Source organism: Denitratimonas organivorans (assembly GCF_037478135.1).
Taxonomy (GTDB): Bacteria; Pseudomonadota; Gammaproteobacteria; order Xanthomonadales; family Xanthomonadaceae; genus Denitratimonas.
Genome location: NZ_JBBHDV010000006.1, coordinates 115,344 through 172,551, shown reverse-complemented (window position 1 = coordinate 172,551; position 57,208 = coordinate 115,344). Strand labels below are relative to the sequence as shown.

Here is a 57,208-nt window from a genome sequence, read left to right as displayed (position 1 = left end):
AAGAACAGGTACTTGGGCACCGCATCCCACCACCAGTCGAAGAAACGCGTGTAAAGGAAGATCGCGAAGAAGGTGACCCCGGTGTTGACCACCTCGCCCCAGCCGCGACGGATACCGAGCCAAATCGCCGCAGCACTGAACAGGAAGCCGGCGACCTGGTAAACATGCTGGATCACCCGGGTCGAGCCGGACAGATAACTGCCCCAGGCCCAGTTGGCCAGCAACAGCATCGGCAGCATCAGGCACAGCAGGCCGGACACGCGCCAGGTCTGGGCGAAACCGGCGTGGCGGCTCTGATCGATGAACTGCGGTAGGCAGAACAACACGACCGCGGCCGGAAAGAAGTTCTCCGGCCGTTCACCGAATCCCAGCCAGTACATGCCGCCGAAGGTGCCGGTACGCGCCGCGATATACGCGGCAATGCACGCGATGCCGGCCACCAGCAACAGCCGCAGATCGCAGCTGTAGGCCAGCAGCAGGGCCAGTGCCGCCCACGGCAGCAGGGCCGTGTCCGAGGGCGCGAGGTTGAACAGCGTGCCGAGCAGGCTGATGTTGATCACGAAGCAGGCAAAAGCGACCAGCGCCGCCAGCTTGGTGAAGTAGCCGCTGGCATCGTGCTCGCGGATGAGCACACAGGCCAGCAGCGAACCCAGCGAGGCCGCCAGCAGCACGCCAACCTGCCAAGGCGTGGCCAGCAAGCCCCAGAATCGGTGGAACAGGAAATACACCGCCGCTGCCAACGCCACCGCGCCGAGGAAGGACACGATCCGCATGCCGAGCGAGAGGTGACGCGCGCCGGCGTCGTAGTCGATGTTGAATTGCCGTGCCAGCGTCGCCAGCAGCTGGCGATGGTGCACCGCGACCGCTTCGCGCCATGCTGGATCGGGCGCGGGCACGCCTTCGTCGGCCAGGCGGCGCAGTTCCTGATCGAAGCCGACGATCGCATCGGCACGCTGTTGTGCGCTGCTCCTGTTCATGCGGGAACTGTCTGCGGCCCGGGTTTCCATGTCGCGAGTATGCACGAGTGCCGGATTCATGCCGCATCGGACCAGCGCATCGCGCGAAGACCGCGAGCACGGGTTTTCAGGTCAGCGTGTTTGCACGCGCTTATCGTGATCGGTGTCCAATCGCTATGCTGTAGCGCCCGGCACTGTGCCGGCAGATCGAGTTGCCCCCATGTCCCGCTCCCTGCGCATCGCGCTTGCCCAGTTCGATTTCCCGGTTGGTGCGATCGCGGCCAATGCTGCGCGTATCGGCCGGATGATCGCGCAGGCGCGTGACGAATATTCCGCCGATGTGGTGCTGTTCCCCGAGCTGGCGCTGTGCGGTTATCCGCCTGAAGACCTGCTGCTGCGTCCGGCCTTTGTCGCGCAATGTGCACAGGCGATGCAGGCGCTGGCGCGGGAAGTGCACGGCATCGTGGCGCTGGTGGGCTGGCCAGAGCAGGATGGCGATGCGCTGTTCAACGCGGTCGCGGTGCTGCGTGATGGAAAGATCGAGGCCAGCGTGCGCAAGCGCGAACTGCCCAATTACGCGGTGTTCGACGAACGCCGCCACTTCAGCACCGATCCCGATCCGGCTGCCGGTGTATTCGAGGTCAGCGGCGTGCCGCTGGGCGTGCTGGTATGCGAAGACCTGTGGTATCCCGCGCCGCTGGCCGCCGCCGCGCAGCAGGGTGCGGCGCTGGTGCTGGTGGCCAACGCTTCGCCGTTCGAGCACGACAAACCGGCGCGACGCGATGCACTGCTGGCGCAGCGGACCGCGGAGAGCGGCGTGGCGCTGGCCTATCTGAATCTGGTCGGCGGGCAGGACGAACTGGTATTCGATGGGGGCTCGCTGCTGGCCGATGCCGATGGCCGGGTGCATCCGCCCGCCCGCGCCTTCGAGGAACACTGGCTGCTGGCCGATTTCGATGCCGCCACACGTCGCTTCACACCGGTGGCATGGCCGTCCGAATCCGACCGCAGCCGCGCGGCCCTGAGTTGGCGCGCGCTGGTGCGCGGCACTGCCGACTATGTGCGCAAGAACGGTTTTTCCCGCGTATTGCTGGGTTTGTCCGGCGGGGTGGATTCGGCCATGGTGCTGGCGATCGCGGTCGATGCGCTGGGAGCGGAAAATGTCACGGCGGTACGGCTGCCGTCGCGCTACACCAGTGGCCTGTCCAACGACCTGGCGGCCGAACAGGCCAGTGCGCTTGGCGTCAGCCTGCACACTCTGGCGATCGAGGCGCCCTTCGCCGCCTATCTGGACACCCTGGCGCCGCTGTTTGCCGGGCACGCGCCGGATGTCACCGAGGAGAACCTGCAAAGCCGCTGCCGCGGGGCGCTGATGATGGCGCTGGCCAACAAGTTCGGCGGGCTGCTGCTGACCACCGGCAACAAGAGCGAATACGCGGTCGGCTACGCGACGATCTACGGCGACATGTGCGGCGGCTACGCACCGATCAAGGATGTCTACAAGTCGGATGTGTTCGCGCTGTGCCGTTGGCGCAACACGCAGGGCGACGGCGAGCGGATTCCCGAAGCGGTGATCGCGCGCGCGCCCAGCGCGGAACTGCGTGAAGGCCAGACCGACCAGGATTCACTGCCACCCTACGAGGTGCTGGATGCGCTGCTGGAACGCCATATCGAAGGCGGCGCCGACGCGCAGGAACTGATCGATGCCGGTTTCGATGCCGCCATCGTGCAGCGCGTGCTGCGGCTGGTGCGGCTGGGCGAATGGAAGCGCCGCCAGGGGGCGCCGGGTCCCAAGGTCAGCCGCCTGGCGTTCGGGCGTGAGCGGCGCTATCCGATCACCTCGGGCTGGAGCTGAGAGCGCCCATCCCGGCCGACCGGGTGGATCAGTCACCGGCCAGCACCAAACCGGGCAATAGCAACAGCGCGGCGATACGTCCGATCAGGCCCGCCATCGTGTCAGCCGTGGCGTTCCAGTGCCGGCAGTGCGGCATCGGCGCGCAGGTCGTCGGCGTGGTAACTGCGCTTGTCCGAGCCGAAGGGCGAGAGCTTGCGCCACCAGGCGCGTTCGGCCGGCCAGTCGCCGCGCAGGTAGGGATGGTCGGGGTAGTTCAGTTCCAGTACCCGGCGTGCGTCCACCGCCAATGTGTCCTGGCCCAGACGCTGATAGGCCTCGCTCATCACCGCCAGCGCATCGCTGGTGTAGATGCTCTGCGGATAGTGTTCGATCACGTGCTTGCTGCGGTTGGCGGCGGCCACCCAGGCGCGACGTTCCAGATAGAACACCGCCACGTTCATGTCATGGCGCGCCATCTGGTTGCGCAGATGCACCATCTTGGCGCGCGCATCAGCGGCGTAGCGGCTGTTGGGGTAGCGCTGGATCAGATCACCGAAGTCATTGAACGACTGCTGCAGCGAAACCTGCTCGCGCTGCGCTGGGTCCAGCCCGGCAAAGCGGATCAGCGCGCCGTCGTTGCGGTTGAAGTTCACCAGACCACGCAGGTAGTACATGTAGTCGATGTGCGGATGCGCCGGATAGGTGCGGATGAAACGATTGATCGCGGAGGTGGCGTCCTCGGGCTTGTTGCCCTTGTAGTAGGCGTAGGCCAGTTCAATCTGCGCCTGTTCGGTGTAGGGGCCGTAGGGGAAACGCGCGATCAGACGCTGGTAGTAGCGCTGCGCACGGGCCGCGTTGCCGACCTCCAGTGAACCCTTGGCCTCGGCGTACAGGCCTTCCACGGGCAACGTTTCGAGTGGGTCCTGCCGGTTGAAACGGCCGCAGGATGCCAGCAGCAGGGCGAGCGTGAGGAAGATGGCGAGGCGGGCAATGCCGGTAATTCGGGTCATCGAAGGCTCTGTGATGCCGCGATCAACGCGGAGCGGCGCATAATAGCTGAAAGCAGGGAATCGGCCATTAAGAAGCCGTGAAGCCGCCGGCCGCGTGCCGTGGGTTCAGATTCCCGCCCGCCCCGGATTGCTGTGAACCACTTCATGAACACACCTGATGAGCCCGACATCGCGGCACGCCGCGCCCAGATCCCGCTGGAAGCCGCCGGGCGCCGCATCGACCAGGTCCTGGCCGAACTGTTTCCCGAGTTCTCGCGCTCGCGCCTGACAGCCTGGATCAAGGCCGGTGAGGTCCGGGTGGATGGCCGCACCCCGCGCCCGCGTGATGCAGTGCGCGGCGGCGAAACAGTGGACATCCACGCCACACTGGAAACGCCAGCGGCGATGGTGGCGGAACCGATCGCACTGTCGCTGCTGTACGAGGACGAGCACCTGCTGGTGCTGAACAAGCCGGCCGGGCTGGTGGTGCATCCGGGCGCCGGCAACCACCAAGGCACGCTGGTCAACGCCTTGCTGCACCACGATGCGGCACTGGCATCGCTGCCGCGCGCCGGCATCGTGCACCGGCTGGACAAGGACACCTCCGGTGCGCTGATCGTGGCGCGCACGCCGCAAGCGCAGGCCGCGTTGACGGAACAACTCGCGGAGCGCCGCATCCATCGCCAGTACGAGGCCATCGTCAACGGCGCGATCATCGCCGGCAACAGCATCGACGCACCGCTGGACCGGCACCCGGTCGACCGTCTACGCCGTGCCGTGGTCGAGGATGGCAAGCCGGCCGTCACGCATTACCGCGTGCGCGAGCGTTACCGCATCCACACCCGTATCGAGTGTGTACTGGAAACCGGCCGCACCCACCAGATCCGCGTGCACATGGCGCACATCCGTCATCCACTGCTCGGCGATCCGCTCTACGGTGGATCGTTGCGGCTGCCGAAGGCGGCCAGCGAGGAACTGATCACCACGCTGCGCGGTTTCCGGCGCCAGGCGCTGCATGCGGAAAAGCTGGCACTGGAGCATCCGGTCACGGGCGAGCCGCTGGACATCACCGCACCGGCACCGCCCGATCTGCTGGCCCTGGCGGCTGCATTGCGTGCCGACATGGCCGAACACCAGGATGACCACTGAACACCTGATCCAGCCGGACTGGCCGGCCCCGCAGAATCTGCGCGCGGCAGTCACGACCCGGTTGCTGCCCGGTGCGTCGCAGCCGCCATTCGATGCCTTCAACCTGGGTGCGCACTGCGGCGATGCTGCCGACGCGGTGGCCGCCAACCGCCAGCGACTGATCGAACTGGCGGCGCTTCCCCATCCGCCGCACTGGCTTTCACAGGTGCATGGCACTGGCGTGCATCGTGTGCTCTCACGCGAACCTGTCTCCATGCCGCGACAGGCCGATGCCGCCGTCACCGATGTTCCCGGCGCGGTGCTGGCGATCCTCACAGCCGATTGCCTGCCGGTATTGTTCGCCACGAAAAATGGCAGTGAAATCGCCGCCGCACACGCCGGCTGGCGCGGATTGGCCGCGGGCGTGCTCGAAGCCACTGTCGCAGCCATGCGCAGCGCACCGGAAAACATCCTGGCCTGGCTCGGCCCGGCTGCCGGACCAGCCCATTATGAAATCGGCGAGGAAGTGCGTGCCGTCTTCGTCGACCCCGATCCCGCTGCGGCAACCTGCTTTGTTGCCATCCGGCCCGGACACTGGCTGGTCGATCTTTACGCCCTGGCACGCCGCCGCCTGGCCGCCGCAGGCGTAACCGCCGTATCCGGCGGCGACCTGTGCACGATATCCGACCCGCAGCGCTTCTATTCCTGGCGCCGCGATGGGCGCACCGGGCGTATGGCGTCGCTGGTGTGGCTCGCGCGTTGAATTTTGTGTCTGAATTCCAATTCTCTCGCCACCGATTGGGTTGGGCGTCCTGAGGCAGAAAATCAAGGCAGCCCCCGGGCGCGCCATGCTCAGGCAGAACACGTTCCGCAGGGGTCCGGATCAACTCCGTCTTCGGTCATGCGTCCACCTTTCGTTGTCGGGGTTCATTGAAAGGACCGGGCGGTTCGTGAGGAGTTGGTGGCTTCGGCCGGACGCGTTCAGGGTAAGGTGCTCTGTTGACGCTTGGTCCAGCCATCCCGACGCCGGGGGGACTCTGGCAAAACGCACTCCAGTCCGGGGAGAGGTCCCGCGAGGCTGGCCCGGGGAGGATTCATGCAACCAAACAGCTTGCCGATGGGTACGAGCCGCACCAGGTTCCTGCTGCTGACTTTTGCTTTGCCTGCGGTGCTGGGCTATTTCATCGTGATTCTGGGGGTGTTGGCCGATGCGACCGGGCCCCGGGAATTCACTTATCAGACCTTGCATCATGTTGAAGGTGGGCAGGAGGACTTCGAGCGTCTCAAGACCCAGGTCGCAGTGCTGGATGTGGGCGATCCGCGCATACAGAAAATATCACTGCATGCGCATGATCAGGTGGAGGAAAGGTGTGAGGGCCGCGTTTCCAGGCTGGAGGTGATCTTCCACGCCCAAGTTTGGGATGTGAGTATTCAGGAGCCCCATGCAGCGCTGCTCCAGCAAGCTTACGCGTTGGGGTTGGGGTCTCCATGCAGCGGCTTGCGATTCACCATGAAATCCGCGGGAGGCGCAACAGATCAGGGTTGGCTGATGCCGCTTTTCCTGGTTCCGTTGGCTGCCCTGATCCTGTTGTTCAATGGGCTTTCACGGCGCGGCTGGCGCCCTCTTTGGCTTAACTGGGCCGATTGGCAGCCCAGCGTGGGTCGGGTAGTAGCGTTACGGCTGGGCGCGGGTTATGGAGTGGTGGCCCTGCTGGTCGTGATTGCGCTGGGTGCGCTGGCTGATCTTGCCGAGTGGCTGCCAGAGCGGTCGGACATGCTTCCCACGCTGGAACATTGGCCCTGGCTGATAGTTGCCAGTCTCATTGCGCCCGTCTTCGAGGAATTCATTTACCGGGCGTGGTTGCTGGAAAGGCTCACACGGGTGATGCGTGAATCCACGGCGCTGCTGCTGAGTACAGCGTCTTTCGCTGCCATCCACCTGCCTTCGTCGATATTCGAGTGGTTGAACTTCTTCCTGGTGGGGTTGGTGCTGGGCCTGCTCTGGCTGCGTACCCGTTCCTTGCTGGCGGTTGTCCTGGCACACGGGCTCTACAACGGAATGCTGCTGATACTGCAGATCCTGCTATCCAGCTGAGTGTCATGGCAATCAAGCCAGTGGTGCTTGCAGGTACGAGCTTGCCGCCTGATCGCACACTTGCCGTCTGATCGCGCAGACGGGTGTTTCTGTCAGCGCTATGAAAAAGCCGCCGGTTTCCCGGCGGCTTTTTTGTTTCGAGTGTGGGGCTGGATCAGCGGCGGCTGTTGCGGCGCTTGCCGGGCTTTTTGGTCAGCGCCGGGTCGAGGCCGGCGTAGACCAGTTGGGAAGGTGCCCGGTGCGAGCGCACGATGTCGCCGGTCTTGGGCAGCTTGCCGCCGGTCAGGCGGGCGATCGAGAAGCGGTCCTGCACCGAGGTGACTTCCACCGAGCCGATTTCGGTTTCCTGGCTGCCCAGGCTGATGCCGGTTTCCGGATCGATCAGGGCCTCGCCCTTGGCCATCAGCGACAGACGATCACCGACCTGCACCGCGCCGGCGCCCAGGTTGAGGTAGATGCCGTTGCCATCGGCCTTGACCACCGAGCCGCTGGCCGGGCGTGCGCCGATCTGCGCGATCAGGTCGTAGACGCCTTCGTTGATCGCGGCGGTGACAGCCTGACCGATCGGGGTCTTGGAGTACTGGTTCATGAAGCCGCCCATGGCGTTGCTGCTGCCAAAGCGCGCCGCGCCGAAGCCGATGCCCGAGTCCTTGATTTCCCGATCCACCTGGTTGGTGAAGATCACCTCGCTGGTGGTGGCGTCGATCAGGCGGAAGTTCATGCCGATCATCGAGGTCTTGCTGCCGACATGCACATTGCCCAGCAGGCCGCCGAGGCGGGTGCCGGAGGCCAGTGCGCCGACGTTGACGTTGTTGCCGGCCACGCCCGGCTCGTAGCTGGTGATGACCACTTCGATCAGGTATTCGGCGCCGAGCACGCTACCGATCTGCGCCGCCGAGGGCTGCGCGACGCGGCCGGAGGCGCCGAAATCCTGTTCCTGCAGCACATTGCCGATGGCCTGGCGCTCTACCATGCGGAAGCGGCCGGTCTGGTGCATCACGTCGGTGATCATGGCCTCGATGCCGTTCACCGGCACCGACTGGTAGGCGAACGAAATGTCGGAGGAATAGCCGCTGCTGTTGCTCATGCTGTAGCTGCGCATGCTGGAGCGGTTGTCGACCTTGCTGACCGCCACGCGGGTCTTCGGGCCCTGGTAATCGGACCAGTTCACATCGACCAGATACAGCGTGTTGACCTCGGACAGATCACTGGGTGAAGGCAGTGGAATCGACTGGCCGTTGGCCTGGGCGTAGGCGACATATTCGGCGGCGTGGGCGCCCAGTGGCATCAGGGCGGCCAAGGCGGTGGTGGCGAGGATGTGCTTGAGGTTCATGCTGTACCTATATGCGTTGGAGCGGATGCGGACTGGATACGCGGGACATGCTATCGGCGGCACAAGGCCACCAGAAAGGCCGGAGTCGATGTGTGGATACGGGAAGCGGCGATGTTTTCGGTCCTTGGTCGCCGGATTTGTTCAGCTGCCGTCAATGGTAGGGATTTCCCGTGTCGCTTGCATGCGCCCGGACGCGCTTGAATCCTCCTCGGCCGCCCCGCACCTTGTGGACATCGCGGCTCTTTGCCGCCCCGCAAAGTTTGATACGGAACATCACGATGAGAATGGACAAGCTCACCTCGCGCTTCCAGCAGGCGCTCAGCGATGCGCAGTCGCTGGCCGTCGGGCGCGACAACAATATGCTCGAACCGGTGCACGTGCTGACCGCCCTGCTGGACCAGTCCGGCGGTTCCACCCAGCCGCTGCTGGCGCAGGCAGGTGTCAATGTCGGTGCCTTGCGCACGCGCCTGGGACATGCGCTGGAGGCGTTGCCGCAGGTGCGCGGGCAGGAAGGCAACATCAACATCTCCGCCGACCTCAACCGCGTACTCAACCTCACCGACAAGCTGGCGCAGCAGCGCGGCGATGCCTTCATCGCCAGCGAGCTGTTCGTGCTGGCGGCACTGGAGGACAAGGGCGCCGCCGGCGATGCGCTGAAGGCCGCCGGCGCGGATAAAACCCGCATCGAGGCCGCGATCGAGAAGATCCGGGGTGGCGAATCGGTGCAGTCGGAAAGCGCCGAGGAAACTCGCCAGGCGCTGGAGAAATACACCATCGACCTGACCGCGCGCGCCGAGTCCGGCAAGCTCGATCCGGTCATCGGCCGTGACGAGGAAATCCGCCGCGTGGTGCAGGTGCTGCAACGGCGTACCAAGAACAATCCGGTGCTGATCGGCGAGCCGGGTGTCGGCAAGACCGCGATCGTCGAAGGCCTGGCACAACGCATCGTGCACGGCGAGGTGCCCGAAGGTCTGCGCGACAAGCGTGTGCTGAGCCTGGACATGGGTGCGCTGATCGCCGGCGCCAAGTTCCGTGGCGAGTTCGAGGAACGCCTCAAGGCCGTGCTCAACGACCTGGCCAAGAACGAAGGCCAGATCATCCTGTTCATCGACGAACTGCACACCATGGTCGGCGCCGGCAAGGCCGAGGGCGCGATGGACGCGGGCAATATGCTCAAGCCGGCACTGGCGCGCGGCGAGCTGCACTGCGTCGGCGCCACCACGCTGGACGAATACCGCAAGTACATCGAGAAGGACGCCGCGCTGGAGCGGCGCTTCCAGAAGGTGTTCGTGGGCGAGCCCAGCGTCGAGGACACCATCGCGATCCTGCGCGGGCTGAAGGAAAAATACGCCGTGCACCACGGTGTGGAAATCACCGATCCGGCGGTGGTGGCGGCAGCCACGCTGTCGCACCGCTACATCGCCGACCGCCAGCTGCCGGACAAGGCCATCGACCTGATGGACGAAGCCGCCAGCCGCATCCGCATGGAGATCGACTCCAAGCCGGAGGAGCTGGACCGGCGCGAGCGCCGCCTGATCCAGTTCAAGATCGAGCGCGAGGCGCTGAAGAAGGAAAAAGACAGCGAGTCCAGACAACGCCTGGCTGATCTTGAAGCCGAGATCGAAGCGCTGGAGCGCGAGTACTCGGATCTGGAGGAAGTCTGGAAGTCCGAGAAGGCCGCCGTGGCCGGCACCAAGAGCATCAAGGAAGAGATCGACCAGGCCCGCATCGCGCTGGATGCCGCGATGCGCCAGGGCGACTACGCGCGGGTGTCGGAAATCCAGTACGGCCAGATTCCGCAGCTGGAAAAGCAGTTGCAGGCCGCCGCTGCGGTCGAGCAGGAAGGCGAAGGGCGCGGTTTCAAACTGCTGCAGGACAAGGTCACCGCCGAGGAAATCGCGCAGGTGGTCAGCCGCTGGACCGGCGTCCCGGTCAACAAGATGCTCGAAGGCGAGCGCGACAAGCTGCTGCGTATGGAGCAGGAATTGCACACCCGCGTCGTCGGTCAGGACGAAGCGGTGGCCGCGGTATCCGATTCGGTGCGGCGCGCGCGCGCCGGGCTTTCCGATCCGAACCGCCCGTCCGGTTCCTTCCTGTTTCTCGGTCCGACCGGTGTCGGCAAGACCGAGCTGTGCAAGGCGCTGGCCGGATTCCTGTTCGATTCGGACGAGGCCATGATCCGCATCGACATGAGCGAGTTCATGGAGAAGCATTCGGTCAGCCGCCTGATCGGCGCGCCGCCGGGCTATGTCGGCTACGACGAAGGCGGCTATCTGACCGAGGCCGTGCGCCGCCGCCCCTACAGCGTGATCTTGCTGGATGAGGTGGAAAAGGCGCATCCGGACGTGTTCAACGTGCTGTTGCAGGTGCTCGACGATGGCCGCCTGACCGATGGCCAAGGTCGCACCGTGGACTTCCGCAACACCGTGATCGTGCTGACCAGCAATCTGGGTTCGAACCTGATCCAGGACATGCCCGGCGACACCGAAGAGGAATACATCCAGATGAAGGCCGCGGTGATGGGCGTGGTGCAGGGCGCGTTCCGCCCCGAGTTCATCAACCGGCTCGATGAAATCGTCGTGTTCCGCCCGCTCGACAAGGCCCAGATCCGGCAGATCGCGCGTATCCAGATCACCCATCTGGAGAAGCGTCTGGCCGAGCGCCAGTTGAAGCTGGACATCTCCGAGGCCGCGCTTGATCTGCTCGGCAATATCGGTTTCGATCCGGTCTATGGTGCCCGTCCGCTCAAGCGCGCGATCCAGCAGCAACTGGAAAACCCGCTGGCGCGGCAGATCCTGGAAGGCAAGTTCAGCAGCGGCGACAGCATCCGGGTGGAGGCCGAAGGCGGGCATCTGGTGTTTGCCAAGATGTGACGGCTTTCCCTCGCCAGTGGTGGGGATCGTCTGAAACGTTCCAGCGAGTCCTTGATGCCCGCATCAAGGGCTCGCACCACGCACGCCCCCATGCAGAGCGCAGCTCGTCCGACAGCACAGCAAGCAGCGCTCTGGAGGCCGTGACCGAATGCAGGGAAGCTGGCTGAGGCGCGCGGCTGATCAGCTTTCTCGATCACCCATCCGAACCAATCCCGCCTCTCTACCGCGCAGGGACTGTCTTCAGAGACGCTCTACCACATTTGTAGTAAATTGAAGTTCCCCATCGAATGCACGCCGACCAGCATGTCCACTTCAACTTCCATCCGGATCGACCAGACACTCTACGATCAGGCACGCAATGAGGCGGCCATCGAGCATCGCACCATCGCCGGTCAGGTTGAGTACTGGGCCAAGGTAGGGCGTGCGGCGCTGGACAACCCGGATTTGCCGGTGAGCTTCATCGTCCAGTCGCTGGCGTCGCTGGCGGAGCCGCGCGACGAGGCCACCGTATTCGTGCCGCGTTCGCCCCGCGCATGAGCTACGGCCTGCGGCAAACACGACGCTTCGCCCGCGTCTACAAAAAGCTGCACGACAACGTCGCGGCAGATGTGGACGACGCTGCCGAGGCGGTGGCGGCCGAGCCGATGCTGGGTGAGCGCAACAACGGCGATCTTGCGACGCTTCGCGTCTACACATTCCATAGCCACGGGCAGTTGTACCTGCTTGGATATACCGTCGATGAAGCCGTCCATCTGGTGTATCTGGAAGCAATTGGCCCGCATGAAAACTTCTACCGCGACCTCAAACGTTCGTAGCGGTGTTTTTTGACTGCCTTTATCTGATCGCAGTTTTTTCGGACCCTGGAAGCTGACTGGCGGCCAGTTCCGCCGCCAACGGGTTGCTGGTGGCGCCGGAGAGTTGGCGCAGGGTGTTGGCCAGGTGCTGTGCTGCGGCGGTGTCGCCACGGGCACGGGCCAGGCGCAGACGTTGCAGTTGGGCGGGCACGAAACCGGGGTTCCAGTTCTCGATCCGGGCCAGCAGCAGCTCGGCGCCGTCGTGGTCGCCGGTATCGGTCAGGGCTTGTGCCAGCCGGGTCTGGACCCGGGCCCGCTGGCGCGGTTCGTCAATGCCATCCAGTGTGCGCAGGGCGTCACGCCAATGTCCGATGGCGGTTTCCGCATTGCCGGCCTGCCAGTGCAGTTCAGCCAGCGTGGCGTCGGCGAGTGCGGCGAGCACGGGATTGTCGTTGTCGGCCAGTAATTCCGGAATCTGCGCAATCAGCAGGTCCACCGGTTCACCCTGCACGGCGGCGACCTGGCGCGCCAGCAGGCCGTGCTGGATCTGGGCCGGCTGCGTGGCGCTGGCGACCGGCAGGCCTTGCAGGGTTGCGTCGGCTTGCCCGGGGTGGCCGGCCTCCAGTTTCGCCTGCACTTCCAGCAGGCCGGCGCGGACTTCGTACGGGTTGCGGCCCAGTTCGCGGTAGCGTTCGCGCGCGGCCGCCGCCAGTTCCATTGCGGCGGCCAGATCCAGTTCGTCCAGACGCAGCCGCGCCAGTGCCAGGTCGACGCCGGCCTGGCCGCCCGGGTCGGCGTTGGCATCGGCCAGTTGCCCGGCTTCGGTCAGGGTTTCCCGGGCCTGTTGGAAATGTCCCAGATCGTGTTCCAGCTCGGCCTGGTTGGTCAGGCTCAGCACCAGCATCGAACCCACGCCCAGACGCCGCTGCAACGCCACCGCACGCACCTGGTGGCGCCAGGCGTCGGTGGTGCGGCCACGGCGTTTGGCCAGGATCGAGGTGTTGGTATAGACCGCCGCCTCGCCGACCAGGTCGTGGGCGCGGCGGAAGCGGATCAGGGCCTGGCCGTACAGTTCGTCGGCCAGGTCCAGCTCGCCGCGGTTTTCGGCCAGGATGCCGAGATTGCCCAGTGCCGACGCCATGCCGTGGTTGTGGCCGATCTCCTCGTAGATGGCCACCGCTTCGTGAAAGCGGGATTCGGCCTGCTCCATGTCGCCGGCACGCCAGTCCATGATGCCCAGGCTGGTGATGGCGTGGGCGGCCAGCCGGGGATCGGTGGCAGCGGCCTGCGTGCGGATGTCCTGGAGCAGTTGCCGGGCCTGTTCGGGCTGGTTCATGCCCAGCTGCGCCTGGGCCAGTTCGTAGCGTGCCCACAGCAGGTTCGGGTCCTGGCTCAGGGCCGATTCGAACAGTGCTCCGGCGGCGCCGGCATCGCCCGCAAGCAAGGCGTGCAGGCCGCGTGCCATGGCCTCGTTGGCGAAGTCGTCGTGCGACATCACGCTGGGCGAGAGCTGGTCGCGCCAGCGGGTGCCGAGGGTGCGGCTCAGTTGCCGACCCATGCCGGTGACCATCGCGACCATGCTGCCCGGTTCGGGTGCCAGCTCGGTGCGGCGCCCTTCGCGGTCGATCAGCACCGCATGGGTTGTCCACTGGTCGCCTTGCTGCTGGATGCTGGTACGCAGCAGGTACTGCACGCCCATCGCGTCTTGCAGCAGCTGCATGATGCGTGCGTCGTCATCGTCGGCCACGCCGTGTGCGGCCAGCAGGCGCTTGACCCGTTCGGCCGGAATCACGTCCAGCGTGCCGGGGCTGTTCAGGGCGCGCGCCATCAGGTTGCGGGCGCCGATGTATTCGTCCTCGACCGCCTGTGCACTGGGCAGCACTGCGATGACCGGCCCCGTGTCATCACCGCCGACGCTGCGCGCGTACAACCACAGGATCAACAGCGCCAGTGCCGGCAGCGCCACGGTGGCCAGAACCCGGCGTGGCCAGCGGTTGTCGCGTGCGCGGACGGTTGCGGCCGGTGCCGGCTGTGTGGCGGATGTTTCGCGCTGGCCGTCATCGCTGCCTTGCGTTGCATCCATCACGCTTGACGCAGGTTCGCCAGCCGCGTTTTCAACAGTGTTGACCTGCGCCACGAAGCGATAGCCGTAACCGTGCACGGTGGCGATCACGGCCTGTTGCTGGCCATCGTCGCCGACCGCGCGGCGCGCCTTCATGATGGCCTGGGAAAACACCGAATCGCTGACCACCAGCCCCGGCCAGGCGGCGGCCTGGAGTTCGTCCTTGGACAGTGCCCGGTCCGGCTGCGTCGCCATGAAGACCAGCAGGTCGAAGATCTTGGGTTCGATGGGAACGATCTGTCCGGCACGGCGCAGTTCCCGCCGCTGGCGGTCCAGTTCGCAGTCGTGGAAGGCCAACACGCTGTCGCTGCTGCGGTCGGCCTCGGAGGCTGGGGGGGGGATCGTCATGGCATCGGCTCGGCGGCGGCATCCTCGGCATGGAGGGGTTGGCATCACCGGTCCCGCCGGCGATGCGTCCATTCAGAGCAGTGCGGACGCAGGGCAAGGGCCCTGGCCCCGGTGCGTGCAGCGCAGGCAGCTCCCGTCCGGCCGTCGCGTCGCACTGATCCGATGGTATCGGCATGGGTGCCGGCAGGCCAGCAGGGCAGCCCGGGTGTGCGCCGGCGGTGCCGGGTTTTCCACGCCAGCGACCGGGCGCCGGGCCTGAAAACCCACTGCAAAAGGAAACCATCAGCAAACCCTCACGTTCCGGAAAGGCTTTGGTGAGGACTGCCGTGCCCGCCGGGAACAGTCTGTAACGGTTCGTCACATCCGCATCAGGGGCGCTTGGTGCAGGCCGGCGGGTGGATGTGGCGACGGATCCGGAAAGTCACCCTGGAGGCGGGAGAACGTGAAGATGAACAGTCGTGGAGATATGGGAACCGGCCTGCGTGCCGGCTGGTGCAGGTGGGCCCATCGCATGTCGGGGATGGTGGTGGCGGGTCTGTTGGTGCTTCCGGCCATGGCACCGGCCTCGGGTGGGACGAGTGCAGCGGGTATCGCGGGCCAATGCACCAGTCTGCCGGAGACCGTGACGCCGAAGGGTGGCGAGGTCGTTCTGCAGATATGTGACGGTGATGGCCAGGTGACGAGCGCCGGCACGCCGTTCGCGCAGGCGTTGACGGTGCGTCTGGAGGCGTGGCCGTCAGGGCCTGCGGCGGGAGCCAAGGGAGGCGCGGTGCTGCCCTTTGTCGAGATCGATTTCGAAGTGATCCCGGCCGCCAATGGTGCCGGCGCTACCCCGGCGCAGGCGACGGTCGTCACCGATCAGGATGGCATTGCCTCGCTGGTGCTGACCGCCAACGCGATTCCGGGGCAATTCCAGGTGCAGGCCCAGGCACAGGGCAAGGGCCTGTCCGGCGCCACTGCGCTGTTCAACCTTTCCAGCGTCGCCGGGGGTGCGGTGCCGGTGGTGCACACCGTGCCGAGCGCATCGGCTCCGGTGCTGGTGGTGCTGGGGCTGGCGGTGTTGCTGGCGGCACGGCGACGCTGAGATGCGCACGGCCCTTCCGGATAGAACCCGATCGAGCAACCGGTGCCAGACGAAAACCGGTTCCAAGGAGGACATCATGTTTTCACGTTTATTCGCAAGTTTTGCTGCGGCCCTGATGGCCGGCGTCATGCTGGTGGCCGCCGGCCCGCTTCATGCGCAGTCGCCGGCGCCCTATCCCAAACCGGATCTGGATATCCGCCTCGCAGGCGAGGCCTACGCGAGTGTCTTGATGGCCGATGGCAGCATCGTGATCGGTGGCGTGTTCAGCCAAGTCAACGGTATTCCACGAAACAATATTGTCCGCATGTTGCCGAACGGGCAGATGGACATGACATGGGATCCGGATATAGGTGGCGCGGTTTATGCGCTGGCGGTGGACTCCAGCGGACGCGTCTATGTCGGAGGAAGGTTCAGCAGCGTGAGGGGCGAGAGCAGAAAAAATCTGGTGCGCCTGTTCGGTGTCGGTCCAGGCGTTGTCGATGCCACCTGGTTGCCTGAGCCGGACGCGGCGGTGCATGCGCTCTTGGTAAGCGACAGCGATACGCCAATGATCATCGCCGGTGGCCGGTTCCTTAATATCGGTGGCGCCAGTCGCCAACGGTTGGCGATGTTGAGTCCTCAGAACGGGCAGGCATTGGCCAGCTGGAATGTGCCAGTCAATGGTGACGTTCATGCGCTCGCCTTCGGTGTACAGCAGGGCTTTCTGCATGTCGGTGGTCGCTTTACCACTATCGGTGGTATTGCCCGCAATCGACTGGCCCGTCTGTTCACTGCGACTGGCGAGGTGGTGGCCAATTGGGATGCGCAGATCGATACCAGCGGCATGTACCCGGAAAGCGCTCCAGGGGTGTATGCCCTGGCGCTGCAGGGCGGATATCTGGTGGTGGGTGGTTCATTCAGGAAGGTGGCCGGTCTGAACCGGTTCGGTCTGGCCCGCATCTATGCGAACAGTACCGTTATGTCCGTTGATGCCAACTGGGCACCCAACCTGAACTACGGTGGTGCGGATGTCGACGTCCAGATTGACGCGATCGCGGTGAGCAGTACCGGCACGGTGTATGTCGGGGGACAGTTCAGTCATGCAGGGTTTTATCCCGACCGTCTGGAGCGCAACGGTCTGGTGCGGATTCCGGCAGGCAGCAGCACCGGCGCTGGTGACCCGGACTGGAATCCCCAACTCGATCGACAAACCCGCACCTTGCAAGTGGCACCCGGTACCGAGATCGTGTACGCCGGCGGTGCTTTCCGCCATGCGCTGGCACTGGATCGTGTCGGTTGGGTCGCATTGGCCTCCAACGGTGCGGCGCTGAGCCGAACCGCGAATCTGGCCGGGCATAATGGCTTGGTCTGGAGTATGGCCAGGCAGCCCGACGGCGGGCTGATCGTGGGTGGTTATTTCCATATGGTTGATGGCAACCAGGTACGCCAATACATCCTGCGTGTGCGGCCGGATGGCACCCTCGATCCGGATTGGCGCCCGCGCTTCAATGACACGGTTGAAACGATCGCCATCGGTGGCGACGGGCGCATCTATGTTGGTGGATCGTTCAGTTCCGTCAACGGGCAGAATCGCTACCGTCTGGCCAAGCTTTGGCCAGATGGATCGCCGGATGCCTCCTGGGTGCCAAGGCCAGTAGACAGCAACGCTTCTATCCAGGCGCTGGCGCTGACCCCGGATGGCAAGATCTACGTGGGGGGGCACTTCAGCGGAATCCGACACGGATCGGACGCGTCGGTGCCGCGCGGTAATCTTGCCCGCTTGTTTACCAGCGACGAGGGAGCCGTGGACAGCACCTGGAATGTTCCGGTAACCCGGAACACGGGGGCTGCCAGCGTTCGCTCGCTGCAACTGTCGCCGGACGGAGGTGCCCTGTATATCGGCGGCCACTTCGATTCCGTCGGCGGTCTACTCCGGGGCAACATTGCCAAGCTGAGTTCTGGCGGGTCGATAGATCATGACTGGGCGCTTCCCACCGACGGGATTGTGGAAGTACTGCACTATGGCGCCGACGGTTGGCTCTATGTCGGAGGATCCTTCACCCAGGTTGGTGGTTACCCACACCACAGGCTGGCCCGGGTTTCACCCACGGGTAATGGCTTGGCTGACGCGGCCTGGAACCCCAGCCCTAATGAAACGCCGTTAGACATCGTGATCGGAGCGGACGCAGCGTATGTCTGTGGCTTCTTCACCCAGATCGGCGGCCAAACCCGGATGGGGCTGGCGAAGGTCAGTCTCACCGGCAGCGGGCAGGTCGATCCCGCATGGAATCCCGTGCAAGATGAAGGTTTTTGTCTGGCGGCTCTACCCGATGGCAGCAATGGGGTTTATGTCGGCGGGATATTGGAGCTCGCCGGTGCCCAGCCGTGGCGGGCGTTGGCACGTTTGCCGGGCACGGGCAGTGATGTGATCTTCGCCAACGGCTTCGAGCCCTGAGTTCCGGCCCGGCATCCCCGGCTGCGAGGCCAGCCGGGGATGAATTCAGCGCGGGAAAGCACGCGGGGAAAAACAGGGCGTCATGCGTTGTGGGTCGGCGGACCGGTTTCGTGAAGACGCCGGCTGCACCACAATGGATGCTCCCGGTTTTCGATCAGGTGTGAAGTGCCACTGGCCGCTGCACAACCCTGCCACCCACGATGAACGGACAGGTCCAGGATTCCGATGCCAGCACTGCGGCCGAAGCGGAGCGCGGCGCATTGTGGCCACCGCCGGAACCCGCACCGCTGCCGCTGTCCAAGGGTGGATGGAAGCCGCGCCTGCGCAGTGCGTTGGTGTTCTGCGGGTGGTTGGCGCTGGGGGCTGCGTTCGGTTACGCGGCGACGGCGCTGTCATGGGAGATCAGCGGCATGCAGTGGCTGGTCGGAACGCTGGCCTTCATTTTCGCCGGATGGTTGAACCTGATCCTGCATGAAGCCGGGCACGCACTGGCCGGGATCGCGTTCGGGCAGCGTGCCTATGCTTTCGGCATCGGGTCTTGGCGGCTGGAGCGCGGGCAGGCCGGTTGGCATGTGCGCAAGGGTGGTGCGATCAGCGGTGTCGGTGGGTTTGCGGCATTGGCGCCGCGTGCAGGCCGGGCCGGGTCACGCCGGGATATGGTGGCGTTCCTGCTGGGCGGCCCCTTCGCGAACCTGCTGACCGGCGCGGCGGGTCTGGCGCTGTTGCACTGCTGGCAGCCGCCTGCGCTGTTGGCGGCGGCGCTGGTCGGCGCGGTACTGTCGGCGTTGCTGCTGGGGGTGGTCAATCTGCTGCCGTTCCGCAGCAAGGGCTGGTATTCGGACGGCCTCAATCTGCTGCACCTGTTGCGCAACAATGCATCGGCGCGCGCCCGGATACAGGCGACCCAATTGCTGGGCCTGAGTCTGGCCGGCGTGCGTCCGCGTGATTGGCCGCCGCAGCTTCTGCCCGATACCGATACCGAGGACGGCGACCCGGCGCTGGTGTCCGGATTACTGGCGCTGCATCTGGTCTGCGCAATTGATCAGGATGAGCGCGAAGCGGCTGATCTGCTGGCACAGCGCCTGGCACCGATGCTCTACGACGTGCCGGAGGCCATGCGCGCCGCGCTGGCGGTGAATATCGCGTTCCATATCGCGTGTTTCCGGCCCGATGCGAAATTGCTGGCGGCATGGTTGCCGCATTGTGAAGGTGGCCTGCTGGATGTTTCCGCCCAGCGCGAACTGCTCCAGGCCGAACACCGGCTGCTGCTCGGTGATGATGCAGCAGCGGCCGAACATCTGGCGCGGGCCAGCGACAGCATGCATCGGGTGCAGGATGCCGGTTCGGCGCAGATGCTGGCAGATCGCATCCAGGTGCTTCGGGCACGGCTGGCAGGTTGAATGGTGCGGGCGGCAGCTGCCGGACCGCTGCGGGGTATGCTGCCAGGCTTCCGGATTTCAATGGACCCTGTGATGCGCCTGATGCCCTTGTTGTTCGGTCTTTCAATGTTGTTTGCCGGCTCCGGCGTTGCGGCCGCCGACCGTATTGCCGGCCAGCCTTTCGCCACCCGTTCGGTGGTGTATGCGCCCAAAGCGATGGCAGCCACTTCGCATCCGCTGGCCACGCAGATCGCGCTGGATGTGATACGCGAGGGCGGCAGCGCGATGGATGCGGCGATCGCCGCCAATGCCGCGCTCGGGTTGATGGAGCCGACCGGCAACGGCATCGGTGGCGACCTGTTCGCGATCGTCTGGGATCCGAAAACCTCGCGTCTGCATGGCTATGACGGCTCGGGCCGTTCACCGCAATCGCTGACGCTGGAATGGTTCCAGCAACAGGGCCACCGCGATATCCCCCGCGCCGGGCCGCTGCCGGTCAGCGTGCCGGGTGCGGTGGATGCGTGGTTCGCGCTGCATGAGCGCTTCGGCAAGCGCAGCATGGCTCAGAACCTGGCGCCGGCGATCGGCTATGCGCGCGAGGGTCATCCGGTGGCGCAGACGATCGCGTATTACTGGGACCGCAGCGTGGCGCTGCATTCGCGCTGGCCGGGCTTTGTCGAACAGTTCACCCTCGATGGTCGCGCACCGCGCGAGGGCGAACTTTGGAAGAACCCGAACCTGGCAGCGACGCTGGAAGCCATCGCCAACGGTGGGCGTGATGCGTTCTATCGCGGCGACATCGCGCGCCGGATCGACGTCTATATGAAGGATAACGGCGGCTTCCTTTCCTACGCGGATCTGGCCGCGCACCACGGCGACTGGGTGCAGCCGGTATCGGTCAACTATCGCGGTTACGACGTCTGGGAACTCCCGCCCAGCGGTCAGGGCATCGCGGCGCTGCAGATGCTGAACCTGCTGGAACCTTACGACCTGACGTCCTTCGGGTTCGGCAGCGTCGAACATCTGCATCTGCTGGCTGAAACCAAGAAGCTCGCCTTCGCCGACCGTGCGCGCTGGTACGCCGATCCAGCCTTTCATCCGGCTCCGGTCGAGAAGCTGATTTCCACCCAATACGCGGCGCAACGCGGCACGCTGATTTCGATGGATCGTGCCTTGCGCGAAGTCGCACCGGGTACGCCGCAGCAACTGGACGAAGGCGACACCATCTATCTGACCACCGCCGATGCGAACGGCATGATGGTCTCGCTGATCCAGAGCAATTACCGTGGCATGGGCAGCGGCATGACGCCGCACGGACTGGGTTTCATATTGCAGAACCGGGGCGAGATGTTCGTGCTCAAACCCGGCCACCCGAACGCCTACGCGCCGGGCAAGCGTCCCTTCCACACCATCATTCCCGGTTTCGTCACCAAGGACGGCAAGCCGTGGCTGAGCTTCGGCGTGATGGGCGGCGCGATGCAGCCGCAGGGGCATGTGCAGATTCTGGTGAACCTGATCGATTTCGGCATGAACCTCCAGGAAGCCGGCGACGCCCCGCGCCTGCACCACGACGGCTCGGCCGAACCCACCGGCCAGAACAGCGCGATGACCGACGGCGGCGTGATCGAACTGGAAAGCGGCTTCAGCTACGAGGCCGTGCGCGGCCTGATGCAAAAGGGCCACACCGTGCGCTTCGCCAACGGCCCCTACGGTGGTTACCAGGCCATCGCCCGCGACCCGGACACCGGCGTGTATGCCGGCGCCTCGGAAAGTCGCAAGGATGGGCAGGCGGCGGGGTTTTGAGGGTGCCTCAAGCGTGGTTCGGCAGGGCGGACGTTCCGGGTGGCGCGCCGTCGTAAAATGCCCGGCTGGCCCGGTGAAAGTCCGATGCTTCCCACGGTGCCGGTCGTCTTCCCCGGACACGTTTGAACAGGACCATGCCCCGAATTACTTCGCTGACCCGGCTGGCTTCCATCCTCGACCCGTTCCTGCTGATGCTGGTCGGGGTCATGCTGCTGGCGACTGTGCTGCCGGCGCGTGGCGTGTGGAGCGATGTCGTGGCGTGGCTGGCCAATGCCGGCATCGTGCTGCTCTTCTTCCTGCATGGCGCGCGGCTTTCGCGCAAGGCGATCCTCGGTGCGCTGGGCAATGGCCGGCTGCATCTGGCGGTATTGCTGACGACCTTCGTGGCGTTCCCGCTGGTCGGGCTGGCGCTGGCGAAGCTGCCGATGGTGCCGGCGCAGATCGCCACCGGGCTGCTGTTCACCGCGCTGCTGCCGTCCACGGTGCAGTCTTCGATTGCATTCACTTCCATCGCCGGCGGCAATGTCGCGGCGGCGGTGTGCAGTGCTTCGCTGTCGAATCTGGTCGGCGTGTTCGCCACGCCGCTGCTGGTGGCGCTGCTGATGCGCACCGGCGGCACAGCGGGGGTGTCGATGGAATCGGTCAAGACCCTGGTGCTGTTGCTGCTGCTGCCGTTTGTCGTGGGCCATCTGCTACGGCCGTGGATCGGTGTCTTCGTCAGCCGCAACAGCGCCTGGCTGGGCAAGGTCGATCGTGGTTCGATCCTGATGGTGGTCTATGCCGCGTTCGGCGCGGCGGTGGTCGGCGGGCTGTGGGATGCGCTCACCTGGCAGGATCTGGCGTGGATTCTGGCGTTGAGTGGCGCGTTGCTGGTCGTGATGCTGGGCCTGACCTGGTTCGGCGGGCGCCGCCTCGGGCTGCCGCGCGAGGATGCGATCGTGTTGCTCTTCTGCGGTTCCAAGAAAAGTCTGGCGACCGGCGTGCCGATGGCTGGAGTATTGTTCCCGGCGGCCATCGTCGGGCCGATCCTGCTGCCGCTGATGATCTTCCACCAGATCCAGCTGATGGCCTGCGCGGTGATCGCGCGGCGCATGGCGCGTACGGTTGAAGCGAAGGGTCAGCTGCGGGTTGGGTAATTGCGTCAACGGCCGGGAGGCCGCTGCAACAGCCGATTGCGGCGATCAGGCAAATACGCCGTCATGGGTTGCGGCGCATTACTCCGCCACCCCCAACCGTCTGCATTCCAGCCGGCGCAGGAATTCGCCCATGATGCGGCGGTACAGGTCTTCGCCCAGGTAGGCATCCTCGACGCCGGCGTCGATCGAGGGGTTGTCGTTGACTTCGATGATCGCGCTGCGCTTGCCGTCGGATTTCAGGTCCACGCCGTAGAGGCCGTCGCCGATGGCGGCGCAGGCCTTCAGCGCCAGGCGCACGATCTCCGGCGGCGCGTCGCGTACCGGCAGGGTCTTGAAACCGCCCGAGCGCGGTACGCCATTGCCGCCGTGGGCGTGGTCGTAGATCTGCCAGTGGCCGCGCGACATGAAGTACTGGCAGGCATACAGCGCCTGGCCGTTGAGCACGCCGATGCGCCAGTCGAATTCGGTGTACATGAATTCCTGCGCGATCAGCAGCGCGCTGTGCTGGAACAGGCCGGCGGCGGCGCTGCGCAGCGCGGCTTCGTCGGCGACCTTGACCACGCCGCGCGAGAACGAACCGTCCGGAATCTTGAGCACCAGCGGATAGCCCAGCGTGCCGCCCAGTTGCGCCAGCTGCGCTTCGTTGTCGCGGAACACCACTTCGCTACGCGGCATCGGCAGCTTGCGCGCGCGCAGCAGGTCGTTGAGGTAGATCTTGTTGGTGCAGCGCAGGATCGACACTGGATCGTCGATCACCACCATGCCTTCGCGTTCGGCGCGGTGGGCGAAGCGGTAGGTGTGGTTGTCCAGCGAGGTGGTTTCGCGGATGAACAGGCCGTCGTACTCGGCCAGACGGGAAAAATCGTTGCGCGTGATCGGATCGACTTCGATGCCCAGCGCCTTGCCGGCCTCGATGAAATGCCGCAGCGCACGCTTGTTCGACGGCGGCATGGCCTCGGCCGGGTCGTGCAGCATCGCGATTTCGTAGCGGAATTTGCGGCGTGCACGCGGTTTGCGCCAGATCTTGCGCGAAAACGCATCCAGCGCGGCGGCGAAAGCGTCTTCCTGCGCATCATCCAGCGTGTGCAGACCGGCAGGTTTGATCGAGCGGATGCGCCAGCTGCGCTGGTGTTCAAACTCCAGCCGCAGGATCGGGCAGGGGAAGGCTTCGAACACCTGTCGCGCCACCTCGGCCAGCGGCGCGTGGTCGCAGCGGCCGAAATGCACCAGCACGCCGAGTTCGGTGCCGCCTTCGGCGCTGCCCGGCGGCATCCGGCCCAGGCGCTGGTTCAGATCGTCGATGTCCAGGCCCCACAGCGAGCGCCGGCGCAGGTCGTTGATGGTGCGCACCGTCGGGATCACGCGCTGCCCGCGCGCCTCGGCCAGCAGCGACACGTAATAGCCCACGCCCAGGTATTTGTAGCTGCGGCACAGGTTGATCACCTGCACCCGTTCGCCCGGTTCGGCGGCGGTGCTGTCCTTCAGGTAATCGGTGGCGGAAACGACGTTTTCGGAGGGGTAGTACGAGCCCCAGTCGGAAGGCTTTTCAACGACGATGAGCAGGCGGCTCATGGCGTACTCGAAGGGCGCACGGAGCGGCGCGGAATGGGGCGGATTCTGCCAGAATCCTGCATCGCCACACGTCCCATCCCTGGCGTGGTTGCACGCCATTCATGGCCCTGCCGATGTCCTTGCCCGTTACCGGATTCCAGTTGCGCGATGCGCGGTCGGCGGACCTTCCGCGCTTGCTTGAACTGGAGGCGATGTTCCCCGGAGACCGACTCTCGGCCCGGCAGTTCCGCCACCATCTGCGCTCGCCGCGCGCGCGATTGCGGGTGCTGGAAAACGAAGGAACGATCCAGGGTTATGCATTGCTGCTGATGCGCAGCAACAGCCGTATCGCACGGCTGTATTCGATCGCGGTTGATCCGCAGGCGCGGGGAACCGGCGCCGGCCGGGCACTGTTGCAGGACGCCTTCGCGCAGGCCGATGAGGCCGCTTGCCAGCGGCTGAGGCTGGAAGTGCGCAACGATAATGCTGCCGCCATCGCGCTTTACCTCAAGGCCGGCTGTCAGCAAATCAGCCTGCTGCCCGCTTATTACGCCGATGGCTGCGATGCATTGCGCTTCGAGTGCCGCGTATCGCCGGGTGGTACGGACTGACGCGCCCACGGAAACCCGTCACGCTCAGCCTTGCCGGCAACGAATACGAAGGCTTTACTGGAACGGACTTCAGGCCGGCGGCGATGGCGTGACCGGGTTTTCGCCAGCTTCCGGCGCGTCCAGCCGACGGTCCTGCCGTGGCACCTGTTCCAGCCGGAAATGCCGGATCGCGTGCTCGATGGTGGTGCCCAGCGTCCGGCATCCGGCCAGTGCCTCGGGCGGTTGCCCGAGAAAGGCCCAGGCCGCGCACAGGGCCGGCAGCGGTTGCCCGGCATCCAGCGCCAGCGCCTGCTGCGATTTGCCGAGTTTGTGCCCCTGTGCATCCAGCGCCAGCGGTAGATGTGTGTAGCTGGGCGTGGGCAGGCCGAGCAGACGTTGCAGGTGGATCTGGCGTGCGGTGGAATCGATCAGATCGGCGCCACGCACCACATCGGTGATGCCCTGATCGGCATCGTCCACGACCACGGCCAGCTGGTAGGCCACCAGTCCATCCGCACGCCGCACGACGAAATCCCCGACCTCGCGCGCCAAGTTCTGGCGCTGGGGGCCGCGCACCGCATCGGTGAATCCGATCCATTCGTCCGGCGCCCGCACCCGCAGTGCGAACCGCCCGTCGCGGCGTTGCGAAACACAACCGTGATGCAGCCGGCCGTCCAGTTCGGCCCGGCTGCAATGGCAGGCGAACAGCGTGCCGCCGCGTTGCAGTGTCGCCAGCGCATCGCGGTACAGCGCCTGACGCTGGCTTTGCCAGACCACTTCGCCATCCCATTCCAGCCCGAAGCAGCGCAGCGCCTCCAGTTGCTGTTCGGCGGCACCGGGCACGGTGCGCGGGGTGTCGATGTCCTCGATCCGCACCAACCACTCCCCGCCGGTCGCGCGCGCATGCAGAAAACTGCCGAACGCGGCCACCAGCGAGCCGAAATGCAGCGGTCCGGTCGGCGAGGGCGCGAAGCGGCCACGGTAATGTGGTCTGCGATGCTGCTTGAATTGACGTTCGGATGTCATCATTTAGGATCCGGAGTCCGGGAACGCGCCGCACCCGGCAACGCACTGGAGACAGCTTCCCATGATTTTTCGACGCATCGCCCTGTTCCTGGCCACGAATCTGGCCGTGATGATCCTGCTCGGCATCGTGCTGAGCGTGCTGCAGCACGTGTTCGGGATTCAACTGGGCAACAACGGCACGCTGCTGGTGTTCGCCGCGATCTTCGGCTTCGGCGGCGCGATCATTTCGCTGCTGCTGTCCAAGACCATGGCCAAGCGCAGCACCGGCGCGCAGGTCATCACCCAGCCGCGCAACGAGGTGGAACGCTGGCTGTTCGACACCGTGCAACGCCAGGCTCAGCAGCTGGGCATCAAGATGCCGGAAGTGGCGGTCTACGACGCGCCGGAAATCAATGCCTTCGCCACCGGTGCCAGCCGCAACAACTCGCTGGTGGCGGTATCCACCGGCCTGCTGCGCTCGATGAGCCGGGACGAGGCCGAAGCCGTGCTTGGGCACGAAATGGCGCATGTGGCCAATGGCGATATGGTGACGATGGCGCTGATCCAGGGCGTGCTGAATACCTTCGTGATCTTCCTGGCGCGCGTGGTCGGGCGCATCATCGACGGCATGATCAGCGGCAACCGCGATGATGGCCCGAGCTTTTTCTACTACATCATCGTGCTGGTGCTGGACATGGTGTTCGGCTTGTTCGCCTCGATGATCGCGATGGCCTTCAGCCGCTGGCGTGAGTTCCGCGCCGATGCCGGCGGAGCGCGTCTGGCCGGTCGCGAGAAGATGATCGCGGCGCTGGAAAAGCTCGCGCTCAACCAGGGCCAGAGCACGCTGCCCGACCAGATCCGCGCCTTCGGCATCGCCGGCGGCATCGGGCAGGGCATGCGTAAGCTGCTGATGACGCACCCACCGCTGACCGAACGCATCCGCGCGCTGCGCGAAGCGGCCTGACGACGAAAGCGATTTCCGCCTCATCTGTCGCCCTGTCATCCCAGCGGATGGCGGGCGACTTTTTGTCATCCGTCTGACCATGATCCGGGCATTTTCCTGCGCCTTGTGCCGGACCTGCGGCAAAGCCAGTGCTGGACGCGGAGCCGCCGCGCTGCGACGCGGAGCCGCACCTGTGCGTAGTCAACGGGTACTGGTTTGGATTGGCAGGGAGACGGCAATGAAACGCACAACCCATCAGAAATGGATCGCATGGATCGGCATGGCGCTGGTACTGGGCCTGGGCCTGTTGATGTTGTCGCCGGCGATGGCGCAGGAGCAGACCCGCGTATTGCAGTGGCAGACGCTTCCCGAAGTGCCCCGTCACGGCAATTACGTCGGTGAGCCGGGTATCGCGCTGGAGGTGATGACGTCCGGCTTCCTGGCCGCGCACCCGGATATCCGCTGGCGACGCGAGGGCCTGCACGATTACAGCAACCAGCGCTACGAGCAGGCGCTGACACACTTCCGCAGTGCCGCGCGCTACGCCGACAAGGCCTCGCAGGCGATGATCGCGGAAATGCACTGGATGGGTCTGGGCGTGCCGCCCGATCCGGTGCAGGGCTACATCTGGATGGATCTTGCCGCCGAACGCGTCTATCCGAACTTCATGATCCTGCGTGAAATCTATTGGGAGGCATTGGATGCCTCGCAACGGCAGGCCGCGATCGAACAGGGCCAGGCGGTCTATGCCGAGTTCGGCGATGACGTGGCAAAGCCGCGGCTGGAACGGGTGCTGCGCCGCGAGCGCCGCAATGTGACCGGCAGCCGCACCGGCTTTGTCGGCAACATCACCATCATTCCCAATACCGGGCCGCTGGCCGGCGGAGGCCTGACGATCAGCGGCGACCAGTTCTACGCCGCCAAGTATTGGGAACCGGCCAAGTACTGGGCGCTGCAGGACAGCATCTGGAAAAACCCGCCACGGCCCGAAGTCGAGGTCGGCACGCTGCGTCAGGATGGGGTCGAGGAAGACGACTGAATGAGAGGGCGGTGCGAGGTGTAATTGTTCCCGCACGGCCATCCGGCAGCCTGCGACGATCACCGCGCTCGGCTGCCTTGGGTTACGGCGATCGGAGCGGCATCCGGATCCAAACACGGAGAAGAGTGATGAAACGAACGACCAAGTGGTGGGGGCCAGCGGGAATCGGCATGGCACTGGTTGCGGCTCTGTGGGCTGCTCCGCTCATGGCGAATGGCAGCGAGCCTCGCGAAGTGCGCTGGCAGCAGCCGGTGAAGGCCGACCGGATCGGGAAGTTCATCAGCGAGCCGGGCATTCCCGCCGAACTGATGACCGAAGGTTTCCTGGCCGGCCACCCGGACATCCGCTGGCGGCGCGAGGGTCTGCGGGCCTATGGCAACGGCAATCACAAGGAGGCGATGAGCTACTTCCAGCGAGCCGCTCGCCACGCCGACAAGCCGGCGCAGGCCATCATCGCGGAGATGTACTGGAACGGCACCGGGGTGGAACAGGACCGTGCGCTGGGCTATGCGTGGATGGATCTGGCGGCCGAGCGTGAGTATCCGAATTTTCTGATCCTGCGCGAAAACTACTGGAGCCAGCTGGATGCGGTGGCCCGCGACGACGCCATCCGGCGCGGGCAGCAGGTCTACGCCGAATACGGCGACGAAGTGGCCTGGCCGCGGCTGGAACGGGCGATGAAGCGTGAAGCCCGTTCGACGTACTCGCGGCCGGGTCGCGCGCATCACGGCATCAAGATCGTTCCGCTGACCGGCCCGCTGGCCCCGTCCAGCGTGGAGTTGGGTGGGATGGTGTCAAGGCGTCGTGGTGCGGCGCCGGCCGGCATGCGACACGTCACCGCCTTCACGGTGTCAGAACAGCGCTACTACGCGAAGAAGTACTGGGATCCTGTCGAATACCGGAACCTGCTGGATGTTGTCTGGAAAGATCCGCCCACGCCGCAGGTCGATGTTGGACCCTTGCAGCAAGACGAAGGGCGGGAGGCCAACTAGGACTGCGCTGCGGGCGACGCTTGGCGTGGTCGCTCGCAGTCGGCGCGGCACAGGCGCTGCTCAGCTGCGCACGGCGGCAATCGCCGCAATCCGTGCGCGGCGCAGTTTTTCTCCGACCTGCGGGCCATCCAGCCCGGCCAGATCCAGATCGCGCGGGCGTACCGCGAGCGCGGCTGCGTGCAGGGCGTTGAGCGTTTCGCGTTGCGGATAATCCGCTGCGGCCATGCCGCGCCGGCCACGTTTGTCGGCTTCGCAGACCAGCCCCAGACGGGCAACGCGTTCGGGTTTGCGGAAGCCGTCGCAGCGTGCGATCAGGTCGTGCACGGTGCTGGCTTTCAGCTCGGCGAGGCGGTGCACGTTGAGGTGTTCGCGGCAGCAGATTTTTGCCAGTGCGGCGTGTTCGGCCGGGACTTTCAGCCTTTCGCACAGTGTGTTCAGCGGTTCCAGTCCGGTGGCTTCATGACGCAGGTGCGCGGGCAGTTCGCGCGCCGGGGTGAGGGCTTTGCCCAGGTCATGGGTCAGTACGCAGAAGGCGATCAGCGCATCCCCCGGCGCCAGCTGAGCGGCGATGTCCAGGCAAAGTTCGACATGCAGGCCGGTATCGATTTCCGGGTGATATTCGGCCCGTTGCGGCACGCCGTACAGCGCATCGACTTCCGGCAGGATGCGGGCCAGCGCGCCGCACTGGCGCAGGGTGCGCAGGAAGGCCGAAGGGGCCGGTTCCTGCAGCGCGCGCGACAGTTCCTGGAATACGCGTTCGGGTACCAGATGATCGACTTCGCCCTCGGCCACCATGCTGCGCATCAGCGTCATGGTCTCATCGGCGATGGAAAACCCGAGCGGCTGCCAGCGCGCCATGAAACGCGCCGCGCGCAGGATGCGGACCGGGTCTTCGCAGAAGGCCGGCGAGACGTGGCGCAGCACGCGCGCCTCAAGATCGGCGATGCCGCCGTAGGGATCGACATGCTGGCCGTCATCGTCGCGGGCGATGGCGTTGATGGTGAAATCGCGTCGCAGCAGGTCTTCTTCCAGCGTGATGTCCGGCGTGGACAGCACGGTGAAGCCGCGATAGCCGTGGCCGGCCTTGCGCTCGCAGCGCGCCAGCGCGTATTCCTCGTGTGTTTGTGGGTGCAGGAAGACCGGGAAATCCCGCCCCACCGGGCGGAATCCCTGCGCTTCCATCTGTGCCGGTGTGGCGCCGACCACGACGAAATCGCGGTCGCCGGCAGGCCGCCCGAGCAGCGCATCGCGCACCGCACCGCCGACCAGGTAGACCTTCATGTCATGCGCCGCGCGAGCGCCGGAAGCGGTCGAGACGGCGCTGCTGCGGATCCGGCCCCAGCAGCGCCGGAATCACCGCGCTGATTGGCGTGGGTTCGATGCCGAGGCGGTGCAGGCCATCGATGCCGCCGACCGAGTCGACCTGCAACGAAAGGAAATTGTCTGTGGAAAACGGCTTGCCCGGCATGAAATCCATCAGCGCCGCCTGGATCCGGCCCAGCGCATCGGGCAGTGCCAGCACCGCGCGGCGCAGTCCCATGCACTGCGCCGTGTACTGCACGATCTGCTTCAGCGTGAGCACGTCCGGACCGTACAGCTCATAGGTCTGGCCGATGCTGGCCGGCCGTGTCAGCGCGCGCACGAAGGCTTCGGCCACATCGCCGACATGGACCGGTGCGAATTTGGCGCCGGCGCGTGCCAGCGGCAGCACCGGCGCGATCTTCAGCAGACCGGCGAAACGCGCGAACAATCCATCGCCCGGCCCGAAGATCACCGAGGGCTGGAAGATCGTCCAGTCCAGTCCGGACGCCTTCACCGCGGCTTCGGCTTCGCCCCGCGTGCGCAGATAGTGGCTGCGGCCGCGCCCGGCATTGAGCGCGCTCATCTGCAGCAGGCGGCGGGTGCCGCTGGCCTGGCAGGCGGCGATGAGTTTTTTCGTGAAACCGGTATGCGCCGCCTCGAAACCGCGCCCGTTGCGGCCGCGTTCGTTGAGGATGCCGATCAGGTTGATCACCGCATGCGCGCCCTGCAGCAGTTCGCGCAGCGCAGCGTCGGAATACACATCGACATTGATCACGCGCGCCTGCGGCACGATGTGCAGCTCGCGTTGCATGCTGCGGTTGCGGCTGGGCACCAGCACGTCATGGCCGGCGGCGACCAGGCGCGCGACCAGATGGCGGCCGACGAAACCGGTGCCGCCGAAGATGACAATGGGGCCGTCTGGGTTCATGGGGCGACTCCTTGCAGGGCGATGGACGGGGCCGGGCAGCCGACTTCGTTGCGCGATTTGGCGGTCGGTTCCGGCGTGCCGGTGGCGCGTTGCTGCAGCGGTATCGTACGGCCATGGAACTGCCAATCGTAGATGACGCTGAAGGCGAGGATGCGGGCGACGTACTCGCGGGTTTCGCGGTACGGGATGGTTTCGATCCACAGATCGATATCGGCGCTGGACGGTGGCCGCTGTGCGAGCCAGCGCGCGACCGGCGTGGGCCCGGCATTGTAGGCGGCGGTGGCGAGGAAGGGCTGCTGATCGTGCCGTTCCAGCATCGTCGCCAGATGCGCGATGCCCAGGGTCAGGTTCTCGCGCGGATCGAACAGGCCGGCATCGCCGGGATAGCGCAGGCCGCGGCGGCGGGCTTCCTCGCGTGCGGTGGATGGCAGTAGCTGCATCAGCCCGCGTGCATTGGCGTGCGAGCGCGCATCGGCGATCCAGGCGCTTTCGGCGCGGATCAGAGCCGCGACCCAGGCCGGATCCAGGCCGTGTTTCCTGGTTTCGCGTTCGATCTGGCGCTGGTGCGGCAGCGGGAAGCGCAGCCGGTAGTAGCGCAGGTCTTCGCCGCTGTTGAGGGTGAAGGCGCCACGGTCGTGCCAGCCGGCGCGTTCGGCCAGCGCGACGGCGGCACGGCGCTCGTCGTCGGGCAGGGTTCCCTTCAGCGCGTCCCATTCGCGCCGCGCCCAGGTTTCGCGGCCGATGGCGTGAAGTTCCATCGCGCGCACGAATCCGGGCCGGGCCTGCAAGCGCTGTTGCAGCGCGGCGTCGGGTTCGATATCGAGCGGGCACAGTGCGTGGGGTACGCCGATGCGGTCGGCGGCGAGGAAGCCGAAATAGGTCGGTTCTCGTGCCAGTTCGGCCAGTCTGGCCCGTGCGTCCGGATCGCGGGTCTTTTCCCCGAGGCGGGCGGCCAGATAGCGCCAGCGGGCTTGTTCGCGCTGTTCGGACGGCATCGCGGCGATCGCGCTCAGGGTTTCGCTGAGCTGGCCGCGTGCCAGTGCTTCGCGCGCGCGCCATTCGTGCAGGCGTTCGTCCCAGGCGGCGGCCGGCACCTTGGTGAACCGTTCGGCGCTTTCCGGCAGATAGGAAGCCGCGCTCCACAGCGCAATCTGGTTCAGCACCTGGCCGCGCTGGCTGTCATCCAGTGCCAGCCGGTCCTGCAGCGAGGCCAGCAGTGCTTCGGCCGCGCCCGGGTCGCGCCGCGCCAGGCGTTCCAGCCCGAGCACGGCGATGTTGCGGCTGCGGGCATCCTGCGGCCAGTTCGCGGTCGGCGCCTGGGTCGGGGCTTCCAGATAGGCGGCGTAGCTTTGCGCCAGCGCGGCCTGGGGTGCGGGCAGGGCGCGGGCGAGGAAGCGGATCAGGCCGAGATTGTGTTCGGCCGCAGCCAGTTCGATGCGTTCCAGATGGCGTTCGGGCGTGAGCCGGCCGGCGGATGTCAGGCGCGCGAACACTTCGTCGCAGAGCGCCGGTTGCGAGCGGCCATGCAGCCACAGCTCCAGGCCGGCATCCAGCCATTGGGAATCGGGTGTGGCGGTGCCGCGCGAGAGCAGGTCGGCGCAGCGCAGGCTGGCGTCGCTGCTGCCGCCATACAGCTGGCGGAACCCGGCCCAGTCCTTGCGCTTGGCCAGCGCATGCAGGGCCTGGCTGCGCAGCAGCGGGGTGATCGGAAGATCGGCGTGGCGCTCGGCGAAGTCGGTGATGCGGGCCGCGTCGATGTGTTCGAGCTGGCGGCGCAGTGCGGCGTATTCCAGATACGGTGCCAGCGGATGGCCGGCATGGCGTTTGGCGACGGCGGAAAATTCGGCCGGTGGGCGGTTTTCGGCGGTTTCCAGCGCACGCTTGAAGCTGCCGCGCTGGCTGGCGAGGTCGGCGGACGCAGCAGGTGCAGGCAGCAACAGGGCGATGCCGAGCAGGCCAAGAGCTTGCAGCAGGCGGAAATGGCGAGGGATCAGGCGGGAGTGGGACATGGTCGGCACAGTGTAGGACCTGCGGCGCCGGCGTCGGCGTTCCCGCAGTGGCGGTACACCGGCTCAGTCGGCGCGTTGCGGCCAGCCCGGCAATGCGATTTCGGCCGCCACGGCGAGATGGTCCGAGGACAGGTCGGCCAGCGTCCAGCGCCGCTCAACGTTGACATCGGAGGACACCAGGATGTGGTCGATGGCGCGCTTGGGCTGCCAGCTGGGGAACGACAGCAGGCGTTGTTCCGGCGGTTGCAGCGGGGTGTGGCGGTACAGGACATCCATTTCGCAGGAGTCCGATTCGCAGTTGAAATCGCCCATCAGCACCTTGTGGCCCGGCCCGGACAGCAGTTCACCCAGGAAGGCCAGTTGCGCGCTGCGGGCACGCGGCGACAGGGACAGGTGTGCGATTGCCACCGTCAGCGAATCCTTGCCGTCGCCGTAGCGCACTAGCAGGGCGCCGCGTCCGGGGATGCGGCTGGGCAGCACATAATCCACCACCTCGTCCGGTTCCAGCCGGCACAGCAGACCGTTGGCACTGGCCGCAATGCCGGCCACGCGGCGGTTGGGCTGGTGGCTCCAGTACGGAAAACCGGCGCGTTCGGCCAGGTAGTGGGTCTGGTTCATGAAGCCGGAGCGCAGCGAGCCGGCATCGGCTTCCTGCAGGCCGACGATGTCGAACTGCGAGGCCTTGTCGGCCAGCACATCCAGATTGCTGCGCTTGCGCCAGCCCGGCAGTACGTGGTTCCACGAGCCGGTGACGTAGTCGCGGTACTTGGCGGTGGCATTGCCCGCCTGGATGTTGGCGCTCAGCAGGGTCAGGCGCTGTTCGTCGCTGACCGGCATGGGCGCGGCGGCTGCGGATGCGTGGGACTTGGCCATGAGCTGCACGTGGGGCCGGGATGCGGCGCGATCAAGCCGCACCCGGCTGCCGTGGTTCAGTTGCCGCCGGCCTTGGCGGCGCGTTCACGCGCGACCAGTGCGTCGGTGATTTCCAGCATGCGCGGATAACCGCCTTCGCGCGGTGCCATCACGCGGTATTTGCCGGCCACGATGATGGTCGGGGTGCCTTCCACGCCGTAACCGGCGACCCGGGTGCGGGCGTCGGCGATCTTGCTGTTGACCACGAAGCTGTCGATCGTGGACAGGAACTGTTCCTTGTCGACGCCGTGCTCGGCGTAGAAATCGGCGATGTCCTCAAGCTTGCCGATCTGGCGGCGTTCGGTGTGCAGCGCGTGGAACAGTGCGTCGTGGGTGCGTTCGGTCACGCCCATCGCCTCGGCGGTGTAGTAGACCCGGGCGTAGATTTCCCAGATGCCGCCGAACACTGCCGGCACGTATTCCACCACCACGTCATCGGGCTGGGATTTCTTCCACTCGGTGATGATCGGGGCGAAGTTGGCGCAGTGCGAGCAGGAATAGCCGAAGACCTCGACCACCTCGATCTTGCCATCGGCGCGGGTCGGGACCGGCGGATCGATCAACTGGTAGTCCTGGCCTTCCACCAGGGTGTCGGCCTGAGCCGGTGCGGCGGCGGAAAACAGCAGGGCCGACAGGCACAGCAGGGCGGCGGACAGGCCGAAACGGGGCGCGGTGCGTTGCAACATCGAGAATCTCCCGGGTTGGGTGGGGCCGCCAATATGCGGCCGGAAACAAAGTAGACCACGGACGGGCGTCAGGGTTCCGGGATATGTGGCAGGGAACCGTGATCCCGGCTGCGCGCGGCCGGGTCGCAGCGTGGTGGAGGATGCCTCAAACGACAATCCCCGCCGTGGCGGGGATTGTCGATGAAACCTGGACAGACAGCGCGGGAGGATCAGGGTGCTGCAGCGGCCTGCATCTCCGCGATTTCCTTCTGCGCCAGCCAGCGGGCGGCTTGCAGCATGCCGGCATGGCCACGATCGGAGGTGGTGATGACGCGATACTTGCCGGCCACCACGATCGTGGGCGTGCCTTCAATGGCCCAGCGTGCCAGCGCCCGCTGCCCGCGCGCGATCTGGGTGTTGACTGCAAACGAGTTCGCGGTGGCCTTCAGTGCATCGGCATCCACGCCCAGATCAGCGTAGAGGCGTGCGATGTCGTCGATGCGGCCGGCGCCCAGCTTCTGCTGTTCGGCCAGCGCCTTGAACATGCCGGCGTGGGTCTGGTCGAGCACGCCCATGGCCTGGGCGGCGTAGAAACCGCGCGCGATCGGTTCGAACGCACCATGCGACATCGGGGCATAGACGAAGTTGACCTGGGGAGGCAGGGTTTCCTTCCATGCCGGGGTCAGTGCTTCAAGCCGGGCGCAGTGGATACAGGTGTAGGAAAACACTTCGGCCACTTCGACCTGGCCCGGCGAGGCGGCCAGCGGGTGCGGCGGGTCGATGATCTGGTAGTCCACGCCCAGTCGCGGTTCCGGGCCTTCCGGTACAACTTTCGGTCCCGTCGCCACGGTGGCTTCGGCAGGAGCGTCTCCAGTGGCAGCGTTGTCGGTGGCCGGGGCGTCGGATGTGGTGCTGTCATCCGCAGCCTGCTTGTCATCAGCCACCGGCGTGGTGGTTTCAGCCGGAGCGGTTGCGGTTTCCGCAGGCGCAGGGCTTTTGGTGTTGGCGGCGGGGGCGCTCGGCGCGACGGCCGGTGCCGGCGCTTCGGGAGGCGGGCTCTCGCTGCCACCACAGGCGGCCAGCAGCAGGCAGCTGCCCAGTGCCAGGCCCAGGGTGGAGGGGAAACGATGCAGGCTGATCATGGCTGGGAGGCGACCTCACGCGAGGAATGCAGGCCTTCGATGTAGCTGGCCAGCGAGCGGATTTCCTCATCGGTCAGGTGCTTTGCGACATCGACCATGATGGTGTTCTGGTTGTCGCCGCTGCCCCAGGCGATGCCGGAGCGGAAACCTTCCAGATGTTTGGCGGTGTATTCGGCGTGCTGACCGGCCAGCGCCGGATACGCGGTGCCTGGGTTGCCGCGACCGCTGGGGCCGTGACAGGCCAGACAGGCCGGAATGCCGCGCTCCATGTCGCCGCCGCGGTACAGCGCCTGGCCGACTTCGTAGAACTTGCGGCCGGCATTGGGGCCGTCGGTGATCTCGCTGTCGTCGGCGATGCCCGGGGTCACGCTGAGCGTGGCGAAGTAGGCGCCCAGATCACGCATGTCCTGCGGGCTGAGGGTGCTGGCAAAGCCCATCATCACCGGATCCTGGCGGCTGCCGTCCTTGTACAGCGCGAGCTGGCGCGCGATGTAGGCCTCGTTCTGGCCGGCGTGCTTGGGATACATCGGTACCGGGGAATTGCCGTCGGCGCCATGACAGGCGGCACAGACCGCCGCCTTGCCTGCACCGGCCGCCGCATCGCCGGGCAAGGCCGGACCGTGGGCTTCGGTCAACTGCACCGCAGGTGCCGCCTCGGCCTCGGGGGCCGGGGTGACTTCGGCCGGAGCCGGGGTTTCCTGGGCCATGACGGAGAAGGCCAGGCCAAGACCGAGGGAAACCGCACCGGCCATGCCACAATAGCGCCGCAAACTCATAAGACGTGCTCCGCGAGAAATTCGTACCGGCTGCACGGCGGGACTGACCATCGCTGCCTCCATGGTGAGCCGGGATTCCACCATGCGTTGGCATGCGGAACCTGCGGCACCCTGATCATGCACAGGCCTCTGGCGAGGTCGTTCCGTCAAGGCGACGACCGGTACGGCGTGGCTGGGCGGCAGCGGGTCGAACCCGGCGATGCAGAAACACTCCGATTATCCCAGCCGGTGAGCGACCGGGTCAAACACAAAAGGCAGCTGAAGATGTCCCAACCCAATCCGCTGCGCGTTGCGCACTACCTCAAGAGCGTGCACGAGTTGCACCAGCTGCCGCCCGATGACGGTATCGAGGTGGCGATTGCCGGGCGTTCCAATGCCGGCAAGTCCAGCGCGATCAACGCCATCGTCGATCAGGGCGCACTGGCACGTACCAGCAAGACGCCGGGCCGCACCCAGCAGCTGGTCTATTTCGAAGTGGCGCCGCAGCGCTTCCTCGTGGATCTGCCCGGTTACGGCTATGCCAAGGTGCCGCCGTCGCTGCGCGACCACTGGCAGGTGCTGATCGATCGGTTCTTCCAAACCCGCCAGGCGCTGCGCGGGCTGCTGGTGGTGATGGATGTGCGCCATCCGCTGCGCGAGTTCGACCAGCAGATGCTGGCCTACGGCAGCGCGCGCGGGCTGGCCTGCCACTGCCTGCTGACCAAGGCCGACAAGCTGCCGCGCGGGCAGCAGTCCAGGGCGCTGCTGGAAACCCGTCGCACCCTGGGCGAGCGCGCCAGCGTGCAGCTGTTCTCGGCCAGTTCGCATCTGGGTGTGGACGAGGCCCGCACGCGGCTGTCGCAGTGGCTGGAACTGGTGCCGGGCGCATCGCCGGCAGCGGATTGAAGGCGGGCAAAGCGGCCGATCAGATCTGGATCAGGCACTTCACCACAGCCGGAGCCAATTCGGCAGCGTGCCCCGGAATAGCGTCGGCAGCACTGTCGCGTGCAGCCAGCTGATGCGTGCATGCGGTGAACAGGAACATTGTCGGCAGGGCGTTTTGCCGCATTCCGGCGCTGGCCTGCGCGCGTTGCAGACATTGTTCGCGCATAGGTGTGCGGTGACGCGGAGAAATTGTCACTCCGGCTTCGCCCACGCATGCGGATCGGCATGATCCTGATCCAGGTCCGGGTCGGCGCGGCGGCAGGCCGTACAATTGCCGGTCCAATGACGGCGTGGAGAACAAGATGAGCAACCCGGGCAACCAGCGCGATCTGGAGCAGGGCATCACCACCGACCTTCGGGACCGCATGACCTATTCGGGTTACCTGTGCCTGGATACGCTGCTGGCGGCGCAGCGGCCATTGTCGGATCCGCCGCACCATGACGAGATGCTGTTCATCATCCAGCACCAGACCTCGGAGCTGTGGCTGAAGCTGATGATCCACGAGCTGCTCGGCGCGGTTGCGCATCTGCGCCAGGGCAATGTCGACAATGTGTTGAAGATGCTGGCGCGGGTCAAGCAGATCCAGCGCCAGCTGATCGAGCAGTGGTCGGTATTGGAAACCCTGACTCCGAGCGAATACCTGGAATTCCGCGATGTGCTGGGCCCGGCTTCAGGTTTCCAGTCGTTGCAGTACCGCATCGTGGAGTTCGTGCTGGGCAACAAGAACGAAGGGATGATGCGGGTGTTCTCGCACGATGCGCAGGCCGCAGAGCAGCTGCGCCAGGTGCTGGAAGCGCCGAGCCTGTACGACCAGTTCCTGACCTGGCTGGCGCAGCGCGGCCATGCGGTGCCGGAAGAATTGCTGGAACGCGATGTTTCCCAGCCGCACCGGCAATGCGCGGAACTGATGCCGGTGTTGCAGCGCATCTACGAGAACACCGACACCTTCTGGGAGGAATACCAGCTCAGCGAGGCGCTGGTGGATGTGGAATCGGCGTTCCAGCTCTGGCGCTTCCGCCATATGCGCACGGTGATGCGGATCATCGGTTTCCGCCGCGGCACCGGCGGTTCCAGTGGCGTGGAATTCCTGAAGCGGGCGCTGGACCTGACCTTCTTCCCGGAACTGTTCGACGTGCGCACCCGGATCGGTACGCCGCTGGCGCGCAACTGATTGCGAAGCCCGCGCGATGGCGCAGACAGGCATGGAATCGGCCCTTGACACCCTGTTGAATACGGTGCTGCCCGGCCCGCTGCAGGCGCTGGCCTGGGCAATCGCGCTGCTGGTGCTGGCTGCCGCCACGCCCGGGCTTTACCGGCATCTGCGGCAGGCCGATACGCAGCGCTGGCAGGTGCTGCTGGTGACCGTCGTGGTGCTGGCGGCGATGCGGGGTTTCAACACCGCCGCTTTGCAGGGCGTGCTGCTGCATTTCCTGGGTGCCACCATCGCCACGCTGATGTTCGGTGCCGGCCCGGCGCTGTGGGTGATGGCGGCAGCGAGTCTGGCGGGGGGCTTGATGGGCGCGGCCTGGCACGGCTGGGCCGCCGACTTCCTGCTGGCGGGCGCAGTGCCGGTGGCGGTGACGCTGCTGGTCTGTCGCCTGGTGGCGTATTTCCTGCCGCACAACATCTTCGTGTTCGTGATGGGCAATGCGTTCTTCGGTGCGGCGCTGGCGATGGCGGCGTCGATGCTGGGCAAGGCCGCAATGACCGCACTGCTGGGCGGGCAGGCGGCGGCCTATGTCGCGGCCACGCCGTTGCTGATGTTCGCCGAGGCGTTCTTCGCCGGCACCCTGATCGTGGTGATCGTGGTCTACCGGCCGGCGTGGTGCGTCAGCTTCGACGACCGGGTCTGGCTGTGGCCGCAGCAGCCGATGTAGCGTTCCGGCCATCGTGTCGGCAATCGCGCCGGCGATTGTTGAAAGTGGCAAACCCGCGACGTGGGCGGTGTTAGCATCCGGCCCCTGTTCATCCACGGCGGCAGATCGACATGACCCCAACCCCGACCACCGGAGCCGATGCACGCGGCAATTTCATGAGCCGTGCGCTGGATGCGATCGAGCGCATCGGCAACCGCCTGCCGGACCCGGCGATGCTGTTCCTGCTGCTGATGTTGCTGGTCTGGGCGCTGTCCTGGGCGCTGTCGGGAGTGCAGTTCGAAGCCTTGAACCCGCGTACTGGCGAGCCGATCCGGATCATCAACCAGTTGGCCGGCGAATCGCTGACCGCATTCATGGCCAACCTGTACCGGGTGTTCATGGCCTTCGCGCCGCTGGGTGTGGTGCTGACCGCGATGCTGGGCCTTGGCGTGGCCGAGCACACCGGCTACATCAACGCCGCGCTGCGGCGGATGCTGTCGATCACGCCCAAGCAGTTGCTGACCCCGGCACTGGTGGCGGTGGCGGTGCTCAGCCATGTGGCGGTGGATGCCGGTTACGTGCTGGTGATTCCGCTGGGCGGGGTGATCTTCTATGCCGCGGGGCGGCATCCGCTGGCCGGCATCGCGGCGGCGTTCTGCGGGGTGTCCGGCGGCTTTTCCGCGACCTTGTTCGTGCCGTCCTCGCTGGATCCGCTGCTGGCCAGCTTCACCCAGGAAGCCGGGCAGATCCTCAATCCGGAATTGACCGTCAATCCGCTCAACAACTGGATCTTCACCACGGCATCGAGCTTTCTGGTCATCGCCATCGGCTGGTTCATCACCGACAAGGTGGTCGAGCCGCGGCTGGCACGGACCGCGGTGGATGGTGATACCAGCGAGCTGCCGAAGATGGAGCCGCTGACCGCCGCCGAACGCCGTGGCCTGCTGTGGGCCACCGTTGCGATGCTGGCCGCGCTGCTGTTGTTCGTGCTGAGCCTGTTGCCGGAAACCTCGCCCTGGCGTGCGGCGGACGATATGGGTTCGGTGCTGGCCGGCGGACATCCGCTGCTGGTGGCCGAGGCGCCGGTGATGCAGTCGATCGTGGCGCTGATCTTCATCATGTTCCTGATCCCCGGCGTGGTTTACGGCTATGTCGCCGGCACCGTGAAGACGCATCGGGACGTCATCGCGGCGATGACCAAGGCGATGGGCGGCATGGCCTACTACATCGTCATCGCATTCTTCATCGCGCAGTTCCTGGCGGCGTTCAACAATTCCGGCATCGGCACGCTGATGGCGGTGGAGGGCGCGGAGCTGTTGAAGGGGTTGCCGGTGTGGCTGACGATCATCGGGCTGATCGCGATGACCGGCATCGTCAACCTGTTCATCGGCTCGGCCTCGGCCAAATGGGCGCTGCTGGCGCCGATCATGGTGCCGCTGATGATGCAGCTCGGGGTGTCGCCGGACTTCACCCAGGCTGCCTACCGCGTCGGTGATTCGATGACCACGATCATCACCCCGCTGATGCCGTACTTCCCGCTGATCGTGGTGTTCTGCCAGCGCTACGTGAAATCCGCCGGCATCGGCACGCTGGCCTCGATGATGATGCCGTATTCGATCGCGCTGTCGCTGCTGTGGACGCTGTTCCTGCTGCTGTTCTGGGGCCTGGGCATCCCGCTGGGCATCGGCGCCAGCTACGAATACCTGCCGGGCTGACAGTGGCGGTCGCTGCTGCCGGCCGGGTTGCCGGCAGCAGCGGCGCGAGACTGAACAGTGTTTGACTGGATCGGCCCTGTGCGCGAATCTTGCGCGCTTGTGCCCTGCCGTCCGGCAGGGTTGTGAGCAGAAAGCGCCAGCGCCGCTGGCCAAGAACAGGTTTCCAGGGAGAATCATGAGCACTCCGTCCCAGCCCTCCGGCCCGGCGTCCGCCGCGCCGCGTCCGTCCGACGATTTCGTTCCGCCGCCGCCGGGGCAATTCCTCGGCCATCCGTACGCCCTCTGGAACCTGTTCGGTACCGAGTTCTGGGAGCGCTTCATGTACTACGGCATGCGCGCCATGCTGGCGGTGCATGTGGCGGCGTCGTTCTTCGCGCATCTGTCCGGCGAGGCCGCGCGTGAGCAGGCGTCACTGACCTACGGCGGTTACACCGCGATGGTCTACATGACCGGCATCCTCGGCGGCTACGTGGCCGACCGCATCCTGGGTTACCAGCGTTCGATCATGCTGGGCGGCGTATTGATGGCGATCGGCATGTTCATGCTGATGGCGCCGGATCTGACCACCTTCCTCGTGGGTCTGGCGGTGATCGTGGTCGGCAACGGCCTATTCAAGCCGAATATTTCCACGATGGTCGGCAAGCTCTATGCGCCCGGCGATGTGCGTCGCGATTCGGGCTTCACCATCTTCTACATGGGCATCAATGCCGGTGCGCTGATCGCGCCGATCATTTGCGCCTCACTGATCGGGCAGAAGTTCGGCTATCGCTGGGGTTTCTTCGCGGCCGGCATGGGCATGCTGCTGGGGCTGGTGATCTTCCAGGCGCTCAAGCGCTGGCTGGGGCACGTGGGCACCGCGCCTGAAGGCCGCAACAGCGTGCAGTCGATGATCAAGGTGGTGATCGGTTGCGCGCTGCTGGTGGTGCCGGTGTTCTTCCTGCTCAGCAAGTCCAACCTGCTGGGCAGCCTGCTGATCGTGATGATGATCGGGTTGGTGGCGTATTTCCTTTACAGTGGTGTGCGCAGTGGTGACAGGCGTCAGCTGCATCGCTACATCGCGATGCTGATCCTGTTCGTGGCCAACATCCTGTTCTGGTCGCTGTTCGAGCAGGCCGGTTCCTCGCTGAACTTCCTGGCGCAGGATTTCGTGCGGATGCCGGATGTGTCGATCTTCGGCTGGACCCCGACCTTCGAGGTGTTCCAGTCGGTCAATCCGGTCTTCATCATCCTGCTGGCGCCGATGTTTGCGTCGCTGTGGATCAAACTGGACAAGGCTGACTGGAATCCATCGATCCCGCGCAAGTTCTCCTACGGTCTGGTCGGTGCCGCGATCGGTTTCTACATTCTGGTGTTCGCGATCAACAACGCCACCGGTGCCGACGGCAAGATTTCCTGGATCTGGCTGACGCTGACCTATCTGGTCCATACGATGGGCGAGCTGTGCCTGTCGCCGATCGGCCTGGCGATGGTGACCAAGCTGGCGCGGCCGCAGGAAACCGGGCTGGCGATGGGCGGCTGGTTCCTGTCGATTGCGATGGCCAACTTCGTGGCCGGCCGCATCGCTGCGGTGGCTTCGGGCGGCGGCGAAGTGGCCGCCACCGGTTCCTCGCTGGCGCAGTACGGCTCCACCTTCAACATGCTGTTCCTTCTGGGCATCGGATTTGCGGTGGCGTTCTTCCTGGTTTCGCCGCTGATCAACCGCCTGATGCACGGCGTGAAGTAAGACGGAATGGGGTGCCCGTGGCATCCGATGCGGCAAACAACAACGGCGCCTTCCGGCGCCGTTGTTGTATCTGGCAGTGGAAACGAAATGTGGTTCCTGCCGTCAGCCTTCGCGCGTCAGTCGTTTCAGGAGGGGCGTGAGCAGGAACAGCAGTACGCCGGCAGCCAGACCGATCCACATCATCTTGGTGAAAACCGAGCCATAGACCGCCAGCGCTTCTGCCATGCTGGCCTCAGGTGGCACCTGGGCCCAGGTGCCCATGCGGCCGGCGATGATTTCGCCAAAGGCCGAGAACAGGAACCACGCGCCCATCATCATGCCGACCGCGCGCGGGATCGACAGCGACGTCACTGCGGAAAGGCCGACCGGCGACAGTGCCATCTCGCCCAGCACCAGTACCGCGTAGGCCAGGACCATCCACCACAGGCTGACCATGCCGCTGCTGCCGGGATTGGCTGCGGCATAGGCCAGCACCGCGAACGCCAGGCCGCACAGCACCAGTGCCCAGGCAAACTTGCCCGGATAGCTGGGGTTGAGGCGGACCTTGTCCAGTCGCGGCCAGAGCCAGGCGAACAGCGGGCTGAAGGCGATCACGAACAGCGCACCGAACGCCGTGGTCTGGCCGGCGGTCCATTCGATGCCGAAGGTGGTGCGGTCCATTGCGCGGTCGGCCATCGCCACCCACGGCCCGTAGGTCTGTTCGTACAGCCCCCAGAACAGCGCGCTGACGGTGATCAGCACCATCAGCATGATCATCCGGCCCTTCTCGGCCGGACTGATGCCCGAGAACATCAGGCGGATGAACCAGATGTACACCGCCGCACCCAAGACCACGGCTACCAGTTCGGTCAGGGTCACCTCGTGGCCGCCGACCAGCGAGGACAGCGGGCCGAAATCGATGCGCGTCTGAAGCACCAGCCAGACCACCGCCGCCAGTACCAGGCCGCTCAGATAGATCAGCCACTCGCGGTTGAGGCCGGCGAACACGGGCACGCGCAGTGCGGCGGCATCGGCGGGATCAGCCTTGCCCAGCAGGTGCTTGCGGCCCAGCACGAACTGCACCAGTCCCAGCGCCATCATCACGCCGGCCAGGCCGAAGCCGTAGCCCCAGCCGATCTTCTCGCCGATATAGGCCACGATCAGCGAAGAAATGAAGGCGCCGATGTTGATGCCCATGTAGAAGATGGTGAAGCCCGAATCACGGCGCGGATCCTTGTCGGCGTACAGCCGCCCGACAATCGTGGAAATGTTCGGCTTGAGGAAACCCACGCCGACCGCGATCAGTGCCAGTGCCGCATACATCACCTGCACCGCGAACCCGTCCTGCTGGCCGTCGCCCTGGATGCCGCTGGCGGCGTGTCCGGTATAGGCCATGCCGAGCTGGCCCAGCACCAGCAGGATGCCGCCGTACACCACCGCCTTGCGCATGCCCAGATACTTGTCGGCCAGGATGCCGCCCAGCAGCGGCAGCGCATAGGCCAGACCGGCGTAGGTGCCCAGCAACAGGTAGCCGTCGGTATCGCTGAACAGGTGGTGCTTGGTCAGGTACAGGAACAGCAGCGCCTTCATGCCGTAGAACGCGAAGCGCTCCCACATCTCGGTCAGAAAGCAGACGTACAGGCCTTTGGGATGGCCGAGGAATTCATCCTGCCCGGAAAGGGCGGGAGCGGCGGTGGACATAGAGCGGACCCCTTGGATGTGAAGCCGCTGAGTATAGGCGCAAGATCCGCCCCTCCGGCGATGCCGGGCGCCACGCATGACGGCGCCGGAGCGGTCGGGGTCTGACGCGGAGCTTGGCGGGGACCGGAAAGATGCCGGCTGATTCCGGGCGAGGATCGACGGCTTCGGATTCGTCGTTTACGCTGCTGCGTCAGGCGCGGCGGAGCTGCCGCGCTGAGCAAGGGGAACCGGCGACTTGCGCCGGTTGAAAGCCAGCCCGCGATCGTCCAGCACGTTCCGGGCCAAAACGGCGGCCGGGGCGGCTGCCAACGGAGTCCAGGTGGAACAGTTCGTCAATTTCGTCAATGGTCTGATCTGGAGCCAGCCGCTGATCTGGCTGTGTCTGGGCGCCGGCCTGTACTTTTCCATCCGCACCCGCTTCATGCAGCTGCGGCACGTGCCGGAAATGATCCAGCTCCTGCTTTCGGGCAAGTCCTCGCAGGCCGGCGTGTCCTCCTTCCAGGCGCTGGCGATCTCGCTGTCGGGCCGCGTGGGCATCGGCAACATCGCCGGCGTCGCCACTGCCATCGCCTTCGGCGGACCGGGCGCGGTGTTCTGGATGTGGGTGATGGCCTTCCTCGGCGCCTCGACTTCGTTCGTCGAATCGACACTGGCGCAGATCTACAAGGAAAAGGACGACGAAGGACGATACCGCGGTGGGCCGGCGTACTACATCGAGAAGGCGATGGGGCAGAGGTGGTATGCGTGGCTGTTCGCGCTGGCCACCATCATCGCCACCGGCTTCTTCCTGCCGGGGGTGCAGGCCAACGGCATCGCATCGGGCATGGAGAACGCCTGGGACATTCCGCCTGCGGTCACCGCCACCGGCGTGGTGCTGGCGCTGGGCTTCATCATCTTCGGCGGCGTCAAGCGCATCGCGCGCTTCGCCGAACTGGTGGTGCCGTTCATGGCCCTGGCCTACATGCTGGTGGCGTTCGTGATCATGGTGCTCAATGCCGAGCAGGTGCCGAGCATGATCTCGCTGATCTTCCGCAGCGCCTTCGGCCTGGAGGCCGGCTTCGGCGCCATGCTGGGGCTGGCGGTGGAGTGGGGCGTCAAGCGCGGCATCTATTCCAACGAGGCCGGGCAGGGCACCAGCCCGCACGCGGCCGCCGCGGCCGAGGTCTCGCATCCGGCCAAGCAGGGCTATGTGCAGGCGTTCTCGATCTACGTCGACACCCTGCTGGTGTGCTCGGCCACGGCCTTCATGATTCTTTCCACCGGCATGTACAACGTGGCCATGCCCGAGGGGTCGATGCTGGTCGAGGCCCTGCCGGGGGTGGAGGCCGGACCGGGCTTCGCGCAGGCGGCGGTGGAATCGGTGTTGCCGGGCTATGGCGCGGGCTTCGTGGCGCTGGCGCTGCTGTTCTTCGCCTTCACCACCATCGTCGCCTACTACTACATGGCGGAAACCAACATCGCCTACATCAACCGCAAGGTGCACCGTCCGTGGATGACGATGGTGCTGCGGGTGGTGATCCTGCTGGCGGTGATCCTGGGCGCAGTACGCTCGGCGGGCGCGGCCTGGACGCTGGGGGATATCGGCGTAGGCGTCATGGCCTGGCTCAATATCATCGCGATCCTGATCCTGCAGAAGCCGGCACTGATCGCGTTGCGCGATTACGAGCGGCAGAAGAAGGCGGGGTTGGACCCGGTGTTCGATCCGGATGCGCTGGGCATCCGCAACGCCGGGTTCTGGCGCAAGCCCTGAGCCGTGGTGGATGGCTCAGGCCGCGCCCGGAGCCGTCCGCGTGATGTCATTCCATACCGGCGGCGGGCGCATCCTGCAGCGCATCCAGGATGCGCGCCAGCCAGTGGCGCTCTTCCGGCGTGAGCCGTTCCAGCACCCGGCGTTCGTGCTCCAGTGCCAGTGGCACGATCTGGTCGTGGATGCGGCGCCCGGCGGCGGTCAGGTGCAGGCGTGATTCGCGCTTGTCCTGCGGCGCGGTGTCGCGCCGCAGCAGGTCTTTTTCCACCAGCGCCGCGACCGCGCGGCTGACCGCGACCTTGTCCATCGCGGCGCGGCTGGCGACATCGCGCGCCGCCAGACCGTCATGCCGGCCCAGGATCGCCATCGCCCGCCATTGCGTCACCGACAGCCCGAAGCGCTGTTCGTAGTCGGCCGCGATCGCCTGGCTGATGGTGTTGGACAGCACCGACAGCCGGTAGGGCAGGAAGCGGGCCAGATCCAGGGCATCGGGTTCGGTCATGGTGCGGCGCAGATTGCATATGGTTTCAAATGAAACTATAAATCCGCCCACTCGGCGGCACAACCGCCGTCCCGTTTTCAGGAGACCCGCGATGAGCGCCCAGATTTCTCCCGGCATGACGCCGGTCACGTTCGAAAACCCGATGGGTATCGACGGCTTCGAGTTCGTCGAATACGCCGCACCCGAAGGCCAGGCCGGCCAGTTGCACGACTACTTCAAGAAGCTCGGCTTCAGCCAGGTCGCGCGCCACAAGACCCGCCCGATCAGCACCTACCGGCAGGGCGACTGCACCTTCCTGATCAACGAGGATCCGGATTCGTTCGCGGCGCGTTTTGCCGCCGAACACGGGCCTTCCGCCTGTGGTTTCGCGATCCGCTTCAACAAGCTGGCCGAGTGGGTGCGGGTGCAGGCGCTGAAGAACGGCGCCGAGGCCTTCGACGCGAACGACGAGCTGAGCAAGGCCGTGGCCGCGCCGGTGATCAAGGGCATCGGCGGCTGCATGCTGTATCTGGTGGACCGCTACGACACCAAGGGCACGATCCATGATCCGGATTACGAAGTCCTGCCCGGCGTGGACCTGATGCCGAAGGGTTTCGGTCTGACCTTCATCGACCACCTGACCCACAATCTCTACGAAGGCAACATGGCGAAGTGGTCGGACTACTACGAGCGCCTGTTCAACTTCCGCGAGATCCGCTACTTCGACATCAAGGGCGCCAAGACCGGCCTGCTGTCCAAGGCGATGACCGCGCCGGACGGAATGGTGCGCATTCCGCTCAACGAATCCTCCGATCCCAAGTCGCAGATCAACGAATATCTGGACCAGTACAAGGGTGAGGGCATCCAGCACATCGCCTGCTTCACCGACGACATCTACGAGACGGTGGAAAAAATGCGCGCCGCCGGCATCGCCTTCCTCGATACCCCGGATGCCTACTTCAATTACATCGACGAGCGCATCCCGAACCACGGCGAGGATGTCGAACGCCTGCGCCGCAACGCGATCCTGATCGACGCCGATCCTGAAACCAAGCAGCGCAAGCTGCTGCAGATCTTCACCCAGAACGCGCTGGGACCGATCTTCTTCGAGATCATCCAGCGCAAGGGCAACGAAGGCTTCGGCGAAGGCAACTTCCAGGCGCTGTTCGAAAGCATCGAACGCGACCAGATGCGCCGCGGCGTGCTGTAAGCGGGAGAAAACCCCTCTCCCGGCGGGAGAGGGGCTTGATAGAAAGCGAGGCTGAAATGACGAACTATATGACCGGTTTCGGCAACGAGTTCGCGACCGAGGCGGTGCCCGGGGCGTTGCCGGTGGGGCGCAATTCGCCGCAGCGCGCGCCGCTGGGGCTGTACGCCGAGCAGCTGTCCGGTACCGCCTTCACCGCGCCGCGTGCCAGCAATAGGCGCAGCTGGTTGTACCGCATCCGGCCGGCGGCGTTCGCCGGCGGGTTCTCGCCGCAGGCGCATCCGTATTTCCACAACCGCTTCGCCGAAGCGGCGGCCACGCCGGACCCGCTGCGCTGGTCGCCGCTGCCGTGGCCCGAAACGCCGACCGATTTCGTCGATGGCCTGTTCACGATGGCCGGCAACGGCGGGCCGGCGGCGCAGAGCGGCGTCGGCATCCATCTGTACGCGGCCAATGCCTCGATGCAGGCGCGGGTGTTCTACAACGCCGATGCGGAAATGCTGATAGTGCCGCAGCACGGTGCGTTGCGGCTGGTCACCGAATTGGGGGTGATTGAAGTGGAGCCGCAGCAGATCGCGGTGATCCCGCGCGGCATCCGTTTCCGGGTGGAATTGCCGGATGGCCCCGTGCGCGGCTATGTCTGCGAGAACTTCGGTGCGCTGCTGAAGCTGCCGGATCTGGGCCCGATCGGTTCCAACGGGCTGGCCAATCCGCGCGATTTCGAAACCCCGGTGGCGGCGTACGAAGATGTCGATGACGAGGTCGAGCTGGTCGCCAAGTTCCAGGGCGCGCTGTGGCGCAGCACGATGGAGCATTCGCCGCTGGACGTGGTCGCCTGGCACGGCAATTACGCGCCGTACCGCTACGATCTGCGGCGCTTCAACACCATCGGCTCGATCAGCTACGACCATCCGGATCCGTCGATCTTCCTTGTGCTGCATTCGTCCAGCGATACGCCGGGCGTGAGCAATATGGATTTCGCGATCTTCCCGCCGCGCTGGCTGGTGGCGCAGGACACCTTCCGCCCGCCGTGGTTCCACCGCAATGTGGCCAGCGAGTTCATGGGGCTGGTACACGGCGTCTACGATGCCAAGGCGGAAGGTTTCGTGCCCGGCGGCAGTTCGCTGCACAACAGCTTCACCGGCCACGGGCCGGATCGGGCGACGTTCGACAAGGCCAGTGCCGCCGATCTATCCCGCCCCGATGTCATCGCCGATACGATGGCCTTCATGTTCGAAACCCGTGCGGTGCTGTGCCCGGCGCGGCAGGCGTTGGATGCGCCGTTCCGGCAGCAGGACTACAGCGAATGCTGGCGCGGGCTGGAGCGCCACTTCCAGTTGCCGTGAATCGTTTGATCCCCTCTCCCCCGTGTGCGGGGGAGAGGGCCAGGGCGAGGGTGTGAGCGCCATAGGCGCGAGTGCTTTGGCTTTTGGCCGCAGCGAAAATCCCCCTCAGCCCGTCCCTCTTCCCCGCCGTTGGCAGGGGAGAGGGAGCCGAAGAACCACACTTTTCGAGGAATACTTACGATGAAACTTGCTTCGCTCAAATCCGGTGGCCGCGACGGCACCCTGATCGTGGTTTCGCGCGATCTGGCGCGCGCCGTGCAGGTGCCCGAGATCGCCGCCACCCTGCAGGCTGCACTGGACGACTGGGCCGTGTTGTCGCCGCGTCTTGCCACCGTGGCCGAGGCGATCGAGGCGCCGAAGGTGTCCACGATCAACGGTATGCCGGTGTTCGAGCTGGACATGGCGCAGCTGGCCGCGCCTTTGCCGCGCGCCTTCGAGTTCGTCGACGGCTCGGCCTATCTGCCGCATGTGGAACGGGTACGCCGCGCGCGTGGCGCACAGGTGCCGGAAAGTTTCTACACCGATCCGCTGATGTACCAGGCCACCAGCGCCGGCTTCCTCGGCCCGCGCGACCCGGTGCAGGTGCCGAGCGAGGACATGGGCATCGACCTGGAAGCCGAGGTGATCGTGGTGACCGACGACGTGCCGATGGGCGTGACGCCGGAAGCGGCGGCCAGGCACATCGTGCTGGTCGGGCTGGTCAACGATGTCTCGCTGCGCAATCTGATTCCGGGCGAACTGGCCAAGGGTTTCGGTTTCCTTCAATCCAAGCCGCGTTCGGCGCTGAGCCCGGTGTTCGTCACGCCCGACGAGCTGGGCGATGCCTGGCGCGGCTGCAAGCTGCACCGGCCGATGCTGACGCACGTCAATGGCGAATGGTTCGGCGCACCGGAAGCCGGTGTCGACATGCAGTTCGATTTCGGTCAGCTCGTCGCGCATGCCGCGCGCACCCGGCCGCTGACCGCCGGCACCCTGGTCGGTTCGGGCACGGTGGCCAATCAGGATACCTCGCTGGGTGCTTCGTGCTTTGCCGAAAAGCGCACTGTGGAGGCGCTGGAAACCGGCGCGCCGATCACCCCGTTCATGCGCGACGGCGATGTCGTGCGGATCGAGATGCTGGATGCCGACGGTGCCACGATCTTCGGTGCGATCCAACAGCGCATCCAAGTCTGATCGCATCCCGCGCCCGGGCTTGCGCAGCCGGGCGCGCTTCGCGGTACGCTGCATCCCACCGCAACGGAGGGATACGACATGAGCGGCAAACTTCGTCTGTACGGCTACTGGCGCTCCAGTGCCGCCTACCGCGTGCGCATCGCGCTGAACCTGAAGCAGCTGCCTTACGAACAGGTGCCGGTGCATCTGGTACGCGATGGCGGCGAACAGCACCGGCCCGAGTTTCGCGCCCTCAATCCACAGGGCACGGTGCCGGTATTGCAGGATGGCGAGCGCAGCATCCGCCAGTCACTGGCGATCATCGAATACCTGGACGAGCTGCATCCGGACCCGCCACTGCTGCCCAGCACCGCGCGCGATCGTGCCCGGGTGCGCGCCATCGCGCAGGCGGTGGCCTGCGATATCCACCCGCTCAACAATCTGCGCGTGATGCAGTATCTGGAACGCGAGCTGGGTGTGGCGGCAGACGCACGCAGCGACTGGATGCGGCACTGGATGGCGCAAGGGTTTGAAGCGATCGAAGCGATGCTGGCCGGGCATCCGTCCACCGGCGACTTCTGCGAAGGCGAGATGCCGTCGCTGGCTGATTGCTGTCTGGTACCGCAGCTGTACAACGCGCGCCGGTTTGCGCTGGATCTGTCGCGGTATCCGAGCCTGCTGCGGATCGAGGCCAATTGCCAGGCGCTGGATGCTTTCCGTGCCGCGTTGCCCGAAGCCCAGTCGGATGCGCCGCCGGCGTGATAGGTGGCGCGCCGTGGCCATCGTCGTGACGCACAGTGTGGCTCAGCTGAAAGCGTCGGGTGCGTTGAAGGTGTCGGCGTAGGGATCGTGTTCGCCGGCACCGCCTTCTGACAGGCGGATCTTCAATGCCAGGCCATCGCGCGAATCGGCCTTGCGCAGCGCCTCTTCCAACTCGATGCGGCCATCCTTGTACATCCGGAACAGGTCCTGGTCGAAGGTCTGCATGCCCTCCTGCAGCGAGCGCTCCATCGCTTCCTTGACCTCGTGCACCTGACCCCGGCGGATGATGTCGCGGATCAGCGGCGTGTTGATCAGGATTTCGGCCGCCGGCAGGCGCTTGCCGTCATTGCCGACCACCAGACGCTGGCTGATGACCGCCTTCAGGTTCAGCGACAGGTTCATCAGGATGTTCTTGTGCGCGGCCTCGGGGAAGAAGTTGAGGATGCGCTCAAGCGTCTGGTCGGCGTTGTTGGAGTGCAGCGTGGCCAGGCACAGATGGCCGGTTTCGGCGAAGGAGATGGCCGCCTCCATCGTCACCTGATCGAGGATTTCGCCGATCAGGATCACGTCCGGCGCCTCGCGCATCGCGTTCTTCAGCGCGTTGTGGAAACCGTGCGTATCGAGCCCGACCTCGCGCTGGTTGACGATGGATTTCTTGTGCCGGTGCAGGAATTCGATCGGATCCTCGACCGTGAGGATATGGCCGGTGGTGTTGGTGTTGCGGTGATCGATCATCGCCGCCAGCGAGGTCGATTTGCCCGAGCCGGTGGAGCCGACCACCAGCACCAGCCCGCGCGGCTCCATGATGATGTCCTTCAGGATCGGCGGCAGCTTGAGCTGCTCGATCGTCGGGATTTCGCTCTTGATCGCGCGGATCACCATGCCCACTTCGCCGCGCTGCTTGAACACGTTGACGCGGAAGCGGCCGGCGTCCTTCACCGCGATCGCCATGTTCAGCTCCAGATCGCGCTCGAACTGCGGCACCTGGCCCTCGTCCATCAGCGAATAGGCGATCTTCTTGACCATGCCGGCCGGCAATCCCGTGCTGCCGAGCGGATAGAGCTTGCCCTCGACCTTGATGTTCACCGGTGCGCCGGTCGTCAGGAACATGTCCGAGGCGTTTTTCTCGGTCATGAGCTTGAGGAAGTAACCGATGTCCATGCGATGATCCCTGCTGGATTTTCTTGTGAGGTCCGAGTGCCGCTGGCGCGCGGGAATTGCGGGCAATGTGGCAGCGACGCCAGAATGTCCGGCATCGGGCCAGCGAAGGACCGCCCCCTTGGGGCTGCATGATATGACACGAAACGATTTGAAACTTCCACTTGTTGCACTGTTCCTCACTTGTTTGCTTGCCGCCTGTGCCAGCACGCCGCCGCCGCGCGACGCGCTGGATGCAGCCGACAGCCGTATTTCGCAGGCGCGCAAGGCGGGTGCCGAGGACTATGCGCCGGTGGAGTTGGGGCGCGCGGTACAACGCCTGGCAGCTGCGGAAGTGGCCGTGGCCGAACGCGACTACGCGGGTGCCGAGCGCTATGCCCAGCAGGCCGAACTGGAAGCGCAGCTGGCGCACCAGCGCTCGCAGGCCGCCGCCGGGCGCGAGGAAGTGCGCCGCCGGACCGAAGAAAATGCCCGTCTGCGGCGCGAGCTGCTGGGCGAAGGAGGTCAACCATGAAGCGCCTGGCGATGAAGCGTCTTGCCCCGGCATGCCTGTTGGGCGTCGGCCTGTTGCTGGCCAGCGGCGTGACGGCACAGAAGGTCGATGCCGAAGTCGAACGTCTGCGCAGCCAGCTGCGCACGCTGGAACGGGATTCGCTGCTCGGTGAACTGGCGCGGGTCGAGCGCTTGCGTGCGCAACAGGCGATCGACGCCTTGGCCGGTGCCAGCCGCCGCGACCGGCCTGACGCGCTGTTCGTGGCTGAACGTCGTGTCGATATTGCACGCGTCGCGGCCGAAGCGGAGTCGTACCAGCAGCAGATCCAGCTGCTGGAGCGCGAGCGCGACCGGATCCTGCTGGAAGCCAGCCGGCGCGATGCCGAAGCTTCGCGTCTGGAAGCCGAAAAGCTGCGCCTGCAGAGCTTGGCCCGGCTTGAAGAAGCGCAGCGGGCCCAGCAAGCCGCCGCCAGCGCCATGGCGCTGAGCGAGCTTTCCAGCGCCGAAGCCGACCAGGCCCGGCGTCTGGCCGAAGCGCAATCGCAGGAAGCCGCGCTGGCGCGGCGCGAGGCCGACCTGGCCTTTGCCGCCGCCGAAAGCCTGCGCCTGCAATTGCAGACCATGACCGCCACCAGCGAAGCGCGCGGCCAGGTCATGACACTGTCCGGCGACGCTTTCGCCAGTGGCCAGTCGCAGCTGCGTCCGGAAGCGCGTGCCAACCTCCAGCGCGTGGTCGAGTTCGTCAATCGTTTCCCGGACAAGACAGTGCTGATCGAAGGCCATACCGACAGCCAGGGCAGTGCCAACCTGAACCAGGTGCTGTCGCAGAAGCGCGCCGAAGCGGTACGCGAGGCGCTGCTGCAGGACGGTGTCGATGGCGCGCGCCTGAGTGCCGTCGGTCTTGGCAAGGATCGCCCGGTAGCCGACAACGCCAGCGCTGAAGGCCGGGCCCGCAACCGACGCGTGGAAATCGTCGTGCTGGATGCGCACTGAGGCGTAGTTTCAGGCCGGGTCCTCCGTCTGCGCGCGTTGCCGGGCCGGCTTTCCGCAGGTCACTTGCGGGGCTCCCACGGCCGGAGTAGGGTCGAAGCTGCCGGGGCACTGCTGCCCTGGCCCTGTGAAGGACTGGCCGAATGACGTTTCCCCGCCGCCTCGTATCGTCTCGCGTTCCATTGCTGAATCGGGCAGGGACGCAGACGAGGGGGCGGCGTTCGTGTGCCCGCGCACGCAGTGCGGCCCCGGCCGACATCACACCCATGGAACCAACTGCATCCGGTCCTGTCTTCACAGGAAGGCGCAGGCGTTGCCTGCGCCGTCACCACGCTACCCACTGCAAGGAGGTTGATCGACATGTTCGAAGCGCATCCGCAAAGCGAGATCCACGCCCTGATGCAGAGTGACCAGGAATTCCGCCGCCTTTACCAGCGCCATCAGAAACTCGACAAGCAGGTGGCCGATGCCTCGTGCGGCGCATTGCCGCTGGCGCCGGGCACCTTGTCGCAGATGAAACGCGAAAAGCTTGCGGCCAAGAAGAGTCTGCTGCGCCGGCTTGAGAGCAGCCGCCTGAATTGAGCGTCTACGCGACGCAAGCCACGGCCCGGCTCGATGTCCGGGCCGGTTCGGAAGACAACCGGAAAGGCCGGCCCTGTATGGGCCGGCCTTTGTTTTTGGACGTCGGCTGCGTCGGCTGCATAGGTGCATAGGCTATAGGTCGGGATGAGCAACGCGAACCCCGACGCCGCAGTGTCCTCACCACGCGATGTTGGAGGCCGCGTTGCTTGCCCTGTTGTGAGGGTGATTGGTGCCGCTCAGGCCGCCATGCCCACCGCACGCCGCACCCATGATTCGAAATGGCTGCGGTCGTAGCGCAGCAGGATGCGGGCATTGGCTGCGGCGCCGGTGCGCTGGTCCCAGTCGACCACGGTCATGCCGCGGGTGTACTGGCCTCCCAGCTCCACGCTGACGTGGCGTTCGGCGGTTTCCAGCGCCGCTTCGGGTGCAACGACATATGCCATCGCCAACGCATCGGCGCTGTGCCATTCGTCGCCGCGGCGGTCGATCGACCAGTTGCGGGTGTTGCAGGAGATCGCATCGTAGAAGCGCGCGATCGGGTGATCGGTGGCGAACCACTGGTTGCACTGCGCATGCGGCAGGCCGTGGCGCATCGTGGCCTCCCAGTCGACCAGTTCGAACTGCGGCCAGCGCTCGAACACGATACGCGCCGCTTCCGGATCAAAACCGGTGTTGAACTCGACCGGGATATGGGTGTTGCCGCGCCCGGTGACGGCGCCGCCCATGATGACCAGGCGCGGCACGCGCTGCGGCAGAGTCGGGTCGAGCGACAGCGCCAGCGCCAGATTGGTCAGCGGCCCAAGCATGACGAAGGTCAGTTCACCGGGGTGCTGGTGTGAAAGGCGCAGCATCGCCAGCGCGGCGTGTTCGGTTTCCGCGTTGCGCGCGGCGGGGGTGTAGCCGGTGTCGCCGAAACCGTCCTTGCCGTGCACGAAGGCGGCATCTTCCGGCGTGGCCACCAGCGGCAACGCGGCGCCGGGGAATACCGGTGCGTCGATGCCGGCCACTTCGCACAGCTTGAGTGCATTGCGCAGGGTGTGGTCCAGCCCGACATTGCCGGCAGTCACGGTCAGCGCGGCGATGCGGGTGTCCGGATGCGCATGCGCGATCAGGATCGCCAGTGCATCGTCCACGCCGGGGTCGGTGTCGATCAGCAGGTGTCGGGTCATCGGGTTTCCTCGAATTCGAATAAGGGTTGAGTCATGTGGACACTCCATGATGGCAGCTGGCTGCACTCAGGCGCTGGCATAGCGCACCGCGTGCCCGATCCAGCGTTCGATCAGCAGATCGGCCTGTTGCGGTGCGCGCGCCAGCAGCGCATCGGCGGCGGCCTGGACCTGCGGCAACAGTGCAGCATCGCGCACCGGATCGGCGATGCGGAAACCGGCCAGGCCAGTCTGGCGGGTGCCGAGCAGTTCGCCCGGTCCGCGCAGTTCCAGATCCTTCTCGGCGATGCGGAAGCCGTCGGTGGTTTCACGCATCACTGACAGACGCTCGCGTGCCAGTTGCGACAGTGGTGTCTGGTACATCAGCACGCAGGTCGAAGCCGCCGCACCGCGACCGACCCGGCCGCGCAACTGGTGCAGCTGCGCCAGGCCGAGGCGTTCGGCGTTCTCGATCAGCATCAGGCTGGCGTTGGGCACGTCGACGCCGACTTCGATCACCGTGGTGGCGACCAGCAGCTGGATGTCGCCGGCCTTGAAGGCGGCCATCGTGGACTGCTTTTCAGCCGGCTTCATGCGGCCGTGGATCAGGCCGACGTTCACTTCGGGTAGTTGCTCGCGCAACAGCTCGTAGGCGCTCTGGGCGGCCTGGGCGTCGATCTTCGGCACACCGGGCGCGGGCGGGTCTTCGCTTTCCTCGATCAGGGTGCAAACCCAGTAGGCCTGCCGGCCCTCGATGCAGGCGGCGCGGATGCGCTCGATCAATTCACCGCGGCGCTGCGCGTTGATCGCCACGGTCTGCACCGGGGTGCGGCCCGGCGGCAGTTCATCGATCACGGAAATATCCAGATCGGCATAGGCGGTCATCGCCAGCGTGCGCGGGATCGGGGTGGCGGTCATCACCAGCTGGTGCGGGATGCGCTCGCCGGCGTTGTCGCGTGCCGTGCCGGGCGCGTTGCGGCCCTTGTCGCTCAGCGCCAGACGCTGGTGCACGCCGAAGCGGTGCTGTTCATCGACGATCACCAGCCCAAGGTTGGCGAAGGCCACGTGTTCCTGCACCAGGGCATGGGTACCGACCACGATCGGCGCGCCAGCCGTGATGCGTTCCAGCGCCGCAGTGCGGGCCTTGCCCTTGACCTTGCCGGCCAGCCACACCAGCTCAATGCCCAGCGGCGTGAACCAGTTCTGGAAGGCCTGGGCGTGCTGTTCGGCGAGCAGTTCGGTCGGGGCCATCAGCGCCACCTGGGCGCCGGACTCGATCGCTGTCAGCGCCGCCAATGCCGCGACGATGGTCTTGCCGGAGCCGACATCGCCCTGCACCAGGCGCAGCATCGGCTGGTTTTGCGCCAGATCCTGGGTGATGGTGTCCAGCACGCGTTGCTGCGCGCCGGTCAGCGCGAACGGCAGCGCCGCCAGTAGTTTGCGTGCGAGCTCGCCGGGCGGGTTCAAGGCCGGCGCTCCCCTGCGCTTCATCGCCAAGCGCTGGCGGCGCAGGCTGAGCTGATGGGCGAGCAGTTCTTCCAGCGCCAGGCGCTGTTGCGCCGGATGACGGTGCTGGGCCAGCGCCGCGTGATCCACATCCGCAGGCGGGCGGTGCAGCAGTCGCACCGCATCGCGCCAGCTCGGCAGGCGGGTGTCGCCGAACAGCGTGGCGGGCAGCAACTCCAGTGTGTCGTCGTTGGGCAGGTGGTCCAGTGCATGGTTGATGATGCGCGCCAGTTGCACCGGGCCGATGCCTTCGACCGCCGGATAGACCGGATCCAGCCGCTCACCCAGCACCAGTTCGGCGTCCTGGTCCAGCAGGCGGTAGCTGGGGTGCACCATTTCCATGCTGAACTGGCCGCCGCGCGCCTCGCCGTGGCAGAGGATGCGGCTGCCGACACGGAAGGCCTGCACCTGCGCCGCACGGAAATGGAAAAAGCGCAGCACCAATGTGGCGCCGGAATCATCGCCGACCGCCACGCGCAGCATCGGCCGGCCACGGAAACCGCGCTCCACCGCTTCCACCCGGCCGTGCACCTGTGCCGGCTGGCCTTGGCGCAGTTGTGCGATCGGGGTCAGCCGGGT

48 protein-coding genes (2 of these 48 only partly in view) are annotated in these 57,208 nt (G+C 65.8%); 29 read left to right on the top strand and 19 right to left on the bottom strand.

The features are described 5' to 3' along the window. Positions 1–977, bottom strand: partial view of a DUF2157 domain-containing protein gene (locus tag WDB66_RS08430; RefSeq protein ID WP_339398104.1) — the 5' portion only. Its footprint begins 91 nt before the window's first position; the window shows 977 of its 1,068 coding nt (coding positions 1–977); the start codon lies at positions 975–977; the stop codon falls past the left edge of the window. A gap of 199 nt (positions 978–1,176) precedes the next feature. Here WDB66_RS08430 and WDB66_RS08425 point away from each other — a divergent pair, with 199 nt between their 5' ends. After that, on the top strand, positions 1,177–2,811 hold the full coding sequence (locus WDB66_RS08425; RefSeq protein ID WP_339398103.1) for an NAD+ synthase: 1,635 nt from the start codon (positions 1,177–1,179) through the stop codon (positions 2,809–2,811). Positions 2,812–2,912: 101 nt separating this feature from the next. On the opposite strand, the gene WDB66_RS08420 is transcribed toward WDB66_RS08425, so the two are convergent. Continuing rightward, positions 2,913–3,800: an outer membrane protein assembly factor BamD gene (locus WDB66_RS08420; RefSeq protein ID WP_339398102.1), complete on the bottom strand. Its 888-nt coding sequence runs from the start codon at positions 3,798–3,800 to the stop codon at positions 2,913–2,915. A 144-nt stretch (positions 3,801–3,944) separates the two neighbouring features. Here WDB66_RS08420 and rluD point away from each other — a divergent pair, with 144 nt between their 5' ends. The 3 genes from rluD (at position 3,945) to WDB66_RS08405 (ending at position 7,002) form a co-directional block, all read left to right on the top strand. After that, positions 3,945–4,928 carry a 23S rRNA pseudouridine(1911/1915/1917) synthase RluD gene (rluD, locus tag WDB66_RS08415; protein ID WP_339398101.1) on the top strand — a complete coding sequence of 328 codons (984 nt, stop codon included), beginning with the start codon at positions 3,945–3,947 and terminating at the stop codon, positions 4,926–4,928. Further along, positions 4,918–5,670, top strand: coding sequence for a peptidoglycan editing factor PgeF (pgeF, locus tag WDB66_RS08410; protein ID WP_339398100.1), 753 nt, complete (start codon positions 4,918–4,920; stop codon positions 5,668–5,670). Before rluD ends, pgeF begins: the two co-directional genes overlap by 11 nt. Before the next feature lie 333 nt (positions 5,671–6,003). Continuing rightward, entirely contained in the window at positions 6,004–7,002 is a 999-nt protein-coding gene (locus tag WDB66_RS08405; protein WP_339398099.1) for a CPBP family intramembrane glutamic endopeptidase, read from the top strand. Between the two features lie 154 nt (positions 7,003–7,156). On the opposite strand, the gene WDB66_RS08400 is transcribed toward WDB66_RS08405, so the two are convergent. After that, positions 7,157–8,335, bottom strand: a complete 1,179-nt coding sequence (locus WDB66_RS08400) for a CsgG/HfaB family protein (protein ID WP_339398098.1) — start codon at positions 8,333–8,335, stop codon at positions 7,157–7,159. Between the two features lie 278 nt (positions 8,336–8,613). On the opposite strand from WDB66_RS08400, the gene clpB reads away from it, so the two are divergent. The 3 genes from clpB to WDB66_RS08385 all read left to right on the top strand — a co-directional run bounded on the left by clpB (position 8,614) and on the right by WDB66_RS08385 (position 12,023). Continuing rightward, positions 8,614–11,208 (top strand): ATP-dependent chaperone ClpB, encoded by a 2,595-nt coding sequence (gene clpB / locus WDB66_RS08395; protein ID WP_339398097.1) that lies wholly within the window; start codon positions 8,614–8,616, stop codon positions 11,206–11,208. 303 nt (positions 11,209–11,511) lie between these two features. Next, complete coding sequence (locus tag WDB66_RS08390) at positions 11,512–11,745, top strand: ParD-like family protein (RefSeq protein WP_339398096.1); 234 nt, start codon at positions 11,512–11,514, stop codon at positions 11,743–11,745. Beyond that, positions 11,742–12,023: a type II toxin-antitoxin system RelE/ParE family toxin gene (locus tag WDB66_RS08385; RefSeq protein ID WP_339398095.1), complete on the top strand. Its 282-nt coding sequence runs from the start codon at positions 11,742–11,744 to the stop codon at positions 12,021–12,023. The genes WDB66_RS08390 and WDB66_RS08385 overlap by 4 nt, the downstream gene beginning before the upstream one ends. A 19-nt stretch (positions 12,024–12,042) precedes the next feature. Here the strand turns inward: WDB66_RS08385 and WDB66_RS08380 are convergent, their stop codons facing one another. Beyond that, on the bottom strand, positions 12,043–14,472 hold the full coding sequence (locus WDB66_RS08380) for a tetratricopeptide repeat protein (protein ID WP_339398094.1): 2,430 nt from the start codon (positions 14,470–14,472) through the stop codon (positions 12,043–12,045). 622 nt (positions 14,473–15,094) lie between these two features. On the opposite strand from WDB66_RS08380, the gene WDB66_RS08375 reads away from it, so the two are divergent. From WDB66_RS08375 to WDB66_RS08355, 5 genes are all read left to right on the top strand, one after another. Then, on the top strand, positions 15,095–15,556 hold the full coding sequence (locus WDB66_RS08375; RefSeq protein WP_339398093.1) for a hypothetical protein: 462 nt from the start codon (positions 15,095–15,097) through the stop codon (positions 15,554–15,556). A 76-nt stretch (positions 15,557–15,632) separates the two neighbouring features. Then, positions 15,633–17,990, top strand: a complete 2,358-nt coding sequence (locus WDB66_RS08370) for a delta-60 repeat domain-containing protein (RefSeq protein ID WP_339398092.1) — start codon at positions 15,633–15,635, stop codon at positions 17,988–17,990. Between the two features lie 200 nt (positions 17,991–18,190). Then, a complete protein-coding gene (locus WDB66_RS08365; RefSeq protein ID WP_339398091.1) occupies positions 18,191–19,390 on the top strand; it encodes a M50 family metallopeptidase in 1,200 nt (399 codons plus the stop codon). 72 nt (positions 19,391–19,462) lie between these two features. After that, complete coding sequence (gene ggt, locus WDB66_RS08360; RefSeq protein WP_339398090.1) at positions 19,463–21,172, top strand: gamma-glutamyltransferase; 1,710 nt, start codon at positions 19,463–19,465, stop codon at positions 21,170–21,172. 134 nt (positions 21,173–21,306) lie between these two features. Beyond that, entirely contained in the window at positions 21,307–22,308 is a 1,002-nt protein-coding gene (locus WDB66_RS08355) for a bile acid:sodium symporter family protein (RefSeq protein ID WP_339398089.1), read from the top strand. A 78-nt stretch (positions 22,309–22,386) separates the two neighbouring features. Here WDB66_RS08355 and WDB66_RS08350 read toward each other — a convergent pair whose 3' ends face one another. Then, positions 22,387–23,880: a RimK family ATP-grasp domain-containing protein gene (locus WDB66_RS08350; RefSeq protein WP_339398088.1), complete on the bottom strand. Its 1,494-nt coding sequence runs from the start codon at positions 23,878–23,880 to the stop codon at positions 22,387–22,389. Between the two features lie 113 nt (positions 23,881–23,993). On the opposite strand from WDB66_RS08350, the gene WDB66_RS08345 reads away from it, so the two are divergent. After that, positions 23,994–24,470 (top strand): GNAT family N-acetyltransferase, encoded by a 477-nt coding sequence (locus WDB66_RS08345; RefSeq protein ID WP_339398087.1) that lies wholly within the window; start codon positions 23,994–23,996, stop codon positions 24,468–24,470. 69 nt (positions 24,471–24,539) lie between these two features. Here the strand turns inward: WDB66_RS08345 and gluQRS are convergent, their stop codons facing one another. After that, complete coding sequence (gluQRS, locus tag WDB66_RS08340; protein WP_339398086.1) at positions 24,540–25,475, bottom strand: tRNA glutamyl-Q(34) synthetase GluQRS; 936 nt, start codon at positions 25,473–25,475, stop codon at positions 24,540–24,542. A 64-nt stretch (positions 25,476–25,539) separates the two neighbouring features. Here gluQRS and htpX point away from each other — a divergent pair, with 64 nt between their 5' ends. From htpX to WDB66_RS08325, 3 genes are all read left to right on the top strand, one after another. Beyond that, positions 25,540–26,418, top strand: a complete 879-nt coding sequence (gene htpX, locus WDB66_RS08335; RefSeq protein ID WP_339398169.1) for a protease HtpX — start codon at positions 25,540–25,542, stop codon at positions 26,416–26,418. Between the two features lie 217 nt (positions 26,419–26,635). After that, positions 26,636–27,436, top strand: a complete 801-nt coding sequence (locus WDB66_RS08330) for an SEL1-like repeat protein (protein ID WP_339398085.1) — start codon at positions 26,636–26,638, stop codon at positions 27,434–27,436. 128 nt (positions 27,437–27,564) lie between these two features. Next, positions 27,565–28,428 carry a tetratricopeptide repeat protein gene (locus WDB66_RS08325; RefSeq protein ID WP_339398084.1) on the top strand — a complete coding sequence of 288 codons (864 nt, stop codon included), beginning with the start codon at positions 27,565–27,567 and terminating at the stop codon, positions 28,426–28,428. 60 nt (positions 28,429–28,488) lie between these two features. Here the strand turns inward: WDB66_RS08325 and WDB66_RS08320 are convergent, their stop codons facing one another. The 7 genes from WDB66_RS08320 to WDB66_RS08290 all read right to left on the bottom strand — a co-directional run bounded on the left by WDB66_RS08320 (position 28,489) and on the right by WDB66_RS08290 (position 36,138). After that, the gene (locus WDB66_RS08320) at positions 28,489–29,709 is read right to left on the bottom strand and encodes a multifunctional CCA addition/repair protein (protein ID WP_339398083.1); all 1,221 of its coding nucleotides are present in this window, start codon (positions 29,707–29,709) and stop codon (positions 28,489–28,491) included. Between the two features lies 1 nt (position 29,710). Continuing rightward, complete coding sequence (locus WDB66_RS08315) at positions 29,711–30,658, bottom strand: complex I NDUFA9 subunit family protein (protein WP_339398082.1); 948 nt, start codon at positions 30,656–30,658, stop codon at positions 29,711–29,713. After that, complete coding sequence (locus WDB66_RS08310) at positions 30,655–32,667, bottom strand: transglycosylase SLT domain-containing protein (protein WP_339398081.1); 2,013 nt, start codon at positions 32,665–32,667, stop codon at positions 30,655–30,657. Before WDB66_RS08310 ends, WDB66_RS08315 begins: the two co-directional genes overlap by 4 nt. A 63-nt stretch (positions 32,668–32,730) precedes the next feature. Continuing rightward, positions 32,731–33,474 carry an endonuclease/exonuclease/phosphatase family protein gene (locus tag WDB66_RS08305; RefSeq protein WP_339398168.1) on the bottom strand — a complete coding sequence of 248 codons (744 nt, stop codon included), beginning with the start codon at positions 33,472–33,474 and terminating at the stop codon, positions 32,731–32,733. Positions 33,475–33,596: 122 nt separating this feature from the next. Beyond that, positions 33,597–34,265, bottom strand: coding sequence for a thiol:disulfide interchange protein DsbA/DsbL (locus WDB66_RS08300; RefSeq protein WP_339398080.1), 669 nt, complete (start codon positions 34,263–34,265; stop codon positions 33,597–33,599). A 209-nt stretch (positions 34,266–34,474) separates the two neighbouring features. Beyond that, positions 34,475–35,386 carry a thiol:disulfide interchange protein DsbA/DsbL gene (locus WDB66_RS08295; protein WP_339398079.1) on the bottom strand — a complete coding sequence of 304 codons (912 nt, stop codon included), beginning with the start codon at positions 35,384–35,386 and terminating at the stop codon, positions 34,475–34,477. After that, the gene (locus WDB66_RS08290; RefSeq protein WP_487930673.1) at positions 35,383–36,138 is read right to left on the bottom strand and encodes a c-type cytochrome; all 756 of its coding nucleotides are present in this window, start codon (positions 36,136–36,138) and stop codon (positions 35,383–35,385) included. Before WDB66_RS08290 ends, WDB66_RS08295 begins: the two co-directional genes overlap by 4 nt. Positions 36,139–36,426: 288 nt before the next feature. Between WDB66_RS08290 and yihA the strand changes: the two genes are divergently transcribed. Continuing rightward, the gene (gene yihA / locus WDB66_RS08285; RefSeq protein WP_339398077.1) at positions 36,427–37,047 is read left to right on the top strand and encodes a ribosome biogenesis GTP-binding protein YihA/YsxC; all 621 of its coding nucleotides are present in this window, start codon (positions 36,427–36,429) and stop codon (positions 37,045–37,047) included. A 19-nt stretch (positions 37,048–37,066) separates the two neighbouring features. Here the strand turns inward: yihA and WDB66_RS08280 are convergent, their stop codons facing one another. After that, the gene (locus tag WDB66_RS08280; RefSeq protein WP_339398076.1) at positions 37,067–37,297 is read right to left on the bottom strand and encodes a hypothetical protein; all 231 of its coding nucleotides are present in this window, start codon (positions 37,295–37,297) and stop codon (positions 37,067–37,069) included. A 91-nt stretch (positions 37,298–37,388) separates the two neighbouring features. Here WDB66_RS08280 and WDB66_RS08275 point away from each other — a divergent pair, with 91 nt between their 5' ends. From WDB66_RS08275 to WDB66_RS08260, 4 genes are all read left to right on the top strand, one after another. Continuing rightward, positions 37,389–38,258: a tryptophan 2,3-dioxygenase gene (locus WDB66_RS08275; protein WP_339398075.1), complete on the top strand. Its 870-nt coding sequence runs from the start codon at positions 37,389–37,391 to the stop codon at positions 38,256–38,258. A gap of 31 nt (positions 38,259–38,289) precedes the next feature. Continuing rightward, the gene (locus tag WDB66_RS08270) at positions 38,290–38,964 is read left to right on the top strand and encodes a hypothetical protein (protein ID WP_339398074.1); all 675 of its coding nucleotides are present in this window, start codon (positions 38,290–38,292) and stop codon (positions 38,962–38,964) included. 110 nt (positions 38,965–39,074) lie between these two features. Next, positions 39,075–40,658 carry an AbgT family transporter gene (locus WDB66_RS08265; protein WP_339398073.1) on the top strand — a complete coding sequence of 528 codons (1,584 nt, stop codon included), beginning with the start codon at positions 39,075–39,077 and terminating at the stop codon, positions 40,656–40,658. A 175-nt stretch (positions 40,659–40,833) separates the two neighbouring features. After that, positions 40,834–42,381, top strand: a complete 1,548-nt coding sequence (locus WDB66_RS08260) for a peptide MFS transporter (RefSeq protein ID WP_339398072.1) — start codon at positions 40,834–40,836, stop codon at positions 42,379–42,381. 102 nt (positions 42,382–42,483) lie between these two features. Here the strand turns inward: WDB66_RS08260 and WDB66_RS08255 are convergent, their stop codons facing one another. Beyond that, complete coding sequence (locus WDB66_RS08255; RefSeq protein WP_339398071.1) at positions 42,484–44,061, bottom strand: peptide MFS transporter; 1,578 nt, start codon at positions 44,059–44,061, stop codon at positions 42,484–42,486. Between the two features lie 319 nt (positions 44,062–44,380). Between WDB66_RS08255 and WDB66_RS08250 the strand changes: the two genes are divergently transcribed. Continuing rightward, entirely contained in the window at positions 44,381–45,811 is a 1,431-nt protein-coding gene (locus WDB66_RS08250) for an alanine/glycine:cation symporter family protein (protein ID WP_339398070.1), read from the top strand. A 46-nt stretch (positions 45,812–45,857) separates the two neighbouring features. Here WDB66_RS08250 and WDB66_RS08245 read toward each other — a convergent pair whose 3' ends face one another. Further along, positions 45,858–46,310 carry a MarR family winged helix-turn-helix transcriptional regulator gene (locus WDB66_RS08245; protein ID WP_339398069.1) on the bottom strand — a complete coding sequence of 151 codons (453 nt, stop codon included), beginning with the start codon at positions 46,308–46,310 and terminating at the stop codon, positions 45,858–45,860. Positions 46,311–46,401: 91 nt separating this feature from the next. Between WDB66_RS08245 and hppD the strand changes: the two genes are divergently transcribed. From hppD to maiA, 4 genes are all read left to right on the top strand, one after another. Beyond that, positions 46,402–47,499, top strand: a complete 1,098-nt coding sequence (gene hppD, locus WDB66_RS08240; protein ID WP_339398068.1) for a 4-hydroxyphenylpyruvate dioxygenase — start codon at positions 46,402–46,404, stop codon at positions 47,497–47,499. A gap of 56 nt (positions 47,500–47,555) precedes the next feature. Then, positions 47,556–48,842 carry a homogentisate 1,2-dioxygenase gene (hmgA, locus tag WDB66_RS08235; RefSeq protein ID WP_339398067.1) on the top strand — a complete coding sequence of 429 codons (1,287 nt, stop codon included), beginning with the start codon at positions 47,556–47,558 and terminating at the stop codon, positions 48,840–48,842. Between the two features lie 180 nt (positions 48,843–49,022). Then, entirely contained in the window at positions 49,023–50,015 is a 993-nt protein-coding gene (locus WDB66_RS08230) for a fumarylacetoacetate hydrolase family protein (RefSeq protein ID WP_339398066.1), read from the top strand. Between the two features lie 78 nt (positions 50,016–50,093). After that, on the top strand, positions 50,094–50,756 hold the full coding sequence (gene maiA, locus WDB66_RS08225; protein WP_339398065.1) for a maleylacetoacetate isomerase: 663 nt from the start codon (positions 50,094–50,096) through the stop codon (positions 50,754–50,756). 42 nt (positions 50,757–50,798) lie between these two features. Here maiA and WDB66_RS08220 read toward each other — a convergent pair whose 3' ends face one another. Then, entirely contained in the window at positions 50,799–51,917 is a 1,119-nt protein-coding gene (locus tag WDB66_RS08220; protein WP_339398064.1) for a PilT/PilU family type 4a pilus ATPase, read from the bottom strand. A 148-nt stretch (positions 51,918–52,065) separates the two neighbouring features. On the opposite strand from WDB66_RS08220, the gene WDB66_RS08215 reads away from it, so the two are divergent. The 3 genes from WDB66_RS08215 (at position 52,066) to WDB66_RS08205 (ending at position 53,978) form a co-directional block, all read left to right on the top strand. Then, complete coding sequence (locus WDB66_RS08215) at positions 52,066–52,428, top strand: DUF4398 domain-containing protein (protein WP_339398063.1); 363 nt, start codon at positions 52,066–52,068, stop codon at positions 52,426–52,428. Then, complete coding sequence (locus tag WDB66_RS08210) at positions 52,425–53,399, top strand: OmpA family protein (RefSeq protein WP_339398062.1); 975 nt, start codon at positions 52,425–52,427, stop codon at positions 53,397–53,399. The genes WDB66_RS08215 and WDB66_RS08210 overlap by 4 nt, the downstream gene beginning before the upstream one ends. A 357-nt stretch (positions 53,400–53,756) precedes the next feature. Continuing rightward, on the top strand, positions 53,757–53,978 hold the full coding sequence (locus tag WDB66_RS08205) for an HP1242/YdcH family protein (protein ID WP_339398061.1): 222 nt from the start codon (positions 53,757–53,759) through the stop codon (positions 53,976–53,978). A 236-nt stretch (positions 53,979–54,214) separates the two neighbouring features. Here the strand turns inward: WDB66_RS08205 and WDB66_RS08200 are convergent, their stop codons facing one another. Then, positions 54,215–55,147 (bottom strand): nucleoside hydrolase, encoded by a 933-nt coding sequence (locus WDB66_RS08200; protein ID WP_339398060.1) that lies wholly within the window; start codon positions 55,145–55,147, stop codon positions 54,215–54,217. Positions 55,148–55,213: 66 nt separating this feature from the next. Beyond that, a protein-coding gene (gene recG / locus WDB66_RS08195; protein WP_339398059.1) for an ATP-dependent DNA helicase RecG crosses the window boundary here: on the bottom strand, positions 55,214–57,208 show its 3' portion. Its footprint extends 138 nt past the window's final position; 1,995 of the gene's 2,133 nt are visible here — the last part of the coding sequence; the start codon falls outside the window, past its right edge; it ends in the stop codon at positions 55,214–55,216.

Bases quoted from the DNA above. Each gene is read 5' to 3' on its own strand.
- WDB66_RS08425 (WP_339398103.1), top strand. From the start codon at position 1,177: ATGTCCCGCTCCCTGCGCATCGCGCTTGCCCAGTTCGATTTCCCGGTT.
- WDB66_RS08420 (WP_339398102.1), bottom strand. From the start codon at position 3,800: ATGACCCGAATTACCGGCATTGCCCGCCTCGCCATCTTCCTCACGCTC.
- rluD (WP_339398101.1), top strand. From the start codon at position 3,945: ATGAACACACCTGATGAGCCCGACATCGCGGCACGCCGCGCCCAGATC.
- pgeF (WP_339398100.1), top strand. From the start codon at position 4,918: ATGACCACTGAACACCTGATCCAGCCGGACTGGCCGGCCCCGCAGAAT.
- WDB66_RS08405 (WP_339398099.1), top strand. From the start codon at position 6,004: ATGCAACCAAACAGCTTGCCGATGGGTACGAGCCGCACCAGGTTCCTG.
- WDB66_RS08400 (WP_339398098.1), bottom strand. From the start codon at position 8,335: ATGAACCTCAAGCACATCCTCGCCACCACCGCCTTGGCCGCCCTGATG.
- clpB (WP_339398097.1), top strand. From the start codon at position 8,614: ATGAGAATGGACAAGCTCACCTCGCGCTTCCAGCAGGCGCTCAGCGAT.
- WDB66_RS08390 (WP_339398096.1), top strand. From the start codon at position 11,512: ATGTCCACTTCAACTTCCATCCGGATCGACCAGACACTCTACGATCAG.
- WDB66_RS08385 (WP_339398095.1), top strand. From the start codon at position 11,742: ATGAGCTACGGCCTGCGGCAAACACGACGCTTCGCCCGCGTCTACAAA.
- WDB66_RS08380 (WP_339398094.1), bottom strand. From the start codon at position 14,472: ATGACGATCCCCCCCCCAGCCTCCGAGGCCGACCGCAGCAGCGACAGC.
- WDB66_RS08370 (WP_339398092.1), top strand. From the start codon at position 15,633: ATGTTTTCACGTTTATTCGCAAGTTTTGCTGCGGCCCTGATGGCCGGC.
- WDB66_RS08365 (WP_339398091.1), top strand. From the start codon at position 18,191: ATGAACGGACAGGTCCAGGATTCCGATGCCAGCACTGCGGCCGAAGCG.
- ggt (WP_339398090.1), top strand. From the start codon at position 19,463: ATGCGCCTGATGCCCTTGTTGTTCGGTCTTTCAATGTTGTTTGCCGGC.
- WDB66_RS08355 (WP_339398089.1), top strand. From the start codon at position 21,307: ATGCCCCGAATTACTTCGCTGACCCGGCTGGCTTCCATCCTCGACCCG.
- WDB66_RS08350 (WP_339398088.1), bottom strand. From the start codon at position 23,880: ATGAGCCGCCTGCTCATCGTCGTTGAAAAGCCTTCCGACTGGGGCTCG.
- WDB66_RS08345 (WP_339398087.1), top strand. From the start codon at position 23,994: ATGTCCTTGCCCGTTACCGGATTCCAGTTGCGCGATGCGCGGTCGGCG.
- gluQRS (WP_339398086.1), bottom strand. From the start codon at position 25,475: ATGACATCCGAACGTCAATTCAAGCAGCATCGCAGACCACATTACCGT.
- WDB66_RS08330 (WP_339398085.1), top strand. From the start codon at position 26,636: ATGAAACGCACAACCCATCAGAAATGGATCGCATGGATCGGCATGGCG.
- WDB66_RS08325 (WP_339398084.1), top strand. From the start codon at position 27,565: ATGAAACGAACGACCAAGTGGTGGGGGCCAGCGGGAATCGGCATGGCA.
- WDB66_RS08320 (WP_339398083.1), bottom strand. From the start codon at position 29,709: ATGAAGGTCTACCTGGTCGGCGGTGCGGTGCGCGATGCGCTGCTCGGG.
- WDB66_RS08315 (WP_339398082.1), bottom strand. From the start codon at position 30,658: ATGAACCCAGACGGCCCCATTGTCATCTTCGGCGGCACCGGTTTCGTC.
- WDB66_RS08310 (WP_339398081.1), bottom strand. From the start codon at position 32,667: ATGTCCCACTCCCGCCTGATCCCTCGCCATTTCCGCCTGCTGCAAGCT.
- WDB66_RS08300 (WP_339398080.1), bottom strand. From the start codon at position 34,265: ATGTTGCAACGCACCGCGCCCCGTTTCGGCCTGTCCGCCGCCCTGCTG.
- WDB66_RS08295 (WP_339398079.1), bottom strand. From the start codon at position 35,386: ATGATCAGCCTGCATCGTTTCCCCTCCACCCTGGGCCTGGCACTGGGC.
- WDB66_RS08290 (WP_487930673.1), bottom strand. From the start codon at position 36,138: ATGGCCGGTGCGGTTTCCCTCGGTCTTGGCCTGGCCTTCTCCGTCATG.
- yihA (WP_339398077.1), top strand. From the start codon at position 36,427: ATGTCCCAACCCAATCCGCTGCGCGTTGCGCACTACCTCAAGAGCGTG.
- WDB66_RS08275 (WP_339398075.1), top strand. From the start codon at position 37,389: ATGAGCAACCCGGGCAACCAGCGCGATCTGGAGCAGGGCATCACCACC.
- WDB66_RS08270 (WP_339398074.1), top strand. From the start codon at position 38,290: ATGGAATCGGCCCTTGACACCCTGTTGAATACGGTGCTGCCCGGCCCG.
- WDB66_RS08265 (WP_339398073.1), top strand. From the start codon at position 39,075: ATGACCCCAACCCCGACCACCGGAGCCGATGCACGCGGCAATTTCATG.
- WDB66_RS08260 (WP_339398072.1), top strand. From the start codon at position 40,834: ATGAGCACTCCGTCCCAGCCCTCCGGCCCGGCGTCCGCCGCGCCGCGT.
- WDB66_RS08255 (WP_339398071.1), bottom strand. From the start codon at position 44,061: ATGTCCACCGCCGCTCCCGCCCTTTCCGGGCAGGATGAATTCCTCGGC.
- WDB66_RS08245 (WP_339398069.1), bottom strand. From the start codon at position 46,310: ATGACCGAACCCGATGCCCTGGATCTGGCCCGCTTCCTGCCCTACCGG.
- hppD (WP_339398068.1), top strand. From the start codon at position 46,402: ATGAGCGCCCAGATTTCTCCCGGCATGACGCCGGTCACGTTCGAAAAC.
- hmgA (WP_339398067.1), top strand. From the start codon at position 47,556: ATGACGAACTATATGACCGGTTTCGGCAACGAGTTCGCGACCGAGGCG.
- WDB66_RS08230 (WP_339398066.1), top strand. From the start codon at position 49,023: ATGAAACTTGCTTCGCTCAAATCCGGTGGCCGCGACGGCACCCTGATC.
- maiA (WP_339398065.1), top strand. From the start codon at position 50,094: ATGAGCGGCAAACTTCGTCTGTACGGCTACTGGCGCTCCAGTGCCGCC.
- WDB66_RS08220 (WP_339398064.1), bottom strand. From the start codon at position 51,917: ATGGACATCGGTTACTTCCTCAAGCTCATGACCGAGAAAAACGCCTCG.
- WDB66_RS08210 (WP_339398062.1), top strand. From the start codon at position 52,425: ATGAAGCGCCTGGCGATGAAGCGTCTTGCCCCGGCATGCCTGTTGGGC.
- WDB66_RS08205 (WP_339398061.1), top strand. From the start codon at position 53,757: ATGTTCGAAGCGCATCCGCAAAGCGAGATCCACGCCCTGATGCAGAGT.
- WDB66_RS08200 (WP_339398060.1), bottom strand. From the start codon at position 55,147: ATGACCCGACACCTGCTGATCGACACCGACCCCGGCGTGGACGATGCA.